The organism is Cronobacter sp. 153480017-3 (genome assembly GCF_053627815.1).
Genome location: NZ_JBSEYN010000007.1, coordinates 112,311 through 169,119 on the forward strand (window position 1 = coordinate 112,311; position 56,809 = coordinate 169,119).

At 58.5% G+C, this 56,809-nt stretch carries 54 protein-coding genes (2 of these 54 only partly in view); 33 read left to right on the forward strand and 21 right to left on the reverse strand.

Translation table 11 applies throughout. From position 1 onward, the window contains the following. Positions 1-161, reverse strand: the beginning of a protein-coding gene (ddlA, locus tag ACUW6V_RS16065; RefSeq protein WP_454038607.1) for a D-alanine--D-alanine ligase. It extends 940 nt beyond the left edge of the window; only the first 161 of its 1,101 coding nucleotides appear in the window; the start codon lies at positions 159-161; its stop codon lies off the left edge, out of view. Between the two features lie 144 nt (positions 162-305). Here ddlA and ACUW6V_RS16070 point away from each other — a divergent pair, with 144 nt between their 5' ends. The 4 genes from ACUW6V_RS16070 to ACUW6V_RS16085 all read left to right on the forward strand — a co-directional run bounded on the left by ACUW6V_RS16070 (position 306) and on the right by ACUW6V_RS16085 (position 4,918). Then, the gene (locus ACUW6V_RS16070; protein WP_283007823.1) at positions 306-1,007 is read left to right on the forward strand and encodes an extensin-like domain-containing protein; all 702 of its coding nucleotides are present in this window, start codon (positions 306-308) and stop codon (positions 1,005-1,007) included. Between the two features lie 161 nt (positions 1,008-1,168). Next, positions 1,169-2,362 (forward strand): multidrug efflux MFS transporter, encoded by a 1,194-nt coding sequence (locus ACUW6V_RS16075; RefSeq protein WP_454038608.1) that lies wholly within the window; start codon positions 1,169-1,171, stop codon positions 2,360-2,362. A gap of 223 nt (positions 2,363-2,585) precedes the next feature. Then, the gene (iraP, locus tag ACUW6V_RS16080) at positions 2,586-2,846 is read left to right on the forward strand and encodes an anti-adapter protein IraP (RefSeq protein WP_084999159.1); all 261 of its coding nucleotides are present in this window, start codon (positions 2,586-2,588) and stop codon (positions 2,844-2,846) included. A 653-nt stretch (positions 2,847-3,499) separates the two neighbouring features. Next, positions 3,500-4,918 (forward strand): sugar porter family MFS transporter, encoded by a 1,419-nt coding sequence (locus ACUW6V_RS16085; protein WP_454038609.1) that lies wholly within the window; start codon positions 3,500-3,502, stop codon positions 4,916-4,918. A 37-nt stretch (positions 4,919-4,955) separates the two neighbouring features. On the opposite strand, the gene proC is transcribed toward ACUW6V_RS16085, so the two are convergent. Beyond that, on the reverse strand, positions 4,956-5,765 hold the full coding sequence (gene proC, locus ACUW6V_RS16090) for a pyrroline-5-carboxylate reductase (protein ID WP_004386847.1): 810 nt from the start codon (positions 5,763-5,765) through the stop codon (positions 4,956-4,958). Between the two features lie 111 nt (positions 5,766-5,876). Between proC and ACUW6V_RS16095 the strand changes: the two genes are divergently transcribed. Genes ACUW6V_RS16095 through ACUW6V_RS16105 form a run of 3 tightly spaced genes read left to right on the forward strand, consistent with a single transcriptional unit; the run spans position 5,877 to position 7,312 of the window. Continuing rightward, the gene (locus tag ACUW6V_RS16095) at positions 5,877-6,392 is read left to right on the forward strand and encodes a hypothetical protein (RefSeq protein ID WP_007865122.1); all 516 of its coding nucleotides are present in this window, start codon (positions 5,877-5,879) and stop codon (positions 6,390-6,392) included. A 9-nt stretch (positions 6,393-6,401) separates the two neighbouring features. Continuing rightward, positions 6,402-6,857: a DUF421 domain-containing protein gene (locus tag ACUW6V_RS16100; RefSeq protein ID WP_004386845.1), complete on the forward strand. Its 456-nt coding sequence runs from the start codon at positions 6,402-6,404 to the stop codon at positions 6,855-6,857. Further along, positions 6,857-7,312 (forward strand): YaiI/YqxD family protein, encoded by a 456-nt coding sequence (locus ACUW6V_RS16105; RefSeq protein ID WP_454038610.1) that lies wholly within the window; start codon positions 6,857-6,859, stop codon positions 7,310-7,312. The genes ACUW6V_RS16100 and ACUW6V_RS16105 overlap by 1 nt, the downstream gene beginning before the upstream one ends. Here the strand turns inward: ACUW6V_RS16105 and ACUW6V_RS16110 are convergent. Beyond that, the gene (locus ACUW6V_RS16110) at positions 7,309-8,085 is read right to left on the reverse strand and encodes a DUF2076 domain-containing protein (protein WP_029039069.1); all 777 of its coding nucleotides are present in this window, start codon (positions 8,083-8,085) and stop codon (positions 7,309-7,311) included. The two genes, ACUW6V_RS16105 and ACUW6V_RS16110, sit on opposite strands and share 4 nt — an antisense overlap. 361 nt (positions 8,086-8,446) lie before the next feature. On the opposite strand from ACUW6V_RS16110, the gene aroL reads away from it, so the two are divergent. The 4 genes from aroL to ppnP all read left to right on the forward strand — a co-directional run bounded on the left by aroL (position 8,447) and on the right by ppnP (position 10,520). Next, on the forward strand, positions 8,447-8,971 hold the full coding sequence (gene aroL, locus ACUW6V_RS16115) for a shikimate kinase AroL (protein ID WP_104676253.1): 525 nt from the start codon (positions 8,447-8,449) through the stop codon (positions 8,969-8,971). A 52-nt stretch (positions 8,972-9,023) separates the two neighbouring features. Continuing rightward, the gene (gene yaiA, locus ACUW6V_RS16120) at positions 9,024-9,215 is read left to right on the forward strand and encodes a protein YaiA (RefSeq protein ID WP_004386841.1); all 192 of its coding nucleotides are present in this window, start codon (positions 9,024-9,026) and stop codon (positions 9,213-9,215) included. Between the two features lie 259 nt (positions 9,216-9,474). Continuing rightward, on the forward strand, positions 9,475-10,152 hold the full coding sequence (locus ACUW6V_RS16125; RefSeq protein WP_454038611.1) for an AroM family protein: 678 nt from the start codon (positions 9,475-9,477) through the stop codon (positions 10,150-10,152). 83 nt (positions 10,153-10,235) lie between these two features. After that, positions 10,236-10,520, forward strand: a complete 285-nt coding sequence (ppnP, locus tag ACUW6V_RS16130) for a pyrimidine/purine nucleoside phosphorylase (RefSeq protein ID WP_004386838.1) — start codon at positions 10,236-10,238, stop codon at positions 10,518-10,520. A gap of 33 nt (positions 10,521-10,553) precedes the next feature. Here ppnP and rdgC read toward each other — a convergent pair whose 3' ends face one another. Next, positions 10,554-11,465, reverse strand: a complete 912-nt coding sequence (rdgC, locus tag ACUW6V_RS16135) for a recombination-associated protein RdgC (RefSeq protein ID WP_004386837.1) — start codon at positions 11,463-11,465, stop codon at positions 10,554-10,556. A 126-nt stretch (positions 11,466-11,591) separates the two neighbouring features. On the opposite strand from rdgC, the gene mak reads away from it, so the two are divergent. After that, positions 11,592-12,503, forward strand: a complete 912-nt coding sequence (gene mak, locus ACUW6V_RS16140; RefSeq protein WP_454038612.1) for a fructokinase — start codon at positions 11,592-11,594, stop codon at positions 12,501-12,503. A gap of 39 nt (positions 12,504-12,542) precedes the next feature. Here mak and sbcC read toward each other — a convergent pair whose 3' ends face one another. Continuing rightward, positions 12,543-15,692: an exonuclease subunit SbcC gene (sbcC, locus tag ACUW6V_RS16145; RefSeq protein ID WP_454038613.1), complete on the reverse strand. Its 3,150-nt coding sequence runs from the start codon at positions 15,690-15,692 to the stop codon at positions 12,543-12,545. Then, positions 15,689-16,903: an exonuclease subunit SbcD gene (sbcD, locus tag ACUW6V_RS16150; protein ID WP_454038614.1), complete on the reverse strand. Its 1,215-nt coding sequence runs from the start codon at positions 16,901-16,903 to the stop codon at positions 15,689-15,691. The genes sbcC and sbcD overlap by 4 nt, the downstream gene beginning before the upstream one ends. Positions 16,904-17,101: 198 nt before the next feature. Here sbcD and phoB point away from each other — a divergent pair, with 198 nt between their 5' ends. The 7 genes from phoB to ACUW6V_RS16185 all read left to right on the forward strand — a co-directional run bounded on the left by phoB (position 17,102) and on the right by ACUW6V_RS16185 (position 28,447). Beyond that, a complete protein-coding gene (gene phoB / locus ACUW6V_RS16155) occupies positions 17,102-17,791 on the forward strand; it encodes a phosphate response regulator transcription factor PhoB (RefSeq protein WP_004387771.1) in 690 nt (229 codons plus the stop codon). 22 nt (positions 17,792-17,813) lie between these two features. After that, positions 17,814-19,127 (forward strand): phosphate regulon sensor histidine kinase PhoR, encoded by a 1,314-nt coding sequence (phoR, locus tag ACUW6V_RS16160; protein ID WP_454038615.1) that lies wholly within the window; start codon positions 17,814-17,816, stop codon positions 19,125-19,127. A gap of 398 nt (positions 19,128-19,525) precedes the next feature. Then, entirely contained in the window at positions 19,526-20,845 is a 1,320-nt protein-coding gene (gene brnQ / locus ACUW6V_RS16165) for a branched-chain amino acid transporter carrier protein BrnQ (RefSeq protein ID WP_004387769.1), read from the forward strand. A 70-nt stretch (positions 20,846-20,915) separates the two neighbouring features. Further along, a complete protein-coding gene (gene proY, locus ACUW6V_RS16170) occupies positions 20,916-22,283 on the forward strand; it encodes a proline-specific permease ProY (RefSeq protein ID WP_454038616.1) in 1,368 nt (455 codons plus the stop codon). A gap of 168 nt (positions 22,284-22,451) precedes the next feature. Continuing rightward, the gene (gene malZ / locus ACUW6V_RS16175; protein ID WP_454038617.1) at positions 22,452-24,269 is read left to right on the forward strand and encodes a maltodextrin glucosidase; all 1,818 of its coding nucleotides are present in this window, start codon (positions 22,452-22,454) and stop codon (positions 24,267-24,269) included. A gap of 84 nt (positions 24,270-24,353) precedes the next feature. Continuing rightward, positions 24,354-27,080: a DUF2339 domain-containing protein gene (locus ACUW6V_RS16180; RefSeq protein ID WP_454038618.1), complete on the forward strand. Its 2,727-nt coding sequence runs from the start codon at positions 24,354-24,356 to the stop codon at positions 27,078-27,080. Next, positions 27,077-28,447 (forward strand): DUF3999 family protein, encoded by a 1,371-nt coding sequence (locus ACUW6V_RS16185; protein WP_454038619.1) that lies wholly within the window; start codon positions 27,077-27,079, stop codon positions 28,445-28,447. Before ACUW6V_RS16180 ends, ACUW6V_RS16185 begins: the two co-directional genes overlap by 4 nt. On the opposite strand, the gene acpH is transcribed toward ACUW6V_RS16185, so the two are convergent. Further along, positions 28,448-29,029: an ACP phosphodiesterase gene (gene acpH / locus ACUW6V_RS16190; protein WP_007781306.1), complete on the reverse strand. Its 582-nt coding sequence runs from the start codon at positions 29,027-29,029 to the stop codon at positions 28,448-28,450. 101 nt (positions 29,030-29,130) lie between these two features. On the opposite strand from acpH, the gene queA reads away from it, so the two are divergent. From queA to secF, 5 genes are all read left to right on the forward strand, one after another. Beyond that, positions 29,131-30,201 (forward strand): tRNA preQ1(34) S-adenosylmethionine ribosyltransferase-isomerase QueA, encoded by a 1,071-nt coding sequence (gene queA, locus ACUW6V_RS16195; protein WP_012125505.1) that lies wholly within the window; start codon positions 29,131-29,133, stop codon positions 30,199-30,201. Positions 30,202-30,312: 111 nt separating this feature from the next. Next, the gene (tgt, locus tag ACUW6V_RS16200) at positions 30,313-31,440 is read left to right on the forward strand and encodes a tRNA guanosine(34) transglycosylase Tgt (protein WP_004387763.1); all 1,128 of its coding nucleotides are present in this window, start codon (positions 30,313-30,315) and stop codon (positions 31,438-31,440) included. Positions 31,441-31,461: 21 nt separating this feature from the next. Next, complete coding sequence (gene yajC / locus ACUW6V_RS16205; RefSeq protein WP_004387762.1) at positions 31,462-31,794, forward strand: preprotein translocase subunit YajC; 333 nt, start codon at positions 31,462-31,464, stop codon at positions 31,792-31,794. 27 nt (positions 31,795-31,821) lie between these two features. Beyond that, the gene (gene secD, locus ACUW6V_RS16210) at positions 31,822-33,669 is read left to right on the forward strand and encodes a protein translocase subunit SecD (protein ID WP_004387761.1); all 1,848 of its coding nucleotides are present in this window, start codon (positions 31,822-31,824) and stop codon (positions 33,667-33,669) included. A gap of 10 nt (positions 33,670-33,679) precedes the next feature. Next, on the forward strand, positions 33,680-34,651 hold the full coding sequence (gene secF / locus ACUW6V_RS16215) for a protein translocase subunit SecF (RefSeq protein WP_161582478.1): 972 nt from the start codon (positions 33,680-33,682) through the stop codon (positions 34,649-34,651). A gap of 193 nt (positions 34,652-34,844) precedes the next feature. Here secF and ACUW6V_RS16220 read toward each other — a convergent pair whose 3' ends face one another. Together ACUW6V_RS16220 and ACUW6V_RS16225 are read right to left on the reverse strand one after the other, a co-directional pair. Beyond that, a complete protein-coding gene (locus ACUW6V_RS16220) occupies positions 34,845-35,723 on the reverse strand; it encodes a nucleoside-specific channel-forming protein Tsx (protein WP_325775092.1) in 879 nt (292 codons plus the stop codon). Positions 35,724-36,063: 340 nt separating this feature from the next. Continuing rightward, positions 36,064-36,624, reverse strand: a complete 561-nt coding sequence (locus tag ACUW6V_RS16225; protein ID WP_454038620.1) for a DUF3251 domain-containing protein — start codon at positions 36,622-36,624, stop codon at positions 36,064-36,066. Positions 36,625-36,778: 154 nt separating this feature from the next. On the opposite strand from ACUW6V_RS16225, the gene nrdR reads away from it, so the two are divergent. From nrdR to pgpA, 6 genes are all read left to right on the forward strand, one after another. After that, entirely contained in the window at positions 36,779-37,228 is a 450-nt protein-coding gene (gene nrdR, locus ACUW6V_RS16230) for a transcriptional regulator NrdR (protein WP_004387756.1), read from the forward strand. A gap of 3 nt (positions 37,229-37,231) precedes the next feature. Beyond that, positions 37,232-38,335, forward strand: a complete 1,104-nt coding sequence (ribD, locus tag ACUW6V_RS16235) for a bifunctional diaminohydroxyphosphoribosylaminopyrimidine deaminase/5-amino-6-(5-phosphoribosylamino)uracil reductase RibD (protein ID WP_023899252.1) — start codon at positions 37,232-37,234, stop codon at positions 38,333-38,335. A gap of 88 nt (positions 38,336-38,423) precedes the next feature. Further along, positions 38,424-38,894 (forward strand): 6,7-dimethyl-8-ribityllumazine synthase, encoded by a 471-nt coding sequence (gene ribH, locus ACUW6V_RS16240; protein ID WP_004387754.1) that lies wholly within the window; start codon positions 38,424-38,426, stop codon positions 38,892-38,894. Between the two features lie 22 nt (positions 38,895-38,916). Then, complete coding sequence (gene nusB / locus ACUW6V_RS16245; protein WP_004387753.1) at positions 38,917-39,336, forward strand: transcription antitermination factor NusB; 420 nt, start codon at positions 38,917-38,919, stop codon at positions 39,334-39,336. A gap of 186 nt (positions 39,337-39,522) precedes the next feature. After that, positions 39,523-40,503 carry a thiamine-phosphate kinase gene (gene thiL / locus ACUW6V_RS16250; protein WP_454038621.1) on the forward strand — a complete coding sequence of 327 codons (981 nt, stop codon included), beginning with the start codon at positions 39,523-39,525 and terminating at the stop codon, positions 40,501-40,503. Beyond that, complete coding sequence (gene pgpA / locus ACUW6V_RS16255; protein WP_004387751.1) at positions 40,478-40,999, forward strand: phosphatidylglycerophosphatase A; 522 nt, start codon at positions 40,478-40,480, stop codon at positions 40,997-40,999. The genes thiL and pgpA overlap by 26 nt, the downstream gene beginning before the upstream one ends. Positions 41,000-41,040: 41 nt before the next feature. Here the strand turns inward: pgpA and ACUW6V_RS16260 are convergent, their stop codons facing one another. From ACUW6V_RS16260 to xseB, 4 genes are all read right to left on the reverse strand, one after another. Continuing rightward, a complete protein-coding gene (locus ACUW6V_RS16260) occupies positions 41,041-42,015 on the reverse strand; it encodes an aldo/keto reductase (RefSeq protein ID WP_454038622.1) in 975 nt (324 codons plus the stop codon). A 69-nt stretch (positions 42,016-42,084) separates the two neighbouring features. After that, entirely contained in the window at positions 42,085-43,947 is a 1,863-nt protein-coding gene (gene dxs / locus ACUW6V_RS16265) for a 1-deoxy-D-xylulose-5-phosphate synthase (protein WP_012125497.1), read from the reverse strand. Between the two features lie 26 nt (positions 43,948-43,973). After that, on the reverse strand, positions 43,974-44,873 hold the full coding sequence (gene ispA, locus ACUW6V_RS16270) for a (2E,6E)-farnesyl diphosphate synthase (RefSeq protein WP_004387748.1): 900 nt from the start codon (positions 44,871-44,873) through the stop codon (positions 43,974-43,976). A gap of 2 nt (positions 44,874-44,875) precedes the next feature. Further along, positions 44,876-45,118 carry an exodeoxyribonuclease VII small subunit gene (gene xseB, locus ACUW6V_RS16275; protein ID WP_004387747.1) on the reverse strand — a complete coding sequence of 81 codons (243 nt, stop codon included), beginning with the start codon at positions 45,116-45,118 and terminating at the stop codon, positions 44,876-44,878. A 212-nt stretch (positions 45,119-45,330) separates the two neighbouring features. On the opposite strand from xseB, the gene thiI reads away from it, so the two are divergent. Continuing rightward, on the forward strand, positions 45,331-46,779 hold the full coding sequence (thiI, locus tag ACUW6V_RS16280) for a tRNA uracil 4-sulfurtransferase ThiI (protein WP_004387746.1): 1,449 nt from the start codon (positions 45,331-45,333) through the stop codon (positions 46,777-46,779). 78 nt (positions 46,780-46,857) lie between these two features. Here thiI and yajL read toward each other — a convergent pair whose 3' ends face one another. Both yajL and panE read right to left on the reverse strand, forming a co-directional pair. Beyond that, positions 46,858-47,451, reverse strand: coding sequence for a protein deglycase YajL (gene yajL / locus ACUW6V_RS16285; RefSeq protein ID WP_004387745.1), 594 nt, complete (start codon positions 47,449-47,451; stop codon positions 46,858-46,860). After that, the gene (gene panE, locus ACUW6V_RS16290) at positions 47,411-48,325 is read right to left on the reverse strand and encodes a 2-dehydropantoate 2-reductase (protein WP_097564321.1); all 915 of its coding nucleotides are present in this window, start codon (positions 48,323-48,325) and stop codon (positions 47,411-47,413) included. Before panE ends, yajL begins: the two co-directional genes overlap by 41 nt. Positions 48,326-48,477: 152 nt before the next feature. Between panE and ACUW6V_RS16295 the strand changes: the two genes are divergently transcribed. Continuing rightward, positions 48,478-48,969 carry a YajQ family cyclic di-GMP-binding protein gene (locus ACUW6V_RS16295; protein ID WP_004387743.1) on the forward strand — a complete coding sequence of 164 codons (492 nt, stop codon included), beginning with the start codon at positions 48,478-48,480 and terminating at the stop codon, positions 48,967-48,969. A gap of 64 nt (positions 48,970-49,033) precedes the next feature. On the opposite strand, the gene ACUW6V_RS16300 is transcribed toward ACUW6V_RS16295, so the two are convergent. From ACUW6V_RS16300 to cyoA, 6 genes are all read right to left on the reverse strand, one after another. Beyond that, positions 49,034-50,398 (reverse strand): MFS transporter, encoded by a 1,365-nt coding sequence (locus ACUW6V_RS16300; RefSeq protein ID WP_171964023.1) that lies wholly within the window; start codon positions 50,396-50,398, stop codon positions 49,034-49,036. 171 nt (positions 50,399-50,569) lie between these two features. After that, positions 50,570-51,457 carry a heme o synthase gene (gene cyoE / locus ACUW6V_RS16305; protein WP_007705361.1) on the reverse strand — a complete coding sequence of 296 codons (888 nt, stop codon included), beginning with the start codon at positions 51,455-51,457 and terminating at the stop codon, positions 50,570-50,572. 11 nt (positions 51,458-51,468) lie between these two features. Then, complete coding sequence (locus ACUW6V_RS16310) at positions 51,469-51,798, reverse strand: cytochrome o ubiquinol oxidase subunit IV (RefSeq protein ID WP_004387740.1); 330 nt, start codon at positions 51,796-51,798, stop codon at positions 51,469-51,471. Continuing rightward, entirely contained in the window at positions 51,798-52,415 is a 618-nt protein-coding gene (locus ACUW6V_RS16315; RefSeq protein WP_004387739.1) for a cytochrome o ubiquinol oxidase subunit III, read from the reverse strand. Before ACUW6V_RS16315 ends, ACUW6V_RS16310 begins: the two co-directional genes overlap by 1 nt. Further along, positions 52,405-54,396: a cytochrome o ubiquinol oxidase subunit I gene (gene cyoB, locus ACUW6V_RS16320; protein WP_004387738.1), complete on the reverse strand. Its 1,992-nt coding sequence runs from the start codon at positions 54,394-54,396 to the stop codon at positions 52,405-52,407. Before cyoB ends, ACUW6V_RS16315 begins: the two co-directional genes overlap by 11 nt. Positions 54,397-54,415: 19 nt before the next feature. Continuing rightward, positions 54,416-55,363, reverse strand: a complete 948-nt coding sequence (gene cyoA, locus ACUW6V_RS16325) for a cytochrome o ubiquinol oxidase subunit II (protein WP_004387737.1) — start codon at positions 55,361-55,363, stop codon at positions 54,416-54,418. Positions 55,364-55,883: 520 nt separating this feature from the next. Between cyoA and ACUW6V_RS16330 the strand changes: the two genes are divergently transcribed. Then, on the forward strand, positions 55,884-56,809 hold the 5' portion of the coding sequence (locus ACUW6V_RS16330; protein ID WP_105605204.1) for an Hsp70 family protein. Its footprint extends 775 nt past the window's final position; the window shows 926 of its 1,701 coding nt (coding positions 1-926); its start codon is at positions 55,884-55,886; its stop codon lies off the right edge, out of view.

A 56,809-nucleotide genomic window follows, 5' to 3' on the forward strand; every position in this document is an offset into this window, starting at 1 on the left:
GCGTCGTTCACATGCCACTGGCCCTGTTTATCAATACCCAGCAGCACGACGTCGAATTTTTCTTTATCAATCGCATCGACGATATTCTTCGCCGACTGAAGCGACACCTCGTGCTCCGCTGATTTTCCGCCAAACACAATGCCCACGCGCAGTTTTGCCATTTTTACAACCCATCCTTAAAGCAGACGAAAGTCCACAACATAGCACGCCCGGCAGGCGGATTCATGTGGTTCGTGGCGGGCAACGGCGTCGTGCGGCGCACAGCGGTTATACTTTGATTTTGTGTCTGGTTTTCTGGCGGTGGCATGGCGAAAAAAGGGATAGCGATGGTGACAACCCTGGCGTTAACGGCGCTCGCAGGCGTCTGGCTTTATGACTCTCTGCCGGCCTGGTATAACCCGTTCGCGCCGCTCTCGCCGCTTGACCCGCCGACGATGGTGACGCGCTACAAACTGCGCCAGATGGCGAATAATCCGCAGGCGTGCCTGGCGCTGCTCGATGAAGCCCGTAAGCGGGACATGATCCAGTATCGCGTCCAGACGCCCACCCAGGGCGACTGCCCGCTGGCGGCACCCGTTCGGGTGCTACGCTTCGGCGAGGTTAAACTCAGCAGTTCGTTTCTCGCCAGCTGCCCTCTGGCGCTCAGCAGCGCCATGTATGTGCAGCAGCAGGCGAAACCGATTAGCGCGTCGATGATGGGCAGCCCGCTGGTGCGCATCGATCACTATGGCAGTTACGCTTGCCGCAATATTTATCACCGCGCCAATGCGCGCTTAAGCGAACACGCGACGGCGGACGCGCTGGACGTCAGCGCGTTTCGTTTCGCCAACGGCCAGCAGATAAGCGTGCTGAAAGGCTGGAAGGAGAGCGGCCCGCGTGGAGAGACGCTGCGTGCCCTGTTTGGTCAGAGCTGCCTTTACTTTGGCAATGCGCTCGGGCCGGACTATAACGCGGCTCACGCTAACCATTTTCACTTAGGGATGCGCGGTTTTGGCATTTGCCGCTAAGGATAATCGTCGGCGCAGGGCGCGCTTTGGTGTGATAAATGTCACAAATGATTTTATATTAATAATAAGCGTCCAAAATATTACAGGCCGCACGCTTATGCACTGACACCGCGGCATATCCTGATACCCTGAGACATCATTGACTTAGACATAGCGCGCGTATGGAATCCTGGAAGGTTAATCTTATCTCCGTCTGGTTTGGCTGCTTTTTCACGGGCCTGGCTATCAGCCAAATCCTTCCGTTTCTGCCGCTTTATGTCGCTGAACTCGGCGTGCAGTCGCACGAGGCGCTGTCGCTCTGGTCGGGGCTTACCTTCAGCGTCACTTTCCTGGTTTCCGCTATCGTCTCGCCGCTCTGGGGCAGCCTTGCCGACCGCAAAGGCCGCAAGCTGATGCTGCTGCGCGCCTCACTCGGTATGGCGGTGGCGATTTTATTGCAGGCGTTTGCCACCAGCGTCTGGCAGCTTTTCGCGCTGCGCGCGCTGATGGGACTGACCTCCGGCTATATTCCTAACGCGATGGCGCTGGTCGCCTCGCAGGTGCCGCGCGATCGCAGCGGCTGGGCGCTCAGTACGCTCTCCACCGCGCAGATAAGCGGCGTGATCCTGGGGCCGCTGATGGGCGGTTTTCTCGCCGACAGCGTCGGGCTGTGCCCGGTATTTTTGATTACCGCGCTGCTGCTGATGATAAGTTTCGCGGTTACGCTGTTTCTGATCAAAGAGGGCGTGCGGCCCGCGCTTGCCAGAGGCGAACAGCTGAGCGGCAAAGCGGTGTTCGCAAGCCTGCCAGCGCCGTGGCTGGTGCTGAGCCTGTTTATCACGACGATGGTTATCCAGCTCTCCAACGGTTCCATCAGCCCGATTCTGGCGCTGTTTATTAAGGAACTGACGCCCGACAGCAGCAATATCGCGTTTTTAAGCGGCATGATCGCGGCGGTGCCGGGCGTGTCGGCGTTGCTGAGCGCGCCACGCCTCGGGCGGTTAGGCGATCGCATTGGCACCGCGCGGGTGTTGATGGCGACGCTCATTCTGGCGGTGGTGCTGTTTTTCGCGATGTCGTTTGTCACCTCGCCGATGCAGCTCGCGGTGCTGCGCTTTTTGCTCGGTTTCGCCGATGGCGCAATGTTCCCGGCGGTGCAGACGCTGCTGGTGAAATACTCCTCGGATAACGTGACCGGGCGTATCTTTGGCTATAACCAGTCGTTTATGTATCTCGGCAACGTGCTGGGGCCGCTGATGGGAGCCGGGATCTCCGCCGCGGCGGGCTATCGCTGGGTATTTATCGCCACGGCGCTGGTACTGTTAATTAACGTCTGGCAATTCGGTACGGCATTAAGGAAAAACGCACGCCGTTAATAATAACGTGGCTGTTATCAGCGTCATTAATTCCTGTTATCGCGGCGGCCAGCGATTATTCTCTGGGCCGCCGCTTTATTTTGCTGGTAAAACGTTTCGCTGACGGCGATTTTTTGTCGCGCCGCACAAATCCGCGATGACAGAAAAAAAAGCGCGGGCGAGCACTAGGCAACCTCAAAAGGGAATGATAACGTCGTGGCAACAACTTCACGGGAAGACAGTTATGAAAAATCTTATAGCTGAACTACTGGTCAAGCTTGCTGAAAAGGAAGAAGAATCCAAAGAGTTAGTGGCCCAGGTCGAGGCGCTGGAAATCGTCGTGACCGCGTTACTGCGTCATCTGGATCCCAATACCCAGCAGACGCTGATTGCCAGTGTGGAAGGGGCGATCGAAGGCGTTCAGCCTGAAAGCAACGTGCCGCAACGGGATACCGAATTGCTTCAGCAATACGTAAAGAAGCTGCTGCGGCACCCCAGAACCTGAGCGTATAACGGGCGCGCCGCGTTATTATTCTGTTATCTGATTTCTTAACACTGACGCTCTGTCTTATCCGCAGGCACTTTTTTCGGCACCGCTGACGTTTTAGTGCCGGAATAAACGCAATGCCTGCGGATATTCCTGTTTTTATTCTTCCGTCGCTACACCAGCCCGCAGATAATACGTTTTGCTTGGCCTCATTCGAGCGTAATACTTTTTCCTTATTTCATCGTTACGTTATTCCCGCCTTTTTTAACGCAGAGCACGAATATATTCTCCTGAGTACGCTAAGCGTATTTTTGAGTCAGTTCCGCGCTGCCTGAAATAACGCGTAGCGTTTTTTCTTCGACCGCGCCCTGAGCCTGCACGATTTACCTGCCTGACACCGGTGACACAGACAGAAAGCTCTCTGATTGTCCATGAGATAAACGGTGGACAAAACGCCTGCTGTTCAAATTTTATCGTGTTACGTCACATTAATTCCCGCCATGTGGGGTTATCGCGCGAGGTGAAGCGATTTTTCGGTTTTATAACCTGCATCACAAAACGGACTGCCACAGCAAATTTATCCATATCTTCGCCGTTTCCCGCCTGACGGTTTACCGGCGTTACCACTACCGTTATGGCAATGGCCGATTGCCTTTAACGGGAGAGAAAAGATGTCCTCGGTAAGTGAAGTCACGCCTGCTGTCAGCGCTCAGGAATGCAAAGCGCGTCGCATGAATCTGTTTGTTTCGGTTTCCGCCGCCGTCGCGGGTTTACTCTTTGGTCTCGATATCGGCGTCATCGCCGGGGCGCTGCCCTTTATCACCGATCACTTCAGCTTAAGCAGTCGCGCCCAGGAGTGGGTGGTGAGCAGCATGATGCTCGGTGCCGCGCTGGGTGCGCTGTTTAACGGCTGGCTCTCGTCGCGGCTTGGGCGTAAATACAGCCTGCTGGCGGGCGCGGCGCTGTTTATTATCGGGTCACTCGGCTCGGCGTTCGCCCATTCGCTGGAAATATTGCTGGCTGCCCGCGTGATCTTAGGCGTGGCGGTCGGGATCGCCTCCTACACCGCGCCGCTCTATCTCTCGGAGATGGCCTCTGAGAAAGTGCGCGGCAAAATGATTAGCCTTTATCAATTGATGGTGACGCTCGGCATTCTGCTGGCGTTCCTTTCCGATACCGCGCTGAGCTACAGCGGCAACTGGCGCGCCATGCTCGGCGTGCTTGCGCTGCCCGCCGTCATTCTGCTGGTGATGGTGGTGTTTTTGCCTAACAGCCCGCGCTGGCTTGCGGCCAAAGGCATGAACATCGAGGCGGAACGCGTGCTGCGCATGCTGCGTGATACCTCGGAAAAAGCGCGTGAGGAGCTCAATGAAATCCGTGAAAGTCTGAAGGTGAAGCAGGGCGGCTGGGCGCTTTTTACCGCCAACCGCAACGTACGCCGCGCCGTGTTTCTCGGCATGCTACTCCAGGCGATGCAGCAGTTCACCGGCATGAACATCATCATGTATTACGCGCCGAAAATCTTCCAGATGGCGGGGTTCGCCAGCACTGAAGAGCAGATGATCGCAACGGTCGTGGTGGGGCTGACCTTTATGCTCGCTACCTTTATCGCAGTGTTTACGGTGGATAAAGCGGGCCGCAAACCGGCGCTGAAAATCGGCTTTAGCGTCATGGCGCTTGGCACGCTGGTGCTCGGCTACTGCCTGATGAAAGTCGATCACGGCCAGATCTCTACCGGCATCTCCTGGCTTTCCGTCGGCATGACCATGATGTGTATCGCGGGCTATGCCATGAGCGCCGCGCCGGTGGTGTGGATCCTGTGCTCGGAAATCCAGCCGCTGAAATGCCGCGATTTCGGCGTCACCTGTTCGACCACCACCAACTGGGTGTCGAATATGATTATCGGCGCGACATTCCTGACGCTTATCGACCATATCGGCGCGGCGGGCACCTTCTGGCTCTATACCGCGCTGAATCTGGTGTTTGTCGGCGTGACGTTCTGGCTTATCCCGGAGACCAAAAACGTGACGCTGGAGCATATCGAAAAGAACCTGATGGCGGGCAAAAAGCTGCGCGATATCGGGCAGTGAAGCAAATAAAAAGGGCTACCGACGTAGCCCTTTCTTTTTAGCCCTTGCTGAGCTTTTCCGATTTGGCCATACACTGGGCCATCGCTTCAATCACCGCCGCGCGCATGCCGCGCTCCTCCAGCACCCGCACCGCTTCGATGGTGGTGCCGCCCGGCGAGCAGACCATATCTTTCAGCTCGCCCGGATGTTTGCCGGTTTCCAGCACCATTTTGGCCGAGCCCATCACCGCCTGGGCGGCGAATTTATACGCCTGCGCGCGTGGCATACCGCCGAGCACGGCGGCATCGGCCATCGCTTCGATAAACATAAAGACATACGCAGGGGCCGAGCCGCTGACGCCCACCACCGGGTGAATCAGATATTCCGCCACCACTTCCGCCTCGCCGAAGCTTCGGAACATCGCGAGCACATCCCGGATATCTTCCTCGCTGACCAGCGCGTTCGGCGTGATGGAGGTCATCCCGGCCTGCACCAGCGACGGCGTGTTCGGCATGGTGCGGATAATTTTACGATCGTGCCCCAGCACGGTTGCCAGCTGATCCAGGGTGATCCCGGCGGCGATGGAAACCACCAGCGAGTCTTTATTCAGGCTGGAGGCGATATCGCTCATGACTTTCAGCATGATGTTAGGCTTCACCGCGCCAAAGACGATATCCGTCGCCTGGGCCACTTCCTGCGCGCTGGAGGCGGTATTCACGCCAAACTCCTGCTTCAGCGCCTGTTGGCTCTCTTCTGATGGCGTATAGACCCAGACGTTTTCCGCCCGCGCCTGGCCGCTGGTCAGCAGGCCGCTGAGAATGGCCTTGCCCATATTGCCGCAACCGATAAAGCCTGTTTTCTTTTCCACAGCATCTCTCCGTTTTATCGCGTCCAGATTCATATGGGCTATAGCTTAACGCGCTTTCCGGCAATCCGTTAAGGCTTCGGCTACGCTTATCCTGAAACCGGGAGGTGGGGAATGGACAAAATCGTTTCTGACGAAAGCGCCAGCCGCGACGTGCCGGTGCGTGAGCATATGCATGCCCAGCGCATAGAGTGGCGCATTCAGCAGGGCGGCAACTGGCTGCTGTTTGCAATCGTGTTGATTGCGCTACTGGGCGGTTTTTCCGATGGCTGGCTGAGCGAAACCTCAGCGACCAATCCGGAGAAAAGCCTGACGGTGGAGTATCAGCGTTTTCTGCGCGCCGAGAGCGATGAGCCTTTCGCGCTGCGCATTCAGGGGCCGAAAAATCAGCCGGTGACAGTCGCGTTCGGTGGCGATTTCCCCGATCGCTTCGTGCTGCAAACGCTCCAGCCACAGCCGGTAGTGACCCATACCGGACAGCATTCACTGACGCTCACTTTTGCGCCGACGCCGGATGGCGCTCACGCCGTCTGGATAGTGACGCAGCCGCAGTCGGCAGGGCGCGTTACCTCTACCGTGACGCTTGAAGGCGCATCGCCGGTCCATCTGAATCAGTGGGTTTATCCGTAGGAGAACATCATGGATAGCGTATTACGCGCCGCAGGCATGTATTTTTTGTTGCTGGTGGTGCTGAAAATCGCTGGTCGCCGCACGTTGCTGGAGATGAACTCGTTTGATTTCGTGCTGCTGTTAATCATCAGTGAAGCCACCCAGCAGGCGCTGCTCGGTAACGACTTCTCCTTTACCGGTGCGGCGATCACCATCATTACGCTGATTGTGCTCGATATTCTGCTGAGCTATGTGAAAAACGCGTTTCCGCGACTCGATCTGCTGCTCGACGGCTCGCCGCTCATCCTGGTAGAAAATGGCCGTCTGCTGACGGCGCGCATGAAAAAAGCGGGGATCTCGCGGGAGGATATTTTAAGCTCGGCCCGCACCAGCCAGGGGATCGAGCGGCTGGAAGAGATAAAATTCGCCATCCTTGAGAAAAATGGCAAAATCTCCATTATTCCCGCCGACAATCAGGAGTCGTAATGCCAGTCTGGGTGGATGCCGATGCGTGTCCGAAAGTAATTAAAGAAGTGCTGTTCCGCGCCGCCGAGCGCACCGAAACACCGGTGATTCTGGTGGCGAACCAGCCGCTGCGCGTGCCGCCGTCAAAGTTCATCCGCGCCCGCCAGGTGCCCGCCGGTTTTGACGTGGCGGATAACGAAATTGTGCGCTGCTGCGAGCCAGGCGATCTGGTGGTCACGGCGGATATTCCGCTGGCAGCGGAAGTTATCGTCAAAGGCGCGGTGGCGCTAAACCCACGCGGCGAGCGCTATAGCGAGGCCACCATGCGTGAGCGCCTGACGATGCGCGATTTTATGGATACGCTGCGCGCCAGCGGCATCCAGACCGGCGGCCCGGATGCCTTAAGCCAGCGCGACCGCCAGCAATTCGCTGCTGAACTCGATAAGTGGCTCAGCGGCAGAAAACGCCAGGCTTAAACCCAGTTATCGTCGTCACCGCCGAAATCGTCGCCGCCAAAGTCATCGCCTGCGAAATCGTTATTCCAGTCTTCGTCGCTGCTGGCAGGCACGTAGTCGTTGCCGTTGTCCTGCTGCAGCCCGGCGTCCTGGTTCAGGAACTGGCTGTCATCCGCCTGGTTGTAATCTTCAACGGCGTTGACCGGGCTGTTATCCGCCGGTTGCGCGGGTTCGTTGATGATATTGACGATCTCCTCCGGCTGGTGGTGGCTGAACATGCTGGTCAGCATATTGCCGAGCACCACGCCACCCGCCACGCCGGCAGCGGTTTGCAGTGCGCCCGCCATAAAGCCGCCACCGCGTGGGGCGTTATTGTAATACTGGGGAGCAGCCTGCTGCGGGGCGTAACCTGCCTGCGGTGCGCTCTGGTACTGCTGCGCGCCGGGGATGGGATCGGAGCCGCGCGGCGTGGCCTGCGGGCGCGGGGCTTCCGGCTCGCTCTTGTTGCCGCCAAAGAGGCCAGCCAGGAAACCGCCGCTGCTCTGCTGGCGGCTCGCCGACTGCTTAAGCTGCGCCACTTCCGCTTCGAGCGCCTGAATACGGCCGTTAAGCTGTTTCATGGCCGCTTCCTGGATAAGAATGGTTTGCGCCATGTAATAGGCGGCACCCGGCTGGTTGCGCATATGCTGCTCAATCCAGCGCTCAGCGTCCGCGTCGCGCGGCGCGCTGTTTTCACCGGCGGCTTTGAGTCGGTCAAAAAGCCCGTCAATCAGACGTTGCTCTTCAGATTGCATGATTCATCCCCCTGTCATTGAACGCGTCAATAGTTAAGTCTGGAGAAAAATCGGCGCTTGTAAATATCCGGCGCGTAAAGGAAATAAGAAATATGTAACCGGGTGCGGCGGATAGCGGGGTTGTGTTCAGTGGGCGCTTTCAAGTATGGTGGGCGCGCCTGACGAACGCCCGTCAGTGGTATCGTGGCTTTACACCCTTAAAACGAAAGAAGGGTTGTCCTGCGCGGAATATCGCTGTGTCCGGACTCTTTTGTAAGTTTAAATTTACGCCTGTCTTATGTACTAGTTTGTTGTTAAACTCACGGCTTACGGCCTGCTGTCTAACCCTTTCGCCGCAGGCGGAAGGCGAGGTAATCCATCCATGAATCAACCCATTTATTTAATCGGCGCGCGCGGCTGCGGAAAAACCACCACCGGCGAGGCGCTGGCACGCGCGCTGGCGTACGGCTTTACCGATACCGATCGCTGGCTGCGGGAACATACGCAGATGACAGTCGCTGAAGTGGTGGAGAAAGAGGGCTGGCCGGGTTTTCGCGCCCGTGAAAGCGAAGCGTTACAGGCGGTCACCGCGCCCGCGACGGTCGTGGCGACCGGCGGCGGCATGGTGCTGCGTGATGAGAACCGCGAGTTTATGCGCGCGCATGGGGTGGTGATTTATCTCAACGTACCGGTTGAGGTACTGGCGCAGCGGCTTGAAGCCTTCCCGGAAGCAGGGCAGCGCCCGACACTTACCGGCAAGCCGGTGACGGAAGAAATCGCCGACGTGCTGGCGGTGCGCGATGCGCTCTATCGCGAGTGCGCTCACCATGTGATTGACGCCGCCGACGCGCCCGCGGTTATCGTCTCTCGTATTATTGACGCGCTGCAGGTTGCCCACGCCAGCTAACTGACGGGATTGTCTATACTTAACGCTTCTGACCGATAAACAAGGAAGCGCTATGCCGACCAGACCCCCTTATCCGCGCGAAGCGCGCGTGGTTCCCGTTGAAAAAGGCGTGCCGGGCAAAACCGTCACTAGTTATCAGCTCCGTGCCGATCACCCCGAGCCGGATTCGCTTATTAGTGAACACCCTACCGAGCAGGAAGCGCTGGACGCCAAGCGCCGTTACGAAGACCCGGACAAATCCTGACCCCGACCAGCGGAAAGCGCGCGCGTTACGCTGCGCTTTCCGCCACTCCGAAAATGAGTCGTTACCGCTTTGCATCACACCTTTCATCCAAACCTAATGTTAACGATACGTTATGATTATTGTTAAGCGGCAGAGGGCTTTTTTCTCCGGATAAGGCCCGGAAGCTGCTACGCTTTGTGATCCATCTTTCGCTTGTGCTCAAGTTCCGGGCGAAAGGTGTCGTTAACTGTTTGAGAAGCTGTAAACCAAGGCGATAAAAATGCGTGCGACTCTGGCCATACTTACCATCGGCGTAGTGCCCGTCAGTGAGATCCTTCCGCTGTTAACCGAACATATCGATGAACAGCACATCACCCATATCAGCCTGATGGGGAAACTGTCGCGCGCCGAGGCGATGGACGATTATGGCGCGTCGGGCCATGAAGAGACGATCATCACCATGCTCGCCGATGGTGAAAAAGCGACGGTATCGAAAGCCAAAACCGAAAGGGCGCTGCAAAGCGTGATTGAAGTGCTCGATAACCAGGGTTATGACGTCATTTTACTGATGAGTACGCAGCGTTTTTCGGGGCTTCGCACGCGCAACGCGATACTGCTGGAGCCCGAACGCATTATTCCGCCGCTGGTCGCTTCCATTGTCGACGGGCACCAGGTAGGCGTGATTGTGCCGATTCCGGAGCTTATGGATATCCAGGCGCAGAAATGGCAGGTGCTGGAAAACCCGCCGCTGTACGCGCTGGCGAACCCGTTTTACGGTACAGAAGATGAGCTGGTTGGTGCCGGGCGCGATCTGCTCGCGCGTGGCGCGGATGTATTGCTGCTCGACTGCCTCGGCTTTCATCAAAAACACCGCGATCTGCTGCAAAAAGCGCTGGATGTGCCGGTATTACTCAGTAATGTCCTGGTGGCGCGTCTCGCTTCCGAACTGCTTATCTGAGCCGTTGTCACAATTTGCGTGACAGCGCTCCGGCTGGCCCTCTATATTGTTTTTCCAACCATTTTTTCAGTAAGGGCCTGCTTATGCTTCAGAGTAACGAATACTTTTCCGGTAAAGTGAAATCTATCGGCTTCACCAGCAGCAGCACGGGCCGCGCAAGCGTCGGCGTGATGGCGGAAGGGGAGTACACCTTTAGCACGGCCCAGCCGGAAGAGATGACGGTGGTCAGCGGCGCGCTGCATGTGCTGCTGCCGGGCGAAACCGAATGGAAAACGTATGAAGCGGGGCAGGTGTTTCATGTGCCTGGGCACAGCGAGTTTCATCTGCAGGTGGCCGAGCCGACATCCTATCTCTGCCGCTACCTGTAAGCGCGCCGCCCCGGGCGGGGCGACGCGAGCGACTTAACGCTGGGCTTCGCCGCCCAGCGCTTCCACTAAGTTCTGGATCAGCGCCGCCAGTTCGCCGGTCATCAGCGTGAAATCGGCGTCAAAGCGTTGCGCCACATCTTCACGGGCGATGTCGTCGTTCTGATCGCGAAGCTCATCGGCAAATTTCAGGCGTTTCAGCGAGCCGTCGTCGCATAACATAAACTGCACGCGCTGTTGCCAGTCGAGCGCCAGTTTGGTGACGACTTTCCCTGCTTCGATATGCACCGCGATTTCGTCGCTTACCAGCTCCTGCTTTTTACAGCGGATCACGCCGCCATCTTCCAGAATGGCCTTTAGCTCCGCTTCGTCCAGCAGCTGAAAACCCTGCGGCACATTATTGGCGCGCACCCATTCGGTAAGCGTCAGCTCAATCGGGTTTTCCAGCGTCAGCGGCACCACCGGCAGCGAGCCGAGGCTTTTACGCAGCAGCGCCAGCGTATCTTCCGCTTTTTTGGCACTGGCGCAGTCCACGACGATAAGCCCGCTGGTGGTATCGATCCACATCATGGTCTGGCTGAAGCGGCTGAAGGCGCGCGGCAGCAGCGAATGCAGCACTTCATCTTTCAGCGAATCTTTTTCCGTCTTTTTAAGCTTGCGGCCCTGATCGGCCTCCAGACGGGCGATTTTCGCCTCCAGCGCCTGTTTGATGACCGGCGCTGGCAGAATTTTCTCTTCTTTGCGCGCGCAAATCACAATCTGGCCGTTGGCGGCGTGGGTAAGCGCGTCGCTGCCGCCGCCCATGGGCGGCACCCAGCCGGTTTTCGCCATATCCTGGCTGCCGCACGGGGTGAAGGTAAACGCAGCTAACTGTTTTTCCATCTCATCCGCACGCAGCGCGGCGTCGCGGTTTAAACGGTAAACCATTAAATTTTTGAACCACAGCATGTTAATTTCCACGGCCTGGTAGTTAAACGCAGCGGGCATGATAACGAATCAGCCGCGGCGTTTCATTGCCTTTCACGGGCAGGTTATCTACTCTCCTGGTAAGTCATTGAATATGAGGAAGCAGACGTGCGTATTGGGATCGATTTAGGCGGCACCAAAACCGAAGTGATTGCGCTTGGCGATGACGGCGAGCAGCGCTTTCGCCACCGCGTGCCGACGCCGCGTGACGACTACCCGCAAACCATCGAGACGATAGCCGGTCTCGTGGAGCTTGCCGAAAAAGAGACCGGCGAGCGCGGCACTGTCGGCGTCGGCATTCCGGGTACGCTCTCGCCGTATACGGGCGTCGTTAAAAACGCCAACTCCACGTGGCTGAACGGTCAGGCGCTGGATAAAGACCTCAGCGCGCGGCTTTCTCGTGAGGTGAGGCTCGCCAACGATGCTAACTGCTTTGCCGTGTCGGAGGCGGTCGATGGCGCGGCGAAGGGCGCGCAGACGGTCTTTGCGGTTATCATCGGCACCGGCTGCGGCTCCGGCATCGCGCTTGGCGGCATGAGCCATATCGGGGCCAACGGCAACGCGGGCGAGTGGGGCCATAATCCGCTGCCGTGGATGGATGAAGACGAACTGCGCTACCGGGAAGAAGTGGTGTGTTACTGCGGCAAGCAGGGCTGTATCGAAACCTTTATCTCCGGCACGGGCTTTGCGACCGACTATCATCGCTTAAGCGGCCAGCCGCTTAAGGGCAGCGAAATCATCCGGCTGGTGGAGGCGCAGGACGCGCTGGCGGAGCTTGCGCTCAGCCGCTACGAGATGCGGCTTGCGAAATCGCTGGCGCATATCGTCAATATTCTCGACCCGGATGTGATTGTGCTGGGAGGTGGCATGAGCAACGTCGACCGACTCTATAAAACCGTGCCGCCGCTGATGAAACACTGGGTGTTTGGCGGCGAGTGCGAAACGCCGGTGCGCAAAGCGGTGCATGGCGATTCGAGCGGCGTGCGCGGTGCGGCGTGGCTCTGGCCGGTGGTGCGTTAATATAAAAAGAAAGGGGCGCAACGCCCCTTTTTATCGGCCTTAATCGACCTGATATTCGCGCGCCAGGCGGCTCACGCCAAGGCCGTTAATCTTTCTGACCTTGATCTGCACCGGGATACGCTCTTTCATCGCCTCCACGTGGCTGATGACGCCGATGGTTTTGCCGCTGGCGTTCAGCGCGTCAAGGGCATCCAGCGCCGTATCAAGCGTCTGGGCGTCCAGCGTGCCGAAGCCCTCATCCAGAAACAGCGAATCGATGCGGGTTTTATGGCTCACCAGATCCGAGAGCGCCAGCGCCAGCGCGAGACTCACCAGGAAGCTTTCGCCGCCGGAAAGCGTGCGGGTGTCGCGCACCGCGTCCGCCTGCCAGGTGTCGACAACTTCCAGTTCCAGATCCTCACTCAGCTTGCGTTTAAGCAGGTAGCGGCCATGCAGGCGCGTCAGCTGGTTATTGGCGAGCCATACCAGATTATCCAGCGTCAGCCCTTGTGCGAACTTACGGAATTTATCGCCTTTCTGCGAGCCGACCAGATGGTTGAGCTGGCCCCATTCGTCGGCCTCGCGCCTGGCCTCGTCAATCTGGCCAAGAAGCGCTGCCAGTTGCGTACGGCTCTCTTCATCCTGGCGTAACTGCTGGCGCAGTTCCCCCTGGCGCGTGGTGTTATCGCGCAGTTGCTCCGTGACCGCCGCGAGCGCGGCTTCGCTCTGCTGAGCGTCAGCCTGTTCTTCCAACGATTCCGGGCGCGCGCCCAGGTGGCGCTCCAGCGCCTGCTGCGCCTGCGCAAGCAGCGTGTGCTGCGTTTCGCGCTCGCGCTCCAGCCGCTGTTTTTGCGCTTCGAGCTGGCTGCGGGTGGCGTCATCCAGCAGGGCGGCGAGAAACGCCGCTTTATCCGCAAACGGGCTTGCGGCGAGCGCCGCCTCGAACGCCTGCACGGCGCTCTGGTAGCGCGCGCGCTCCTGCAGAAGCTGCGCGCCGAGCGTCTGCCACTGCGCTTCCAGCGATAAACAGCGCGTATGGATCTCCTGGCCCGCGCGCGGCAGTTCGTCTGCGGCGAGCGACGCCGCCGGCGCGTCGCCTTCCTGTGGCAACAATGCCAGCAGCGTTTCGCAGGCGGCCAGCTGTTCGCGCAGGCGCTGCTGGCGCTCGTGATGCTGCTGCCAGCGGCGCGCCTCTTCTTCGCGTTCGGCGAACCACGGCGCGGGGTTGTCATCATCCGGCGCGGGCAGGCCAAAGGCGTCAAGCTGGTCGCGCAGCGCCGCCTGCTGCGTCTGCCAGGCCGCTTCCAGCGATGTGACCTGACGCTGCGTGCCTTCAAGCGTGGCCTCCAGCATCTGACGCTCGCGCAGCAGGTGCAACTGCTGTTCGCGGCGGGTCTGCTCGTCAAGCCAGGGGGTGAGATCGTCGCCCGGTGTCTGGGTGAGACCTGCCGCCGCGCAGAGCGTCTGCCATTGTGAGGTGAGCGCTTGCTCTTCTTCCAGCAGGCTTGCCGCTTCGCTTTCCTGCTGCTGGCGCTGTTTCATCAGCGCATCGAGCTGGCCGCGCAGCGCCGCGCCCTCGGTGCCGAGCTGCTCTTTCTCCTGCTCCAGTTGCGCAAGACGCAGGCGGCTCGCGTCGGGCTTCAGCGCCTGATACGCCTCCACGGCCGGGTGCTCGGTCGCGCCGCACAGCGGGCAGGGGCTGCCGGGTTGCAGGCGCGCGCGCTCCTCAACGAGGCTCGCGATACGCTGCTCCAGATCGCAGACTGCTTTCGCGCGCTCCACCTCCTGTTGTTTAGTTTTGTAATCCTGACGCTTTTGCGCCAGCTGCTGTTCGGCGTGCTGAATTTGCGTTTGCAGCGCGCTGTTCGTCTCCTGCAGGCGCGCTTTACGGCGCGTCAGGGGCGCAAAGGATGACTGGAGCGTTGCAAGTTGCTGGCGCAGCGGGCGCTGCTCGTTAAGCTTAGTCAGCGCCTGCGCGGCGTCCTCCGGCGAGAGCGTAAGCCCGGCGTCCGGCATCGCGTCGCGCTTGCGGCGGGTGGCGTCGAGCGTCTCGTTCAGCGCGCGTAGCTGGTCGCGGTCGCGTTTCTGCTGCGCCAGCACCGCGCGCCAGCCCGCGAGCTCGCTGCTCCAGAGGCGAAAGCGGTCATGCTCCGTCAGCCACTGGCCAAGTTGTGTGAGTTCTGCCGTCTGCGCCTGCGCCTGTTGCGCGGCGGCCTGGCGGATCTCCCGGCGGCGCTGCTGGCTTTCCTGTAAGCGAACGCTTACTTCTTCATGCTGACGACCGGTGGCGGTAAGAGCGGTTTCCAGCTCCTGACAGCGCAGCCAGGCCGGGCGCAGTTTTTCCGCCGGTAGCGCCGCTTCAAGCCGCGCGAGGTCCGGCGCGGCGGCCTGTAGTGCTTGATCTGCCGCCGCCGCCGCATGGCGCGCCGCGTCGAGCGCGCTGGCAAGCGCGGTACGCTGCGTCAGCCACAGGTGTTCTTGCTGTAACTGGCGCTGGCGGGCAAGCAGCGTTTTTTCCTCGTCAGTGAGCGCCTGCAAACCTGTGGTTAAGCTTTCCCGTTGCGCTTCGTCCAGCAGCCGCACGCCCTGCGCCTGCGATTCAAGCTTCTCAAGCTGGCTGCGGGCTTCTTTATGCTGTTCGAAAATACGCGCCGAGACCTGACCGTAGATTTCGGTGCCGGTCAGCTCTTCCAGCAGTTCGGCGCGCGCTTTGGCTTCGGCATTGAGAAACGCGGCAAACTGCCCCTGCGAGAGCATCATCGAACGGGTGAAACGGTCGTAATCCAGCCCCGTCAGCGCGGCAATTCTGTCGAGTTTGTCTTTGATTTTATCGGCGACGATTTTGCCGTCTTCGCAGCGCGCCAGCTCCACGCGCGGCGCCTGCAAGTTACCGTCCGGCTGGCCGCGCGCGCGGCTCTGGCTCCAGAAGGCGCGCCAGGCGACGCCTTTGACTTCAAACTCCACTTCCGCCAGACACTCGGCGGTGTCGCGCGTCATCAGGTCATTCTGGCTTTGCGACAGCGCGTTCAGGCGCGGCGTGCGGTGGTAGAGCGCAAGGCAGATGGCGTCGAGCAGCGTGGTTTTGCCTGCGCCGGTCGGGCCGGTAATGGCGAAGAGCCCGTTGCTCGCGAACGGTTCGGCGGTAAAGTCGATTTTCCATTCGCCTTTCAGCGAGTTCAGGTTTTTTAGCCGCAGGGTTAAGATTTTCATGCCTCGTCCTCCTCGTGCAGGCTCTCCAGCGTGCGGGCGAAGAGCGTGCGCAGGCGCGCTTTCTCCGGCTCCTCAAGCGCCTCCAGCTCCAGGCGGCGTTCAAACACCTCTTCCGGCCCCAGCTCGCTGAGCGTTTCGGTGCTCAGCGTGCCGAGCGCGCGCTCGCGCATTTCGCGGCTGCGACGCAGAAGGACAACCTCCACCGGCAGGCTTTCGGTGAGCTGGCTTATCTGACGGTGCATATCATGCAGAAACTCGCCGGTGTCGATTTCGATATCGAGCCAGACTTTTGGATCATCCGGCGCGTCGCGCCACTGTTCGAGCTGCGCGGTAATGGATTCCAGGCTGCCTTTCAGCACCGCCAGCGGCTGGCTGACCGGCACCGGCAGGGCCGTGACGTCGCGCAGTTTGCCGTCTGCAAACTCCACCAGATAAACGCTTTTCTCTTTGCCGGTTTCATCAAAGCTCAGCGCAATCGGCGAGCCGCTGTAGCGGATATGCTCGCAGCCCGCCACTTTCTGGGCGCGGTGAATATGCCCGAGCGCGATATAATCGGCGGGCGGAAAGCGGTCCGCCGGGAAGGCGTCGAGCGTGCCTATATAGATGTCGCGTACCGCGTCACTTTTGGTCACGCCGACAGTGGTCAGATGGCCGGTCGCGATAATCGGCAGATTACGGTCGCCGCGAAGCGCGCACGCGGCCTCATAGCTCTGCTGGTAGTGCAGGCTGATGGCTTCCAGCAGTTGCTGCTGCTTTTCACGGCCTGACTGCCCGCCAAGGCTTCGTAGCACGTCGCGCGGGCGCAAAAACGGCACCGGGCAGAGCACCGCGCCAGGTTCGCCGTCGCGGCGGTACAAAAGCGTGGCCTGCGTTTCTGGCGTAAGCTGCGCGCTGGCGATAACGTGGGTATTGAGGCAGGCCAGCAGTTCGCGGGATTCATTGAGCGTTGCCACCGAATCGTGGTTGCCGCCGAGCACGATAAGCGGGCAGTTCGCCGCCTGGAGTTTGACCACAAAGCGGTTATAGAGCTCACGCGCATAGCTTGGCGGCGCGCCGGTATCGAAGATGTCGCCCGCGACGATAATCGCATCTACCTGATGCGCAACCGCTGCCTCCAGCAGCCAGTCGAGAAAGGCTTCATGTTCGGCGGCGCGGCTTTTAGCGTAAAAATTTTGACCAAGATGCCAGTCTGAGGTATGCAGAATACGCATGGGATGCCCTGTGGCGAAAAAGCGAGAAGGGGATTATAAACATCCAGTACGGCGGGTGTCCTGTTTCGTCGCGCCGCCGGGTTTAACCGCCTGCGCTGACAGGTCATCTTACGGTCATCTTTTTCATAAATCTGTCATAAATCTGACGCATAATGGCGCCGCATAACATACTGTTTACTTTATTTAACAGGGCGAATCATGGCGAGACGTATTCTGGTCGTTGAAGATGAAGCACCTATCCGCGAGATGGTGTGTTTCGTACTGGAACAAAACGGCTTCCAGCCGGTGGAAGCGGAAGATTATGACAGTGCGGTGAATCAACTCAATGAGCCGTGGCCCGATCTGATTCTGCTGGACTGGATGCTGCCCGGCGGATCGGGGATCCAGTTTATTAAACATATCAAACGCGAAGCGCTGACCCGTGAGATCCCTGTGGTGATGCTGACCGCGCGCGGCGAAGAAGAAGATCGCGTGCGTGGCCTGGAGACCGGGGCTGACGATTACATTACCAAACCGTTCTCCCCGAAAGAGCTGGTGGCGCGTATTAAAGCGGTTATGCGCCGTATCTCGCCGATGGCCGTTGATGAAGTCATCGAAATGCAGGGCTTAAGCCTCGATCCGTCATCGCACCGCGTGATGACCGGCGAAAACCCCCTTGATATGGGGCCGACCGAATTCAAGCTGTTACACTTCTTTATGACGCACCCGGAGCGCGTTTACAGCCGCGAACAGCTGCTGAATAACGTCTGGGGCACCAATGTCTATGTGGAAGATCGCACCGTGGATGTGCATATCCGCCGCCTGCGTAAGGCGCTGGAGCAGAGTGGTCATGACAGAATGGTTCAGACGGTGCGCGGTACGGGTTATCGGTTCTCAACCCGTTTTTAAACCCAAAACAGGAGTGTGACGCGTGCTGGAACGGCTGTCATGGAAAAGACTGGTGCTGGAGCTGTTGCTCTGCTGTATCCCGGCGCTGGTGCTCGGGGCGATATTCGGCTATCTGGCATGGTTTTTACTGGCGGCGGTGACCGGATTGCTTATCTGGCATTTCTGGAATCTGCTGCGGCTTTCCTGGTGGCTGTGGGTGGATCGCAGCATGACGCCGCCGCCCGGCAGCGGGAGCTGGGAGCCGCTGCTCTACGGCCTGCACCAGATGCAGTTGCGCAATAAAAAACGCCGCCGCGAACTGGGTAATCTTATCAAACGCTTTCGCAGCGGCGCGGAATCCCTGCCGGACGCCGTGGTGCTGACCACGGAAGAGGGCGTCATCTTCTGGTGTAACGGCCTTGCGCAACAGCTTCTCGGCCTGCGCTGGCCGGACGATAACGGCCAGAACATCTTAAACCTGCTGCGCTACCCGGAATTCACCAGCTATCTGCGCGGCAAGGAGTTCAACCGGCCATTGCATCTGGTGCTCAATAACGGGCGTCATCTTGAGTTTCGCGTGATGCCGTACAGCGAAGATCAGCTGTTAATGGTGGCGCGCGACGTCACGCAGATGCATCAGCTCGAAGGCGCGCGGCGCAACTTCTTCGCTAACGTCAGCCATGAGTTGCGCACGCCGCTCACCGTGTTGCAGGGGTATCTGGAGATGATGCACGAGCAGACGCTCGAAGGGCCGCTGCGTGAAAAAGCGCTGCACACGATGCGCGAGCAGACCTTCCGCATGGAAGGGCTGGTGAAACAGCTACTCACGCTCTCGAAAATCGAGGCGGCGCCCGCGATGCAGCTTAACGAAACCATCGACGTGCCGATGATGCTGCGGGTGGTGGAGCGCGAGGCGCAGACGCTGAGCCAGCAGAAGCATACCTTCACGTTTGAGGTCGATCCGCAGCTTAAAGTGCTGGGCAACGATGAGCAGTTGCGCAGCGCGATTTCAAACCTGGTGTATAACGCGGTCAACCATACGCCCGCCGGGACGCACATCACGGTGCGCTGGGAGCATGTGGCGAACGGCGCGCGCTTTAGCGTGGCCGACACCGGGCCGGGGATCGCCGCGGAGCATATCCCGCGCCTCACCGAGCGTTTCTATCGCGTGGATAAAGCACGCTCGCGCCAGACGGGCGGCAGCGGGTTAGGGCTTGCGATTGTGAAACATGCGCTGACGCACCACGACGCGCGTCTGGAGATTGAAAGTACGCCCGGCAAAGGCACCACGTTTTCGTTCCTCCTGCCGGAGCGGTTAATCGTCTCCGCGCCCGCCAAAGCCGTTTCCGACGTGTAATTCGTAAAGCTTCCTTTCCAGGGCCAGCCATAAGCTGGCCTTATTCATTTTTTCGCCGCCTCTGAACGCTTTTTTCAGCGTTTGACGCTTTTTTGCTCGCGCGAATCGCCGGAGGTTTTTTACGATTTTAGATTTTATCACTGCTCTGAAACTTAGATCTGGCATAAAGGTCTGGTTTTACGATCCCGTCTTGCCTTTAAACGTTATAAGCGTTTAAATTGCGCCCCTGCTATTGCCAGACCGACTGTTTTTACCTGGTAAATCGAAAAACAATTCTTCGCCAGCGTAATCGGGAAGCATATCCCGCTGTCAGCTCTGCAAATAGCCGCGTTTTCGTCAGGTGACTGGCGATAAAAAATTAGTCAATTTCAACACCACATCCACAGGCAGTAAATCTTATGACCCATCGTTTAAAATCGCGCGACATTATCGCACTGGGGTTTATGACCTTTGCGTTGTTTGTCGGCGCGGGCAATATCATTTTCCCTCCCATGGTTGGTTTGCAGGCCGGTCCGCATGTCTGGACGGCGGCGATCGGCTTTCTTATTACCGCCGTGGGTCTGCCTGTGCTGACTGTGGTGGCGCTGGCGAAAGTCGGCGGTGGCGTTGACAGCCTGAGCCATCCGATTGGCCGCGTCGCGGGCATTCTGCTGGCGACGGTGTGTTATCTGGCCGTCGGGCCGCTGTTCGCGACGCCGCGCACCGCGACCGTGTCGTTTGAAGTGGGCATTGCGCCGCTCACCGGCGACGGCGCGCTGCCGCTGCTCATCTACAGCCTGGTCTATTTCGCGCTGGTGATTCTGGTGTCGCTCTATCCGGGCAAACTGCTGGATACCGTGGGCAACTTCCTGGCCCCGCTGAAAATCATCGCGCTGGTGGTGCTGTCGGTGGCGGCGATTGTCTGGCCGGCGGGCGATATCAGCGTGGCGACAGATGCCTATCAGAAAGCGGCGTTTTCTAACGGCTTCGTGAACGGTTATCTGACGATGGATACGCTCGGCGCGATGGTGTTCGGGATTGTTATCGTCAACGCGGCGCGTTCACGCGGCGTGTCTGATTCTCGTCTGCTGACGCGCTACACCATTTTCGCGGGCCTGATGGCGGGCGTCGGCCTGACGCTGCTCTACCTGGCGTTGTTCCGTCTGGGCTCTGACAGCGCGACGCTGGTGGATCAATCCGCCAACGGCGCGGCGATTCTGCATGCGTATGTTCAGCACACCTTCGGTGGTGCGGGCAGCTTCCTGCTGGCGGCGCTGATCTTCCTCGCGTGCATGGTGACGGCGGTCGGCCTGACCTGCGCCTGCGCCGAGTTTTTCGCGCAGTATCTGCCGCTCTCTTACCGCGCGCTGGTGTTTATCCTGGGTCTCTTCTCGATGGTGGTGTCGAACCTTGGCTTAAGCCAGCTGATTCAGTTCTCCATTCCGGTGCTGACGGCCATCTATCCGCCATGTATCGCACTCGTTGTGCTGAGCTTCACCCGCGGCTGGTGGCATAATTCGGGCCGTGTTATCGCCCCGGCGATGGCGGTCAGTCTGCTGTTTGGTTTGATTGATGGGGTGAAAGCCTCCGCGATAAGCGGTATCCTTCCGGCCTGGACTCAGAAACTGCCGATGGCGGATCAGGGGCTGGCCTGGCTGCTGCCGACCGTCGCGATTACGCTGGCGGCGGCGCTCTGGGATCGTGCGGCCGGACGGAGCGTGACAACCACCGCTCACTGATCGTCGGTTGATTGTTGAACCACGGGGCCTGGCTCCGTGGTTTTTTATTGTATGACGTGGTACTGGAAAGATGGAAAACGAGAACAAGCTCAAGCGCGGATTGAGTGCAAGACACATCCGCTTTATGGCGCTGGGTTCAGCGATTGGCACCGGCCTGTTTTACGGCTCGGCGGACGCCATCAAAATGGCGGGTCCGAGCGTACTGCTGGCTTACATTATCGGCGGCGTGGCGGCGTATATCATCATGCGCGCGCTTGGCGAAATGTCGGTGCATAACCCGGCGGCGAGCTCATTTTCTCGCTACGCGCAGGATAACCTCGGCCCGCTTGCAGGCTATATCACCGGCTGGACCTACTGCTTTGAAATTCTGATTGTCGCCATTGCCGACGTCACCGCGTTCGGCATCTATATGGGTGTCTGGTTCCCGACGGTGCCGCACTGGGTCTGGGTGCTGAGCGTGGTGCTTATCATCTGCGCCATTAACCTGATGAGCGTGAAAGTCTTCGGCGAGCTGGAGTTCTGGTTCTCGTTCTTTAAAGTCGCCACCATTATCATCATGATCGCGGCCGGTATCGGCATCATTGTCTGGGGTATCGGCAACGGTGGTCAGCCGACCGGCATCCATAATCTCTGGAGTAACGGCGGCTTCTTCGCGAACGGCTGGATTGGCACCGTCATGGCGCTGCAAATGGTGATGTTCGCCTACGGCGGCATCGAGATTATCGGCATCACCGCCGGTGAAGCGAAAGATCCGGCCAAATCCATTCCGCGCGCCATTAACTCTGTGCCGCTGCGTATTCTGGTGTTTTACGTCGGCACGCTGTTCGTGATTATGTCTATCTACCCGTGGGATGAAGTCGGCACCAACGGCAGCCCGTTTGTGCTCACTTTCCAGCATATGGGGATCACCGTTGCGGCGGGCATTCTGAATTTCGTCGTGCTGACGGCCTCGCTGTCGGCGATTAACAGCGATGTGTTTGGCGTGGGCCGTATGCTGCACGGCATGGCTGAGCAGGGCAGCGCGCCGAAAGTGTTCGCCAAAACCTCGCGCCGCGGCATTCCGTGGGTGACGGTGGTGGTGATGTGCTTTGCGATGCTGCTGGCGGTGTATCTCAACTACATCATGCCGGAAAACGTCTTCCTGGTGATTGCGTCACTCGCGACCTTTGCGACCGTCTGGGTCTGGATAATGATCCTGCTCTCGCAGGTGGCGTTCCGTCGTCGCCTGAGCGCGGATGAAGTCAAGGCGCTGAAATTCAAAGTGCCGGGCGGCGTGGCGACGACCATCGTCGGCCTGATTTTCCTGGCGTTTATCATCGCGCTGATTGGCTATCACCCCGATACCCGCATTTCGCTCTACGTCGGTTTCGCGTGGATTGCGCTGCTGCTGGTGGGCTGGGTGTTTAAACGCCGCCGCGACGCCCGTCTTCGTGCATAACGCTCCCTTCCATCCCCGCCGCCTGGCGGGGATGTCGTTTTCGCTCTACGCTCACTTCTGTTTCTCCGCCTCCCGTCTCCTCCCCCAATAAAATCCAGAATGAGGAAGGCGCGCGGTTGCCCCTGTGGAAAGATGCGCCTGTTTTCTGTCGATTAAGGATCAAAGTGTATGTTGAATGCCTGGCATCTCCCCGTTGCGCCCTTTATTCACCGGCAGGGGGAGAAATTACTCATTACCCTCTGGCTTGCGGGCAACGCGCTGCCGGAAAAGGTCATGCTGCGTTACGAGCGCGATAACGAAGAAACGCCCTTTGAAATGAAGCGCCTGACCGCCGCGCCGCATCCGCAGGTCAGCGCGTGGCAGGCGAGCATTCCGCTCGGCGACGGCCAGCCGCGCCGCCGCTACTGCTTTAAGCTCTTATGGGCCGATCGCCAGCAGTGGTTCAGCACGTTGGGGCTTGCGGAATTCCCACCCGCGCGGCTGGCGCTGTTTGCCATCGACGCGCCGGACGACGGCCCGCAATGGGTGCAGGATCAGGTGTTCTACCAGATTTTCCCGGACCGCTTCGCCCGCAGCACGCCGCGCGGCGCGCAGCAGGATAACATCTATTTCCACCACGCCCAGGGCCACGACATCATTCTGCGCGACTGGCATGAGCCGGTCAGCGCAGAGGCGGGCGGCTCGACGTTTTACGGTGGCGATCTCGACGGTATCTGCGAAAAACTGCCGTACCTGAAAAAACTCGGCGTCACGGCGCTTTATCTCAACCCTATCTTCAGCGCGCCGAGCGTGCATAAATATGACACCGCCGATTATCGCCACGTCGATCCGCAGTTCGGCGGCGATGAAGCGCTGCTGCGCCTGCGTGAAAAAACGCGTGAAGCGGATATGCGCCTGATTCTGGACGGCGTCTTTAACCACACCGGTGATACGCACCCGTGGTTCGATCGCCAGAATCACGGCACCGACGGGGCGTGCCATCACCCGGATTCGCCGACGCGCAACTGGTACACCTTCGCCGAGGACGGTCACGCCTTCTGCTGGCTCGGCTACGACAGCCTGCCTAAGCTCGATTTCGCCGAGCGCGGCGTGATGGAAGAGATTTACGCAGGCGAAGAGAGCGTGGTGAAGCACTGGCTGAAAGCGCCGTGGAGCATCGACGGCTGGCGGCTCGATGTGGTGCATATGCTCGGGGAAAACGGCGGCGCGAAAGCAAACCTGCGCCACGTTGAGGGGATCACCCGCGCGGCCAAAGCCGTAAACCCGCAGGCGTTTGTCTTCGGTGAGCATTTCGGCGACGCGCGCCAGTGGCTGCAAAACGACGTGGAAGATGCGGCTATGAACTACCGCGGCTTTACGACGCCGGTGTGGAGCTTTCTTGCGGGCGTCGATCACGGCCTTGAGCCACAGCAGCTTGACGCCGCCGACTGCGCGCGGTGGATGGATGAGTATCGCGCCGCGCTCTCGCACGAGCAGCAGTTGCGAATGTTTAACCAGCTCGACAGCCATGACACCGCGCGTTTTAAAACGGTCGCCAAAGGCGACCCGGCGCGCATCAGGGCGGCGGCGGTGTGGCTTTTCTGCTGGCCCGGCGTGCCGTGCGTTTTCTATGGCGACGAAGTGGGCGTGGAAGGCGGCAACGATCCGTTCTGCCGCCAGCCGTTCCCGTGGGATAAAACACAGCAGGACGGCGAGCTGCTGGCGCTCTATCAGCGGCTCGCGCGCCTGCGCCACCGCAGCCGGGCGCTGCGTTCCGGCGCGTGCCAGGTGGTGTATGCGAAAGGCGACGTCTTTGTGTTTACGCGTGTCTTCCGGCAGGAGCGGGTGCTGGTGGCGCTGAACCGCGGCGCGGCTTGTGAAATCACACTGCCGTTCTCGCCGCTCCTTGATGACCGGGCCTGGACGCGTGAAGAGGGCGACGCCGCGCTGGAAGGGCTGACGCTGCGGCTCGCCGCAGGCGCGGCGGTGATCCTGCATTCGCGATAAGCGTAACGAAACGCGGTAAAGGAATACCGCTTTTCATTCAGATATGGGAAAGTAGCCGCACTTCTGCCGCAGGGTCTGAAATCAATGGATGAGATTTTTGTATTTGCTGCTCTGATTGCGCTCTTCTGCGTGGTTGTGGTGCCGGTGATAGCCATCATGGCGCTAAAACGCAGCGCGCGTAACGAAACCGAACTTCATCGCCTGCGTAATCGCATAGAGACGCTGGAAGCGCGGCTTGCCGCGGCGTCTGCGCCGCCGGGTGTGGAAACCGCGCCAGTGGCAACGCCTGCGCCGGAGCCTGCGCCCGTGTTTGTCGCGCCAGAACCCGAACCGGTGCCTGAAACCGCGGCAGCGCCGGAGCCTGAACCGCAGCCGCCTGCGGACGCGCCGCCGGTCTGGTCGCAGGCGGTGCGCAACGCGGCGAAAGCGCCTGCACCCGCCGCCACGCCGCGCCGCGAAGAACCCGCGCCAGAACCACGCCATGCCGCGGCGTCAGGCGGGCTTATCACCAGCCTGACGCGCTGGTTTATGCAGGGCAATCCGCTCGCCAAAATCGGCGTCATTCTGCTCTTTTTGGGTATTTCCTTCCTGCTGCGCTACAGCGTTGAGCGCGATCTGCTGCCGCTTGAGCTGCGCGTGGCGGGCGCGGGCGTCGCCGCGCTGGTGCTGCTGGCGTTCGGCTGGCGGCTGCGCCACAAAACGCCGGTCTATGCGCTCATCCTCCAGGGCGGCGCGGTGGGCGCGCTCTATATCACGATTTTCGGCGCGTTCCGGCTCTGGCAGATGCTGCCGATGCCGCTCGCCTTCGGCCTGATGCTGGTGGTGTGCGCCGCGAGCGTCGCGCTGGCCGTGCTGCAACGGGCGTTAAGCCTCGCGATGCTGGCGAGTCTCGGCGGCTATCTCGCGCCGCTGCTGCTCTCAACTGGCGGTGGCAATCACATCGCGCTTTTCTCGTTCTATCTGCTGTTGTCGGTGGGCATCGCTGCCGTCAGCGTCTGGCAGCACTGGCGCGAGCTTAATCTGCTCGGCCTGCTGTTCACCTTTGGCGTGGCGGGTCTCTGGGGCATCAACGGCTATCAGCCGGACGAGTGGCTGAGCTGCCAGCTCTTTCTTATCGCCAATATTCTGCTCTTTGGCGTCGTCTGCGTGGCGCTGTCGCTGCGCGCACAGGGTCGCAAGAAAATCGTCGATGGCGTGATGCTGTTCGCGCCGCCGCTGGTCGGGTTTGGGATGCAGTATGCGATTACCCGACACTGGACGTATGGCCCGGCGTTTTCGGCGCTCGGCTTCGGGCTGGTCTATTTGCTGCTCGCGCGCGCCGCGCTGCGTCGCTATCCGCAGGAGGGGCGGATACTGGCGCTCGGCGGGCTGGCGCTCGGCGGTGCATTTGTTACGCTCGCTATTCCGCTGGCGCTGTCTGCCCGCTGGACGGCGCTCGCCTGGGCGCTGGAAGGGCTGGGGCTGCTGTGGTTTGGCATGCAGCAGAAGCAGCGTCGGATGAGCTACAGCGGCAGCGTGCTGCTTGCGCTTGCGGCGGCCAGCGCCGTTTACGCCTGGGTGGATGGTATTACGCTGCTTAACGCGGCGTTTATCAGCGCGGTGCTGGCGCTCTGCTGGCTGGCGGGCGGCTGGCTGTGGCGCGAACCGCAGCGGCAGGTGAGCCGGGCGCATCTTGGCGCGGGCATCGCCTTCTGGCTGGTGGCGCTGCTGCAGACTGCCCGCTGGGCGTTTACGGATATCTCCACCGGGCTTGCCCTGGCGCTTGCGCTGCTGACGCTCTCCGCCTTGCTGTGGCGCGCGGCATCGCGCAAAGCGGCGTGGCCGGATCTCGCTTACGCCGTCTGGCTGCTGTGGCCGGGCATGGCGCTGATGCTGGCTTGTCACATTGTTATTGATGGCGCGCTGGTGCTGGCGGGCTGGCACAGCCTCGTCTGGTGCCTGACGCTGCCGTGCGCGCTCTGGCTGCTGCGCCGTGATGCCGGCGCGTTGCCGGTTCGCCTTCAGAAGGCGCTGCATCTGTCGCTGTTCTGGATGCTGCTCCTTGCCGCTGGCGCGGAAACCTGGTGGTTTACCGATAGCCTGCCGTGGGGCAGCGAGGCGTGGCAGACCGGCATTATCCTTGCCGTCAGCGCCGCTATCGTGTTGCTGGTGAACGGCGCGCTCCGGCGCGGCCTGTGGCCGTGCGCGCAGTGGCCTGCGCTTTACAGCGGGCCGGGGCTGTTGCCGGTCGCGCCCGTACTGGTGTTCTTACTGCTTGCGGGCAACCTGATGAGCGGCGTAACAATCGACTGGCCATACCTGCCGCTGATCAACCAGCTTGAGCTTGGCGCAGGTTTCGCGCTGCTGGCGGTGCTGGGCTGGTGGCGGCGGCTTACGCGCTTCTGGTCGCCGCTGTTACAGCAGGCGCAGCCGTGGGCGCCGCTCGTCTGGTATGCGCTGCTGTTCTGGTGGGGCAACGGGCTGGTGCTGCGTACGCTCGCGTGGATTGGGGGGATCCCGTGGCAGTCCGACGCGCTGTGGGATTCTCGTCTGGTCCAGACCACGTTCGCGCTGCTCTGGATGTTGCTGGCGCTGCTGGTGATGGTGAGCGCCACGCGTAAAGGCGCGCGTCAGGGCTGGTTCTGCGGCGCGGGCCTGCTCGGCGTGGTGATTGTGAAGCTGATGCTGGTGGACAGCGCAGGCGGCGGCGGGCTTGCGCGCGCCGTGGCGTTTATCGGCGTCGCGGTGCTGGTGCTGATTGTCGGTTATTTCTCACCGCTGCCGCCGAAAGCGGCGCAGCCGGTCAATGCCCGTCAGGGAGAGGCAGAATGAAACAGTTATGGGTGGCCCTTGTCTGGGCGTTTGCCGCGACGTGCGCGGCCAGTGACGACACTTCTCGCGCCGAGCGTCCGCAGGATTATGCGCGCGGTGTGGAGCTTGCGGTGGAAGGGCAGTCGCCGTGGTACCGGCTGCCGCTGCCGGAGGCCGTCTATTCGCAAAGCGCCTGGCCGGATCTGCGCGATATTCGCGTGTTTAATGCGCAGGGCGCAAGCCTGCCGTTTGCGCTCGACACCACCACGCCGCCCGCGCCTGCGCCGCAACGCGCGCCGCTGACGGTCTACAGGCTTGACGCACAGCCGGTTAAAACCAGCGAAGAAGAGCAGCGCACGGTGCTGTTAACCTCGCCGTCCGGCGTGCAGATCCGCATGGAAAACGCGCCGGTAGAGCAACTGAGCGCCAGCTGGCTGATCCCGCTTAGCGAGAACAACGGCGAGCGCGCGCTGACACAGCTGCAACTGGCGTGGCCACAACAGGTCAACGGCTGGCAGGCGCGCGTGGACGTGCTCGCGAGCGAGACGATGCGTAACTGGCAGCCGATCATCGCGGATGCGCCGCTGCTGGATTTAGCCTCCGGCAATCAGCGGCTGTTGCAGAACACGGTGGATTTCAGCGGTGCGCCGTCGCTCTTTGGCGCAAAATACCTGCTGGTGGTGGTGAAAAACGCCAGCGCGCCGCTTGATTTTACCTCGGCTACCGGACAGTGGCAGGCACCGCACGTACAGGCGCGGCGCGTCACGCTTGCCGCGCATGGCGAGAAAGAAAACGATAACACCGCCGTCTATCGCTGGGCGCGGCCACAGCCATTCGATGCCCTGACGCTGCGCCCGCAGCTTGCGAACGCCGTTGTGCCGGTGGAGATTGAGTATCGCAGCGCGGATAACATGGCGTGGCAGCCGCTCGCCCGCACGGTTATTTATCGCCTGCCGGAGAGCCCGGCGGTGACGCTGCCGCTGCACGGCGAGCTGATTTCCGCGCTCCGCGTGCGGGCGGTGAACCAGCGCTTTGGCGACACTTTCCCGGAAGTGACCGGCGAGCGCGACGAAAAAACGCTGGTGTTTAATGCCCAGGGCAGCGGCCCGTTCCTGCTCGCCTGGGGCAATGGAGCCGCTAAAACGCAGGCGCTGGAGCTACAAACGCTGGTGCCGGGCTCTCACGATCCGGAGATGCTGCCTTACGCGCAGGCGGTAAAAGCGGTGACGCTCGGCGGCGACGCGCGGCTGACGGCTAAAGACGCCAGCGCGCAGCGCAACGCGCTCTATACTTGGATCATCTGGGCGGTGCTGGTGGCGGGCGCCGCCGGGTTGCTGCTGCTCGCCTGGCGGCTGTGGTGCGAGCTTCGCGGCGAAAAAGCGGCGTAATCAGAGCGTTTGCTCGCGCGCCATCGCCATCATGCGCGGATAAAAGCGCCAGAACTGGCGCTCCAGCGCGGCGTAATGGGTATTGAGATCGTCCCAGGAGTCGCGCAGAGCCGCGAGTTTCGGTCGTCGGGTCGCCATGCCGTTGAGGACGCGGGCGATGTAGTCCATCTCGCGGTAGCGCTCCATCCAGCGCTCGCGCCAGAGATAATTATTGAGGTTTACAAAGCGCTCCGGCGCGTCGGGCAGCGTCGGTAAAATCTGGGCGTGCGCGTGCGCGATAAATTCCGCAAGCGGGATCTCCGGCGAGATTTGCGCCCAGTGGCGCGAGAGAAAGTGATCCCACATGACATCCAGCGTCACCGGCGCCACGCGGCGGGTTTCGGGGCGGAACCACTCGCGCGCTTCGCGCACTTCCGGCAGGTTATCGGTCAGTACATCCACGCGCCGGTGCATGTAAATTCCCGCCACGACATCCGCCGGATAAAGCTCATCCGGTTTGCCGCGCACGAAGTCCGCCATCAGATTGCCGGGCAGCGAACTTTGCGCCAGATGCGCCAGATGCAGATGGGCAAGAAAATTCATAACGATCCTTTCCTTAAAGAGAGATAAAGCGGCTTATCAGTTGCAGGGAGCGCGCCCCGGCACTAGACTAGCCGCCTGTTTTTTATGTCAGAGTTCCAGCCATGCGTTTGACCGATTTCTCCTTTGAATTACCCGAATCCCTGATAGCTCACTATCCGCAAGCCCAGCGTAGCGCCTGTCGCCTGCTGTCGCTCGACGGGCCGACGGGAGATCTCACGCACGGCACTTTCACCGATTTGCTCGATAAGCTCAACCCCGGCGATCTGCTGGTGTTTAACAATACCCGCGTGATCCCGGCGCGCCTCTTTGGCCGCAAGGCGAGCGGCGGCAAAATTGAAGTACTGGTAGAGCGTATGCTCGACGACCATCGCGTGCTGGCCCATATCCGCGCCTCTAAAGCGCCGAAGCCGGGCGCGGAACTTCTGCTGGGCGATGATGAAAGCGTAAACGCCACGATGACCGCGCGCCACGACGCGCTGTTCGAAGTGCAGTTTAACGACGCGCGCCCGGTGCTGGATATTCTGAACAGCATCGGCCATATGCCGCTGCCGCCTTACATTGAGCGCCCGGATGAAGAGGCTGACCGCGAGCTTTATCAGACCGTCTACAGCCAGAAACCGGGCGCTGTCGCGGCACCGACCGCGGGCCTGCATTTTGATGAGCCGCTGCTTGAGCGCCTGCGCGCGAAAGGCATTGAGATGGCGTTTGTCACGCTGCACGTCGGCGCGGGGACGTTCCAGCCGGTACGCGTTGAGAGCATCGAAGATCACGTGATGCACTCTGAATACGCCGAAGTGCCGCAGGAGGTGGTCGACGCGGTGCTGGCCGCGAAAGCGCGCGGTAATAAAGTCGTCGCCGTGGGCACGACATCAGTACGATCGCTTGAGAGCGCCGCGCAGGCAGCGCAAGACGCGCTTATCGCGCCGTTTTTCGGCGACACCCAGATTTTTATCTATCCGGGCTATCAGTACAAAGTGATCGACGCGCTGGTGACCAACTTCCACCTGCCGGAATCGACGCTCATCATGCTGGTGTCGGCGTTCGCGGGCTATAAGCACACCATGAACGCCTACCGCGAAGCGGTAAAAGCGGAGTATCGCTTTTTTAGTTACGGTGATGCGATGTATATCACGTACAATCCGCAGGCCATTAACGAGCGTCCGGGCGAATAACCGGGCGCTTGCCGCTTTTTTCTCTCTCCTTAACGGGAGAGGGCCGGGGTGAGGGGCGCCCTCACTCTGTAACATTAATCATCAGACTGTCTCTCTGATGTGGAGAAAAACGTGAAATTCGAACTTGATACGACCGATGGCCGCGCGCGCCGCGGCCGCCTGGTATTTGATCGCGGCGTCGTGGAAACCCCGGCGTTTATGCCCGTGGGCACTTACGGCACCGTCAAAGGCATGACGCCGGAAGAAGTGGAAGCCACCGGCGCGCAGATTATCCTCGGCAATACCTTTCACCTCTGGCTGCGTCCAGGCCAGGAGATCATGAAGCTGCACGGCGACCTGCACGATTTTATGCAGTGGAAAGGCCCGATCCTGACCGATTCCGGCGGCTTCCAGGTCTTTAGCCTGGGCGATATTCGCAAAATTACCGAGCAGGGCGTGCATTTCCGCAACCCGATCAACGGCGATCCTATCTTCCTCGACCCGGAAAAATCGATGGAGATCCAGTTCGATCTCGGTTCTGACATCGTGATGATCTTCGATGAGTGCACGCCATACCCGGCAGACTGGGACTACGCGAAGCGCTCTATGGAGATGTCACTGCGCTGGGCGAAACGCAGCCGCGACCGCTTTGACAGCCTCGGCAACAAAAACGCGCTGTTCGGCATTATTCAGGGCAGCGTTTACGAAGATTTACGCGATATCTCCGTGAAAGGTCTGGTAGAGATAGGCTTTGATGGCTACGCTGTCGGCGGCCTGGCTGTCGGTGAGCCGAAGGAAGATATGCACCGCATTCTTGAGCATGTCTGCCCGCAGATCCCGGCGGACAAGCCGCGCTACCTGATGGGGGTGGGCAAGCCGGAAGATCTGGTCGAAGGCGTGCGTCGCGGCATTGATATGTTCGACTGCGTTATGCCAACGCGCAACGCGCGTAACGGCCATCTTTTCGTCACCGAAGGCGTAGTGAAAATCCGCAACGCGAAGTACAAAAGCGATACGGGGCCGCTGGATCCTGAGTGTGATTGCTATACCTGTCGCAATTATTCACGCGCCTACTTGCATCATCTTGACCGTTGCAACGAAATACTGGGCGCGCGGCTTAATACCATTCATAACCTTCGCCACTATCAGCGCTTAATGGCTGGTTTACGCAAGGCTATCGAAGAGGGTAAATTAGAGCACTTCGTCGCGGATTTCTACCAACGCCAGGGGCGGCCGGTGCCACCGTTGAACGTTGATTAATTTAATAATGAGGGAATTTGAATGAGCTTTTCTATTTCTGACGCGGTAGCCGCTGGCGGTGCGCCGGCGCAGGGCAGCCCGATGTCTCTGATCCTGATGCTGGTCGTGTTTGGTCTGATTTTCTATTTCATGATCCTGCGTCCGCAGCAGAAGCGTACCAAAGAGCATAAAAACCTGATGAACTCCATCGCCAAAGGGGATGAAGTGCTCACTAACGGTGGTCTGGTGGGTCGCGTGACCAAAGTAGCGGAAAACGGCTACATTGCTATCGCTCTGAACGACACCACCGAAGTGGTTATCAAGCGTGACTTCGTCGCAGCCGTCCTGCCGAAAGGCACCATGAAGGCGCTGTAATTCATTGTTTTCCCAAAGGGAACTGCCGTGTTAAACCGTTATCCTTTGTGGAAGTACCTCATGCTGGTCGCCGTGCTTATCGTCGGCCTGCTTTATGCACTTCCCAACCTGTATGGTGAGGATCCGGCTGTTCAAATCACTGGCGCGCGCGGCGTCGCCGCCAGTGAGCAAACGCTGATCCAGGTCCAGAATACGTTACAAAAAGAAAAAATTTCCGCGAAATCTGTGGCTCTGGAAGAGGGCGCAATTCTTGCGCGCTTTGACTCCACCGATACTCAGCTGCGCGCTCGTGAAGCGCTGATGAGCACGATGGGCGATCAATTCGTCGTCGCGCTTAACCTCGCGCCTGCCACCCCACGCTGGCTTACCGCTATTTCCGCCGAACCGATGAAACTGGGTCTCGACCTGCGCGGCGGCGTTCACTTTCTGATGGAAGTGGATATGGACACCGCGCTTGGCAAGCTCCAGGAACAGAATATGGACAGCCTGCGCAGCGATCTGCGCGAGAAGGGGCTGAGCTGGACGAACGTGCGTAAAGCCGATAACTACGGCGTGACGATTCAGTTCCGTGACAGCGATATCCGTGACGCCGCGGTCTCTTATCTGACGAGCCGCCATCGCGACATGGTTATCTCAAGCCAGGGCGATAACAGCCTGCGCGCAGTGATGTCTGATGAGCGTCTGCGCGAAGCGCGTGAATATGCCGTTCAGCAGAACATTAACATCCTGCGTAACCGCGTGAACCAGCTGGGCGTAGCCGAGCCGCTGGTGCAGCGTCAGGGCGCTGACCGCATCGTGGTTGAGCTGCCGGGTATTCAGGATACCGCTCGCGCGAAAGAAATCCTCGGCGCGACCGCGACCCTGGAATTCCGTCTGGTTAACAGCTCTGTTGACCGTTCAGCCGCCGCGGCAGGCCGTGTTCCAGGCGATTCTGAAGTGAAGATGACCCGTGAAGGCCAGCCGGTTGTGCTGTACAAACGCGTTATCCTGACCGGTGACCATATTACCGATTCCACCTCCGGCGTTGATCAGTACAACATGCCGCAGGTGAATATTTCGCTCGACAGCGCGGGCGGTAATATCATGTCTAATTTCACCAAAGACAACATCCATAAACCGATGGCGACGCTCTTTGTGGAATATAAGGACAGCGGTAAGAAAGACGCCAACGGCCGCAGCATCCTGGTAAAACAGGAAGAAGTGATCAACGTTGCGACGATTCAGGCGCGTCTGGGTCAGAACTTCGTGATTACCGGCATCGACAACCCGAACGAAGCGCGTCAGCTTTCGCTGCTGCTGCGTGCGGGCGCGCTGATTGCGCCGATTCAGATTGTGGAAGAGCGCACCATCGGCCCGACGCTGGGTATGCAGAACATCACTCAGGGTCTGGAAGCATGTCTGGCGGGCCTCGCGGTCTCCATTCTGTTTATGATTCTGTTCTATAAGAAGTTCGGTCTTATCGCCACTACGGCGCTGCTGGCAAACCTGGTGCTTATCGTCGGCATTATGTCGCTGCTGCCGGGTGCGACGCTCACCATGCCGGGTATCGCGGGGATTGTGTTAACCCTTGCGGTCGCGGTGGATGCGAACGTGCTGATAAACGAGCGTATTAAAGAAGAGCTCAGCAACGGCCGTTCAGTGCAGCAGGCGATTGACGAAGGTTACCGTGGGGCGTTCAGCTCGATTTTCGACGCCAACGTCACGACGCTGATTAAGGTCATTATCCTGTACGCAGTGGGGACCGGCGCGATTAAAGGGTTTGCTATCACGACCGGTATCGGCGTGGCGACCTCCATGTTCACCGCTATTGTCGGTACCCGTGCCATTGTGAACCTGTTGTACGGCGGCAAACGCATCAACAAGCTGTCTATCTGAGGAGTGCGTTGTGGCACAGGAATATACTGTTGAACAATTGAACCACGGCCGCAAAGTCTATGACTTTATGCGCTGGGACTACTGGGCCTTCGCCATTTCCGGCCTGCTGCTTGTCGCCTCTATTGTGGTGATGGGCGTACGCGGGTTTAACTGGGGTCTCGATTTTACCGGCGGTACGGTTATCGAGATTGGCCTGGAAAAACCGGCGGATCTGGATGTAATGCGCGAGTCGCTGGTAAAAGCGGGCTTTGAAGAGCCGCTGCTGCAGAACTTCGGCAGCAGCCGCGACATCATGGTTCGTATGCCGCCTGCCCAGGGGGAAACCGGCGGTCAGGCACTCGGCACCAAAGTGGTGAACGTCATTAACCAGGCCACTGGCCAGAACGCGGCGGTAAAACGTATCGAGTTTGTCGGCCCGAGCGTAGGCGCTGACCTCGCTCAGGCGGGCGCGATGGCGCTGCTGGTTGCGCTGCTCTCCATTCTGGTTTACGTCGGGTTCCGCTTTGAGTGGCGTCTGGCGGCTGGTGTGGTTATCGCGCTGGCGCACGACGTCATTATCACCATGGGCGTGCTGTCGCTGTTCCGGATTGAGATTGACCTGACCATCATCGCCTCGCTGATGTCGGTTATTGGTTACTCGCTCAACGACAGCATCGTGGTTTCTGACCGTATTCGTGAGAACTTCCGCAAGATCCGCCGCGGAACGCCTTACGAAATCTTTAACGTGTCACTGACCCAGACGCTGCAAAGGACGTTAATCACATCCGGTACGACGCTTGTCGTGATCCTGATGCTTTATCTGTTCGGCGGCGCGATGCTGCAGGGCTTCTCGCTGACCATGCTTATCGGTGTCTCTATCGGTACGGCGTCGTCCATTTATGTCGCTTCCGCTCTGGCGCTGAAGCTTGGCATGAAGCGTGAACATCTGTTGCAGCAGAAGGTGGAAAAAGAGGGCGCGGATCAACCGTCTCTCCTGCCGTAATCGCGCAGCAACGTGATACGTTAATAAAACCGCAGGTTCAGGCCTGCGGTTTTTTTTCGCCTCGATAAGGGATAAAGAGGGCAGAAGAGGCGGTGTTCGTACATCTGTGGCGGTTAACTCCAGTGCGCGATAATCAACGCCCATAAAAAAGCCAGCAGAGGCTGGCTTTTTCACAGGTTCAGCGGGGTAAGGTTTAGAAGTTGTAACCTACCACTAGGTAACCGCCCCAACCCGTAGTGCGGGTGTTATAGTTAGTGAAGGCTAACTGCGCATCGTCATTCCACTGACCGCCGTTGTGCCAGTAACGCGCGACCACGGAGTAGTGCCAGTGATCGTAATTCAGCGCCAGAATATGGCTGGAGGCGATGGAATCGTTAGTGCGGGATTTCACGCCATTGAGCGCATAACCGCTCTTATCGCCGAGGTCTGAACCCCAGTCAAAGTTGGTGAAACCGATATAGCTCAGGTTGCCGCCCCACAGCTGGGTGATCGGCACGAAGTATTTCACTTTAAAGCGGTAGCCGTCCCACTCGTTCTGGTTTTCTGCACCGTAGTTCTGCCACTGGTATTTGGCATAAACGTTCAGGGAGAGGCTCATCGGCAGGCCAGTGTCGATATCGGTACCAAGACCCATATACCAGGTGCTCTGACGGCCAGAAGCGTTGCGGCCCATATCGTAGATATAGTTATTCGCGAAATACCACTCTTTGAACGGGCCAAACGCCAGGCTGGTGCCGGTCAGCTTATCGATAGAGAAGCGCGGTTCGATCTCCACAAACAGCGGGGAACCGTGGTTCCAGATCCCTTTAGCATCGGAGTTACCACCGAAAAAGACCGGGGCGTCCGCGTAACCGTAGAAATCAAACCAGTCTTTTTTGGCGAACGCTTCATATTCCAGATAGGTATCGTTGCGGATGGTCGGTCCGAAGCGTGTATGGTAGCTGCCCACCACGTTAACGCTCTGGTGCCACCAGTCGGAAACAAACTCACTATTGCTGGTTTCTGCCGCGCCGGCAGTAAAAGAGGTGGAGAGCGCCAGGGCTGCACCGGCAGCTAAAACAATTTTTTTCATAATAGAGCCACTGTTTTCAGGAAATCCCCATTTCTGGGTGGAGTAATGCTTTCGCGCAACGCGGATAAACCGCCGCCGCATAAATTGTGCTGCCTATTATAAGTATCCAGCCTCACAAAAATATGTGGCGTTTCACATTCTTGTCATGTACGTAATCGATTGCGTTCACGTTTGCGTACATCGGAACGCGGATTCTAGCGGCATAAGGGAACTAAGCCAACTCCTGTTACACCATTTTTGCGAAGCGGCAGGGAATAAATGAGGAATTTACGGCGCGAGAAAAGCAAGAAAAGCGAGCGGCGCGAATGTAACAAACTCCGCGCCACAGATGCTGAGGCACTCAGGGCGCGACGACGGCGTCACCGGCGATAAGCGGCTGGATATCATGCACGCGGATAAAGCCCAGTTGCTCTGGCGTGATGTCGGTCAGCGTCAGGTGAATGGAAACATCACTCGGCGCCAGCGTGCTGGCAGGTGCGCTGAACGGCTGGTTCTGCACGTTCACTTCCTGGTAATTGTCGGTTGTACCCTGTAACTTGCCCCATTCGACGGTGCCGGTAAAGGCGGGCAGCGCCTCACTGGATTCGCTCTGGATAAACAGCGTCGCCTGTGTGCCGTTCGCGTCCGCCGTGACGTTGCGTAGCGACATTTTCAGCATACCGAGCTGGCTGCTTAAGCGAGCGGGCGTGTTGGAGCCCGGCAGCAGATAAACACCGCTTTTCGATTTCACATTCAGTGCGTTCTGCTGCGTGATTTTGACAGTCTCCTGCTTGAGCTTCGTCATCTCCTGATTGAGCGTGCTGACATTCTGGTGCATCTGGCGTACTTCGCTCTGCGGGGCGCAGGCGCTTAAGGCCAGTGCGCTGGCGACGATAGACCATTTCAGATAACGTGTTGTCATTGTTCGCTTTTCCTGAAAGAGTGGCGGTCTTTTTATGGTAGAGCGTAACGGGGCATCCGGCATAGCGCCTTTGTCTCAAAAAGGTTGCGTCTTTGTAGTCCCGCCAGTTCAGGGTAAACTGTTGTTCAGTTAACTTTTTCAGTCAGGAAGCGCTATGCATTGCCCGTTCTGTTTCGCCGTTGACACTAAAGTGATCGATTCCCGCCTGGTGGGAGAAGGCTCCTCGGTGCGCCGCCGCCGCCAGTGCCTGGTGTGTAATGAACGTTTCACGACCTTTGAAGTCGCGGAACTGGTCATGCCGCGCGTGGTGAAAAGCAACGACGTGCGCGAGCCTTTTAATGAAGACAAACTGCGCAGCGGCATGCAGAAAGCGCTGGAAAAACGCCCGGTCAGCTCCGATGACGTGGAGATGGCCATCAACCATATCAAATCCCATCTGCGCGCGACCGGCGAGCGCGAGGTGCCGAGCAAACTTATCGGCAATCTGGTGATGGAGCAGCTTAAAAAGCTCGATAAAGTCGCCTATATCCGTTTTGCCTCGGTCTACCGCAGCTTTGAAGATATCCGCGAATTCGGCGAAGAGATCGCCCGCTTACAGGATTAACCGATGTCTGACGAATTTTACATGGCGCGCGCGCTTAAGCTCGCGGGCCAGGGACGTTTTACCACGCATCCGAATCCGCGCGTGGGCTGCGTGATTGTTAAAGATGGCGTAATCGTCGGCGAAGGCTTTCATCTGCGCGCCGGCGAGCCGCATGCCGAAGTGCATGCGCTGCGCATGGCAGGCGACAAGGCGCGCGGTGCTACCGCGTATGTCACGCTTGAACCCTGTAGCCACCACGGACGCACGCCGCCGTGCTGCGATGCGCTGATTAACGCGGGCGTCGCGCGCGTTGTCGCGGCAATGCAGGACCCGAACCCGCAGGTGGCGGGCCGGGGCCTGTACCGTCTTCAGCAGGCGGGCATTGAGGTCAGTCATGGCCTGATGATGAGCGAGGCCGAAGCGCTTAATAAAGGCTTTCTCAAGCGTATGCGCACCGGTTTTCCGTTTATTCAGCTCAAGCTCGGCGCGTCGCTTGACGGCCGCACGGCGATGGCGAGCGGCGAAAGCCAGTGGATAACCTCGCCGCAGGCGCGTCGCGACGTGCAGCGTCTGCGCGCCGAAAGCCATGCTATCCTCACTACCAGCGCCACGGTGCTGGCCGACGATCCGTCAATGACCGTGCGCTGGGATGAGCTCGGCGAAGAGACGCAGGCGGTATATCCACGTGAAAACCTGCGCCAGCCGTTGCGGATCGTGCTCGACCGCCAGAATCAGGTGACGCCCGCGCACAAGATTGTCAATCAGCCCGGCGAGACGTGGCTTGCCCGCGCCTGCCCGGACGACACCGTCTGGCCAGAGGGTGTCGAACAACTGCCGACGCCCGTGCATAACGGCAAGCTCGATCTGGTGTTGCTTATGATGCAGCTCGGCAAACGCCAGGTGAACAGCCTGTGGGTTGAAGCGGGCCCGCAGCTCGCCGGCGCGCTGCTTCAGGCTGGGCTGGTAGATGAGCTGATTGTTTATATGGCGCCGAAACTGCTCGGCAGCGAGGCCCGCGGGCTATTTGCGCTGCCAGGACTTGAGCGGCTCGCCGACGCGCCGCGCCTGGAATTTCGCGACGCCGTTCAGGTCGGCCCCGATTTGCGCCTGCGCCTGACGCTCGCCTGACTGGCGGGATGTAAAACGTAAGCAGTGCGCGAAAGAGTATGATAAAATCCGCCCCCCTGCGGGGGCTACATAACCCTAAGGTAAGAGTATGAACATTATTGAAGCTACCGTTGCTGCCCCGGACGCTCGCGTCGCCATCGCCATTGCGCGTTTCAACAACTTCATCAACGACAGTCTGCTGGAAGGCGCTATCGACGCCCTGAAACGCATTGGTCAGGTAAAAGATGAAAATATCACCGTCGTGTGGGTGCCGGGCGCTTACGAGCTGCCGCTGGCGGCTCAGGCGCTGGCGAAAACCGCAAAATATGACGCGGTGATTGCGCTCGGTACGGTGATTCGCGGCGGCACCGCGCATTTCGAATATGTTGCCGGCGGTGCCAGCAACGGTCTGGCCCACGTGGCGCAGCACAGCGAAATCCCGGTAGCTTTTGGCGTACTCACCACTGAAAGTATTGAACAAGCCATCGAACGCGCTGGCACTAAAGCCGGGAACAAGGGCGCCGAAGCGGCGCTGACCGCGCTTGAAATGATTAATGTCCTGAAGGCTATCCAGGCCTGATTTTTTTTGTAAGGGGAATTCCGTGAAACCTGCTGCTCGTCGCCGCGCCCGTGAGTGTGCCGTCCAGGCGCTTTACTCCTGGCAGTTGTCCCACAATGACATCGCCGATGTTGAATACCAGTTCCTGGCGGAACAGGATGTCAAAGATGTGGACGTGATGTATTTCCGCGAACTGCTTTCCGGGGTGGCGACCAACAGCGGCTATCTCGACGGCCTGATGAAGCCGTACCTGTCCCGTCAGCTCGAAGAGCTGGGCCAGGTGGAGAAAGCGGTGCTGCGCATCGCGCTGTTCGAACTCTCAAAACGTGATGATGTGCCGTACAAAGTGGCCATCAACGAAGCGATTGAGCTGGCGAAAGTCTTCGGTGCTGAAGACAGCCATAAGTTCGTCAACGGCGTGCTCGATAAAGCCGCGCCGCACATCCGCCCTAACAAAAAGTAATTTCCGCCTGCCATCGGCAGGCGAGACCTGACGCTCGTTTTCTTTTACCGTTCTGTGCTTAAGGCAGACGAAAAGCTGGCGATTGTCTACTATGGTCATCAATACGAAGAAACTACGGTTCTTCTTCTGCTTTCTGAGGCCGGGATCCCGGCCTTTTCTTCTTCTTATCTGTTGAGGCGTAACCTTATGTCATGCGGTGAGTTTTCCCTGATTGCACGTTACTTCGATCGGGTCAGAAGCTCTCGTCTTGATGTCGAGACCGGCATTGGCGACGACTGCGCGCTATTGACCGTGCCGGAGAAGCAAACCCTGGCTATCAGCACCGACACGCTGGTGTCGGGCATTCACTTTTTACCGGATATCGATCCGCGCGATCTCGGCTACAAGGCGCTGGCGGTGAATGTCAGCGATCTGGCGGCGATGGGCGCCGATCCGGCATGGCTGACGCTGGCGCTGACCCTGCCGGAGGTGAACGAACCCTGGCTTGAAGCGTTCAGCGACAGCCTCTTTGAACAGCTTAACTATTACGATATGCAGCTTATCGGCGGTGATACCACCCGCGGCCCGCTCTCCATGACGCTCGGCATTCACGGCTTTGTTCCCGCCGGACGGGCGCTGAAGCGCTCCGGCGCACGGCCTGGCGACTGGGTGTTTATCACCGGCACGCCGGGCGACAGCGCAGCCGGGCTCGCGATTTTGCAAAAGCGGCTTCACGTCGAAGATACCAGCGACGCAGGCTATCTGGTCAAACGCCATCTGCGCCCGACGCCGCGCGTGCTGCACGGTCAGGCACTGCGCGGGCTCGCCAGCGCCGCTATCGATCTCTCCGACGGGCTGATTTCCGATCTCGGGCATATCCTGAAGGCGAGCGACTGCGGCGCGCGCATTGAGCTTAACGATCTGCCTTACTCCGAAGCGCTCTCCCGCCATGTTGATCCGGAGCAGGCGCTGCGCTGGGCGTTGTCTGGCGGTGAGGATTATGAACTCTGCTTTACGGTATCGGAGCTTAATCGCGGCGCGCTGGAGGTGGCGGTGAGCCATCTTGGCGTGCCCGTAACCTGCATCGGCCAGCTGACCACGGCGTCGGAAGGCATGGTATTTTTACGCGATGGCGCGCCGGTAACGCTCGACTGGAAAGGATATGACCACTTCGAAACGCACATTTAATAAGGATGTTGCTAAAAGCCGCTTAAATTTACGCAATCCGTGGCATCTGCTCGCGACCGGGTTTGGCAGCGGCTTAAGCCCCTGGGTGCCGGGCACGATGGGGTCGCTTGCGGCGATCCCGTTCTGGTACCTAATGACTTTTTTACCCTGGCAGCTCTACTCGCTGGTGGTGATGTTTGGCATCAGCCTTGGCGTCTATCTCTGTCATCAGACCGCCAAAGATATGGGCGTACATGACCACGGCAGTATCGTCTGGGATGAGTTTATCGGCATGTGGATTACGCTGATGGCGCTGCCGACGAATGACTGGCAGTGGGTCGCCGCCGGGTTTGTGATTTTCCGTATTTTCGATATGTGGAAACCCTGGCCTATCCGCTGGTTTGACCGTAACGTTCACGGCGGTATGGGGATCATGGTGGATGATATCGTGGCGGGGATTATCTCGGCGGGGCTTCTCTACTGGATTGGGCATCACTGGCCCATCGGCCTGATTTAACGAAAACAGCCCTCTGCGACGAGGGCTGTTTTTTTACTGGCTTATTTAAAACCCACCACCGGGTGCGCTTTGTAAGGCGTCTCCAGCTCGGCCATCTCTTCAGGGGTGAGCGTTACGTCAACCGCCTCAATCAGCTCCTGCAACTGCTCTTCGCGCGAGGCGCCGATAATCGGTGCGACGACGCCGGGTTTGCTTAAAAGCCAGGCCAGCGCCACCTGAGCGCGGCTCACGCCTTTATCTTCGGCGATGAACGCCAGCCGTTCGGCTATTTTCGCGTCGTTCTCTTCGGTTTCGCTGTAGAGCGTTTTGCCGAACTCATCGGAAATCAGACGCGCCGTGGTTTCGCCCCACGGGCGGGTCAGACGCCCGCGCGCCAGCGGGCTCCACGGTATCACGGCCACGCCCTCGCGATAGCAGAGCGGCAGCATCTCCTGTTCTTCTTCGCGGTAAATCAGGTTGTAGTGGTTTTGCATGGTAACGAACGGCGCCCAGCCGTTCTCTTTTTGCAGCCGCAGCGCCTGTTCAAACTGGTGCGGATGCATTGACGACGCGCCGATGTAGCGCGCTTTACCCGCTTTCACCACTTCGTTCAGCGCTTCCAGCGTCTCTTCTATCGGCGTGTCGTAGTCCCAGCGGTGGATTTGCAGCAGGTCGACATAATCCATACCGAGGCGGCGCAGGCTGTCGTCAATCGAGCGCAGGATCAGCGGGCGGGAGAGCCCCTGCGGCAGGTCGCCGACCTGGTGATAAACTTTGGTGGCGACGACGACCTCTTCACGACGCGCGAAATCGCGCAGCGCGCGGCCAACAATCTCTTCGCTGCTGCCGTCGGAGTAGCTGTTGGCGGTGTCGAAGAAGTTAATGCCGCCGTCAATGGCGTGTTTGATGATAAGGCGGCTGCTTTCTTCGGGGAGAGTCCAGGCGTGATTACCGCGGTCCGGCTCGCCAAAAGTCATACAGCCCAGGCACAGACGGGAAACCTGAAGGTCGGTTTTTCCTAATTGCTTGTATTGCATGGTTCCGCTCCTGCTTTAGGGTCACAAAGGTTACCGTTAAGCATAGCAGGAGCGGAAACAGAGCAGGGGTCAGGCGAGCCAGTCCCGCACGCGTTGTTCGATGCCCGACGCGGTCAGGCCAATTTCGGCGCGCGCTTCGTCCTGCGTGCCCTGTGGAATGAAGTGATCCGGCAGGCCAATATTCAGCACCGGCACTGGTTTGCGCTTCGCCATCAGCACTTCGTTTACGCCGCTACCGGCACCACCCATCACGGCGTTTTCTTCGATGGTGACCAGCGCCTCGTGACGCCCGGCGAGCTCCATAATCAGCGCTTCATCAAGCGGCTTCACAAAACGCATATCCACAAGCGTGGCGTTAAGCGCTTCGGCGGCCTGCGTGGCCTCCGGCAGCAGCGTACCAAAGTTGAGCAGCGCTACTTTTTCACCGTGGCGTTTCACCACGCCTTTGCCGATGGGGAGTTTCTGGAGCGGCTCCAGCGTCACGCCAAGCGCGTTGCCGCGCGGATAGCGAACCGCGCTCGGGCCGTCGTTGTAGTGATAGCCGGTAAACAGCATCTGGCGGCACTCGTTTTCATCGCTCGGGGTCATGATAACCATGTCCGGGATGCAGCGCAGATAAGAGAGATCGAACGCGCCCTGGTGCGTCTGGCCGTCAGCGCCGACGATGCCCGCGCGATCGATAGCGAACAGCACCGGCAGCTTCTGGATAGCGACGTCGTGGATAACCTGGTCATACGCGCGTTGCAGGAACGTGGAGTAAATCGCAACGACCGGTTTATAGCCGCCAATCGCCAGCCCCGCCGCGAAGGTCACCGCGTGCTGCTCGGCGATCGCCACGTCGAAGTATTGCGCCGGATATTTGCGGGAGAACTCCACCATGCCGGAGCCTTCGCGCATGGCGGGCGTGATAGCCATCAGCTTGTCGTCTTTGGCCGCGGTTTCGCACAGCCAGTCACCAAAAATCTTCGAATAACTCGGCTGGCCGCCGCTGCTTTTTGGCAGCGTGCCGCTTTCCGGATCGAATTTCGGTACGGCGTGGAAGGTGATCGGATCTTTTTCCGCCGGCTCATAACCACGGCCTTTTTTGGTCATGATGTGCAGGAACTGCGGGCCTTTCAGATCACGCATGTTTTTGAGCGTATTCACCAGCCCCAGCACGTCGTGGCCATCCACCGGGCCGATATAGTTAAAGCCCAGCTCTTCAAACAGTGTGCCCGGCACGACCATGCCTTTGATGTGCTCTTCGGTACGCTTGAGCAGCTCTTTAATGGGCGGAACGTTAGAGAACACGCGCTTGCCGCCTTCGCGAAGCGTCGAATAGAGCTTGCCGGAAAGCAGCTGCGCCAGGTGGTTATTAAGCGCGCCCACGTTCTCGGAAATCGACATCTCGTTGTCGTTCAGGATAACCAGCATATCCGGGCGAATATCGCCCGCGTGGTTCATCGCCTCAAACGCCATCCCTGCGGTGATAGCGCCATCGCCAATCACGCAGACGGTGCGGCGATTTTTCTCTTCGCGCGCCGCGGCGACGGCGATGCCGATACCGGCGCTGATGGAGGTGGACGAATGGCCGACGCTCAATACGTCATATTCGCTCTCGCCGCGCCACGGGAACGGGTGCAGGCCGCCTTTCTGGCGGATAGTGCCGATGCGGTCCCGGCGGCCAGTCAGGATTTTATGCGGATACGCCTGATGACCCACGTCCCAGATAAGCTGGTCGAACGGCGTGTTATAGACGTAATGCAACGCCACGGTGAGTTCCACCGTGCCAAGCCCGGAGGCGAAGTGTCCGCTGGAGCGGCTTACGCTGTCGAGCAGGTAACGACGCAGCTCGTCGCACAGCTTCGGCAAACTCTCTTTTGGCAACAGGCGAAGCTCCGCAGTGGAGTCCACCAGCGCCAGGGTCGGGTATTTGGCAGTATCAAAACTCATCAGAGACTCATCGTGGTGTTATACGTTTATTTATCACGTTGGATTATGAAATTCGCTAACGCTTCCAGTGTCGCGGTATCCAGCGCTTGTGCTTTCAGCGGCGCCAGCGCCGCCAGGGCGTCATCGCACAGACTGCGCGCTTTCGCCTGGGCTTGCTCAAGACCCAGCAGGGCGGGGTAGGTGCTTTTGCCAAGTTGCTGATCGGCCCCCTGGCGTTTTCCAAGGGTTGCAGTATCGCCCACCACATCCAGAATGTCATCCTGTACCTGGAAGGCAAGGCCGATGCTGTCTGCATAGCTGTCGAGATAAACCAGCGCGTCGCGGCCTTTATCGCCCGCGCACAGCGCGCCCATTCGCACGGCGGCGCGAATAAGCGCGCCCGTTTTATGGCGATGAATACGCTCAAGCGCGTCGAGATCCACCTGCTGGCCTTCGGCTTCGAGATCGAGCGCCTGGCCGCCGCACATGCCCGCCACACCGCTGGCTTTCGCGAGCTCAGACACCATCGCGAGCCGGTCGCGCAGCGCCACGTTTTCCATCGGCGCGTCGCTTAAAATCGAAAACGCCAGCGTTTGCAGGGCGTCGCCCGCAAGAATAGCGCTCGCTTCGCCAAAGCGGATATGACAGGTCGGCTGTCCGCGACGCAGATCGTCATCGTCCATGGCGGGCAGATCGTCATGCATCAGCGAATAGGCGTGAATACACTCAATCGCTGCCGCCGGAGCATCCAGCGCGGTCGGGTTAACCCCAAACATCTCGCCAGTGGCGTACACCAGAAACGGGCGCAGGCGTTTACCGCCTAATAATGTGCCGTAGAGCATCGCCTCAACCAGTGGACTCTTCTGAAACGGCAGCTCGCCGATAAAGTGCTGTAACGCGCGATTGGCCCGCTCGGCCTGCGCCTGAAGCTGTTGACTGAAATCCATGTTTACTCGGCGTCCGGCGTGAAGGGGGTAAGAGGCGCGTCCTCATTCTGAGACAACAGGATCTGAACGCGCTGCTCAGCCTGCTGCAGTTTTACCTGGCCCTGGCGCGCGAGCTGCACGCCGCGCTCAAATTCATTCAGCGCTTCTTCCAGCGGCAGGTCGCCGCTTTCCAGACGGGTGACTATCTGCTCAAGCTCCGTCAGGGCCGTTTCGAAACTGGCCGGCTGTTCATTTTTCTTCGGCATAGTAAATATCTGACTCTATGGGTTAACGGTCATGTTAGCGACACTGCATGGTAGCGGAGACGCAAAGATTAGCAAATAACGCCTTGTGGGTTGGTAATAGGCGCAGTGACATCGCGATGATGATATACTGCCGGGCTCACGATGCAGGCGCGGTTCTGCCTGCTGTACCATTTTCTAAGCCCCGGTGGGCTTGCCAACGAATCATAGCCACCATGAAGTTTATCATTAAATTATTCCCGGAAATCACCATTAAAAGCCAGTCTGTGCGCTTGCGCTTTATAAAAATCCTGACCGGGAATATTCGTAACGTCCTGAAACACTACGATGAAAATCTTGCCGTGGTCCGCCACTGGGACCATATCGTGGTGCGTATTAAAGATGAAACTCAGCACGACGCGGTGCTTGACGCCCTGACCCGTATTCCCGGCATTCACCATGTGCTTGAGGTGGATGACGTCCCGTTCACGGACATGCATGACATTTTCGAGAAGACGCTCGCCAACTGGCGCGACCAGCTCGAAGGGAAAACGTTCTGCGTGCGCGTTAAGCGACGCGGTCAACATGAGTTTAGCTCGATTGAAGTGGAGCGCTACGTCGGCGGCGGTTTAAATCAGCATATTGAATCTGCCCGCGTCAAACTCAAACAGCCTGACGTGACCGTGAATCTTGAGATTGAAGATGACCGCCTGCTGCTTATCAAAGGCCGCTATGAAGGCATCGGCGGTTTCCCGATCGGCACTCAGGAAGATGTGCTGTCGCTGATCTCCGGCGGTTTCGATTCCGGCGTCTCCAGCTATATGCTGATGCGCCGCGGTTGCCGCGTGCACTACTGCTTCTTTAACCTGGGCGGCGCGGCGCACGAAATCGGCGTGCGTCAGGTCGCGCACTATCTGTGGAGCCGCTTTGGCAGCTCGCACCGCGTGCGTTTTGTGGCGATTAACTTTGAGCCGGTCGTCGGCGAAATCCTTGAAAAAGTGGACGATGGCCAGATGGGCGTGGTGCTCAAGCGTATGATGGTGCGTGCCGCCTCGAAAGTGGCGGAGCGCTACGGCGTGCAGGCGCTGGTCACCGGCGAAGCGCTGGGCCAGGTCTCCAGCCAGACGCTGACCAACCTGCGTCTTATCGATAATGTCTCCGATACGCTGGTGCTGCGCCCGCTTATCTCTTACGACAAAGAGCACATCATCGATATCGCCCGTAAAATCGGCACCGAAGATTTTGCCCGCACCATGCCGGAATATTGCGGCGTGATTTCAAAAAGCCCGACCGTGAAAGCCGTGAAAGGGAAAATCGAAGCCGAAGAGGCGAATTTCGATTTCTCTATCCTCGACCGCGTCGTGGCGGAAGCTACCAACGTGGATATCCGTGAAATCGCCGAGCAGACCGAACAGCAGGTAGTGGAAGTGGAAACCGTTAACGGTTTCGGCCCGAACGACGCGATTCTGGATATTCGCTCCGTCGATGAGCAGGATGAGAAACCGCTGGTGGTTGAAGGCGTTGAGGTCGTTTCGCTGCCGTTCTACAAGCTCAGCACGAAGTTTGGCGATCTCGATCAGAGCAAAACGTACCTGCTGTGGTGCGAGCGCGGCGTGATGAGCCGCCTGCAGGCGCTTTACCTGCTGGAGCAGGGCTTTAAGAACGTGAAAGTCTACCGTCCGTAACGTCATGGCGTTGCGCTGAGACAAAAATCCCCTCGACCGAGGGGATTTTTTTATATCCGTGGTTTAACGGGATAACGCTTAGTAATCGCGATAGCTGTAAATACCCGCGGCCAGCACCAGTTGTCCTGCCACCTCATGCGCTTTTTCGCGCCCGACCAGCAGATCGATAATCTTGAGCGCGAAATCAATCGCGGTGCCCGGCCCCTGGCTGGTGAGCAGATTGACGCGCGGATCCCAGACTACGCGCTTATCCTGCCACTGATCGTCCGGGATCGTCTCTTTCAGCGCCGGAAAGCCGGTCATATTACCAATCGGGAAGAGCTCGTGCGGCACCAGTACCGTGCCCGCCGCCGCGCAGATGGCCGCGACAATCCGCCCGGAGAGATGAAACTGACGCACCGTTTCGACCAGTAGCGGGCTGTCGCGAAACGCTTCGGCACCTTTCAGGCCGCCCGGCAGGACAATCACATCGAAATCGCCGTCGGCAACTTCCACCAGCGGCGCATCCGCCAGCAGCCGGACGCCGCGTGAGCAGGTGATCGTCAGATTGCCGTCGCTGGCGACGCTCGCGGTGGTGACGTTAATCCCGCCGCGCACCAGCAAATCGATGGTGGTGACCGCTTCGGTCTCTTCAGTGCCAGGGGCGAGGCATACCAGTGCCGATGCGCTCATACTCATTCTCCTTGCGTTTAATCTGTTCATACAGACGGCTGTTAACCGGCAGCGTCAGGCCATGCGCTCTGGCGCGGCGCAGCAGATAGCCGGTGATGTAATCAATCTCGGTGTGACGCTGCTGGCGGATATCCTGCAGCATCGAGGAAATATTGGCGGCGGTGCTCTCGATCACCTGATTGATGTAATAGAGCAGGCTATCCGGCGACGTATGGTGTCCTTCACGCTGCATCACCAGGGCGACTTCGGCGCAGATCTCGCGTACCTCGTCCTGGCGTGCGCGCAGGTCGCCGTTCGGGCAGTTATAGAGCGCCGTCAGTGGGTTAATCACGCAGTTGGCCGCGAGCTTTATCCAGCGCGAGGCATTGACGTTATCGTGCCACGCGACATCCGGCAGCGCCTGCTGAAGTACCTCCGCCAGCCGGGAGTCATCCTGCGCGCCGGGCGTAACCGGGCCAATGTGCGTAGTACCGCAGGCGACATGAATTACCTGATTGCCCTCGCGACGCGCCGCGTGGGTCGTCACGCCCGCCAGCAGCGGCTGTTGGACGGCGCGCAGCTCATCAAGCGTGCCCATGCCGTTATGCAGCAGCAGAATCGGGCTGGCGGCCGGTAGCCGGGTCGCCAGCGTGCTTACCGCATCTGAAACCTGCCAGGCTTTCAGCGTCACCAGCAACAGCTCACTTTCTGCCAGAAACCCAGTGTTGTTAGCCGTAAAGGTGTGCTGGAACACGCTACTGTCGGTTTCCAGCAGATTCACGCTGTATGACGATTGCGGCACCCGCAGCCATCCCTGCACCTCGTGACCTTGTTTATGCAGCGCGCTCATCCAGAGCTGGCCTAACGCGCCGCAGCCAAGCACGGTAATTTTCATGGTTCCTCCTCGCCCGCAACAGCGCCGGGCGTTATGTCATACGTCTATTATAACGTGAGCGCTTAGGCTTTCGCCTGCCGCCGGTTTCCGGGTTGTGTTATGCGCCTTTGCGGGTATTATGCAACGCACATACTGTGAGGGAGATAGAAAACATGCCATCTTTTGACATTGTCTCTGAGGTCGATATGCGCGAAGTGCAGAACGCGGTAGAGAACGCGACGCGCGAGCTCGAAACCCGTTTCGACTTTCGCAACGTGACCGCAAGCTTCGAGCTGAACGAAAAAAATCAGACCATCAAAGTGACGAGCGAATCTGATTTCCAGGTCAACCAGCTGCTGGATATCCTGCGCGCGAAGCTGTTGAAACGCGGCATCGAAGGCAGCTCTATCGAGGTGCCGGAAGAGTTCGATCACAGCGGAAAAACCTGGAGCGTGGAAGCGAAGCTCAAGCAGGGCATCGATTCCGCCATGGCGAAGAAGATCGTGAAGCTGATTAAAGACAGCAAGCTTAAAGTCCAGGCGCAGATCCAGGGCGAACAGGTTCGCGTCACCGGTAAAGCCCGCGACGATCTCCAGCAGACCATTGCGCTGGTGCGCGGCGGTAATCTCGGCCAGCCGTTCCAGTTCAACAATTTCCGCGACTAAGCGGTAAGTCGAACAGACGGCACAAAAAAGGGCGGATTTTCCGCCCTTTTTCTTTGCTGATGACTCAAGCGCCGAGCATTCGCTGCTCTATCTCGATGCGGTTCGTCACTTTGGTGTCGATTTTCAGATACGCGCTACGCTCATCGGCCACCACAATCGCCTCGCTGACGCCCGCGCTGTCGCGTAAACGCTGCGCCAGTGTTTCATCGGCAGTCACTTCAGGCGGAATTTCCACGCGTATGCTGCTGACATAGGGCGGCTCTTTCATCGTGGTGCTCACGAGCAGCCAGACGGTCGCCAGCAGCGCGCCCACCAGAAACACGGTTTGCGAGTCAAACAGGCCATCAACCCAGCCGCCGAGCGATCCGCCAATGGCCACGCCCAGAAACTGGCTGGTGGAGTAGACGCCCATCGCGGTGCCTTTATAGCCCGCCGGTGCCGCTTTACTGATAAGCGACGGCAGCAGCGCTTCCATCAGGTTGAACGCCACGAAGAAAAGCTGAACGCCGACGATAAGTTCCCAGAAGTGCGGGCCTGCGCCCCACAGCACGATTTCCGCAATCAGCAGCAGCGCCACGCAGAAGAGAAACACGCGTTTCATTTTGCGCTTCGCTTCGGCGTAGATGATAAACGGCACCACCGAGACAAACGAAATCAGCATCGTGCAGAGATAGACTTTCCAGTGCGCCGCCGCCGGAAAGCCTGCCGCTTCAAGCTGGCCGGGCAGCGCGACGAAGGTCGACATCAGCAAAATATGCAGACACATGATGCCGAAGTTAAGCTTCAGCAGCGTCGGCTCCGCCAGCACTTTACGAAAGCAGCCCTTCACCATGCCGGAATCGCGGTTCAGCACGTGATTGCTGCTGTCAGGCACGACCCAGAGCGTAATGATGATGCCTGCGGTGGCGAGCACTGCGATCATCCAGAACAGCGCATGCAGGCCGAGCGCGTGGGTGATAATCGGCCCGAGCACCATCGCGATGGCGAACGTGATGCCAAAGCTGACGCCAATAAACGCCATCGCTTTGGTGCGATTCTGTTCGCGGGTGAGATCGGAAAGTAGCGCCATCACGGCGGCGGCAATCGCGCCGGAGCCCTGCAGCGCACGCCCGAGAATAATGCCCCAGATGGAGTCTGTCAGCGCGGCGACCAGGCTGCCAATAACGAATATCGCCAGGCCCCCGACAATCAGCGGCTTGCGACCGATGCGGTCAGAGAGCAGGCCAAACGGTACCTGGAAAATCGCCTGCGCGAGGCCGTAAATACCGATGGCGAGGCCAATCAGCGCTTCGCTTGCGCCCTGTAGCGCCATTCCGTAAGTAGTAATGACCGGCAGTACCATAAACATACCGAGCATGCGCAAAGAAAAGACCGTCCCTAAACCCCATGTCGCGCGCAATTCGACTGGCGTCATTTTGTTATCGTTCATTACCACCTCAGATAAAAAGCAGGTCTTAGTGTAGTGCGAGGGCAGGGGAGGGTAAATGCCGGGTTATTTAGAAAATATTTCAAGGGTTAACTATTAATGCTGCCAATAAAACGAGCGCCAGATTGCAGCAATAAAAAAGGGTGCCGCAGCACCCTTTTTCGTATCGATGACTTACCAGACGTAAGTCAGCAGATTATGTGAATCCGGCACCATGAAATCGACGGACATCATCACGCTCAGCGAGGTGATAGCGACAATCGAGAACACAAACAGCTTACGCGCCCAGACTTTGTCGTTTTCAGCCTTATAGCCACGCAGGGCCATGCCAAGCCACCAGACGCTGACCGCTGCCGCCACCACCAGGTATTTATACCCGGCATAACCGCCCAGCGAGAGCATCAGGGTCGCCACGGCGAAGGCGATGATATAAAGGGTGATGTGGTTTTTCGCCACAGAGATCCCTTTAACCACCGGCAGCACCGGAATATTGGCGGCCTGATAATCCTTAAAGCGGAAGATAGCAATCGCATAGGAGTGCGGCATCTGCCACAGGCTGAAAATCGCAAGCAGGATCAACGCGCCGGTATCGAACTCGTTGGTCACCGCGCAGTAACCGATAACCGGCGGCGCGGCGCCCGACAGCGAGCCAATCAGCGTGCCATAGACCGAGTGGCGTTTCATGTAGAGGCTATAAACCCCGACGTACACCACAAAGCCCATGACCGCCAGCCACATCGCCAGCGGGTTCGCGCCGAACCAGAGCAGCATAAAGCCAGCAATACCCAGCAAGGTGGCGTACACCAGCGACATTTTCGGCGAAATCAGTCCCTTCACCAGCACACGGTTTTTCGTGCGCTCCATTTTGCGGTCAATATCACGGTCGATGTAGTTGTTGAACACACAACCGGACGCCACGACCAGCGACACCCCCACGAGGGTGAAAAGGAACAGGGGATAGTCGATGCTGCCTTTGGAAGCCAGCAGGAATCCCCCGATAACCGATATCAGGTTGCCGAAGATGATGCCTGGTTTCGTTACTTGCAGGTATTGCTTAATCATACTCGCCGCTCTTAGTGAACCATCATGTTGTAATTCAGGTTCCACATAATCCAGATAGAGCCTACCACTACTATCGCGATAATCAGCAACGTAAAGACAAAGGCTACCAGGTTCCAGCGCTCCTCAGAGGAGGCGTTCATGTGCAGGAAGCACACCAGGTGAACCAGAATCTGTACGACTGCGGTTGCCACGACCACACCCAGCAGGGTGCCGTGAGACGCGGAGCCGTTCATGACCATCCAGAACGGGATTACTGTCAGAATGACCGACAGGATAAACCCGATCAGGTACGTCTTGACGCCACCGTGGTGGGCGCCGTTGTGATCGGTTGAATGACTCATTACATCGCCCCCATCAGATAGACTACAGAGAACACACAGATCCACACGACATCCAGGAAGTGCCAGAACATGCTCAGGCACATCAGACGCGCGCGGTTATTGTGGGTCAGACCGCGGCGGGAGACGTGAATCATCATCACCACCATCCAGATAAGACCAGAGGTCACGTGGATACCGTGGGTGCCGACCAGGGTAAAGAACGCGGACAGGAAGCCGCTCTTATCCGGGCCGAAGCCTTCGGCGATCAGATGATGGAATTCATAGATTTCCATCGCCACGAACCCTGCGCCAAACAGGAAGGTCAGGGCGAGCCAGGACATCACCTGGCTCTGTTTGTTGTTGTTCATGGCGATCATCGCCATGCCATACGTGATGGAGGAGAACAACAGCAGGAAAGTTTCAACCAGCACAAACGGCAGTTCGAAAATGTCTTTCCCGGTCGGGCCCCCCGCCGTGCCGTTCACGAGAACGGCATAGGTGGCAAACAGACATGCAAAGAGAATGCAGTCGCTCATCAGGTAGATCCAGAAGCCAAAGACCTTATTGGCTCCTGCATCGTGGTGCCCATGCTCATGGCTGCCATGGGCAAGTTCGTGATTAATGCTCTCAGTTGACATTTTTCAGCCCTGCTTTGGTGATTTCTTCGAAGTGCTGGTTTTCCAGTTTCTCAACGGTGGCTACCGGTACGTAGTAATCCACGTCTTCATCGAAGCTCTTCGCAATCCAGGTAATAACGATACCCGCGAAGCCCACGATAGCCAGCCACCAGATGTGCCAGATCATCGCGAAGCCAAAGATGGTGCTGAACGCGCCAATGAAAATGCCTGCTGCGCTGTTCTTTGGCATATGAATTTCTTCATAGTGCGCCGGCTGCTTGTAAGCTTCACCTTTGTCTTTCATTTCCCAGAACGCGTCGCGCTCGTGGATTTCAGGCACTACTGCGAAGTTATAGAACGGCGGCGGAGAAGAGGTTGCCCACTCCAGCGTACGGCCGCCCCACGGGTCGCCAGTCAGGTCACGGTTCAGGTGACGGTCACGGATACTCACGTAGATCTGCAGGATGATGCACAGGATACCGCACGCGATCAGCAGCGCACCGATTTCCGCGACAATCATCAGCGGCTGGAACATCGGGTCGATGTTCTGGCTCACACGACGCGTCATACCCATGAAGCCCATGGCGTACAGCGGCATAAAGGTTACGAAGAAGCCGATGATCCAGAACCAGAACGCACGGATGCCCCAGGTTTCGTTCATCTTGTAGCCAAAGGCTTTCGGCCACCAGTAGCTCATCCCTGCGAAGCAACCAAATACCACGCCGCCGATGATGACGTTATGGAAGTGCGCAATCAGGAACAGGCTGTTGTGCAGTACGAAGTCTGCGCCCGGTACCGCCAGCAGAACGCCGGTCATACCACCGATGGAGAAGGTGATGATGAAGCCGATGGTCCACAGCATAGAGGAGTGGAACTGAATGCGGCCCTGATACATGGTAAACAGCCAGTTGAAGATCTTCACCCCGGTCGGGATGGCGATAATCATCGTGGTGATACCAAAGAAGGCGTTAACGTTCGCGCCACTACCCATGGTGAAGAAGTGGTGCAGCCACACGATGAACGACAGCACGGTAATCGCGATGGTCGCCCAAACGAGGGAGGTATAACCAAACAGACGTTTCTTCGAGAAGGTGGAGGTGATTTCAGAGAACACACCAAACACCGGCAGAACCAGGATGTACACTTCCGGATGGCCCCAGGCCCAGATCAGGTTCACGTACATCATCATGTTGCCACCCATATCGTTGGTAAAGAAATGGGTGCCCAGATAGCGGTCCAGGGTCAGCAACGCGATAGTGACGGTCAGGATCGGGAAGGAGACGATAATCAGGACGTTAGTACAAAGCGACGCCCAGGTGAATACCGGCATTTTGAACATGGTCATGCCCGGCGCACGCATCTTCAGGATGGTCACGAAGAAGTTGATACCGGTCAGTGTCGTACCAATACCGGAGAGCTGGAGACTCCAGATCCAGTAGTCCACCCCGACGCCCGGACTGTACTCAATACCCGAGAGCGGCGGATAAGCCACCCAACCGGTCTGAGCAAATTCGCCCACGCCCAGAGAGACGTTCACAAGAATTACCCCGACAACGGTGAACCAGAAGCTCAGGTTGTTCAGGAAGGGGAATGCCACGTCGCGCGCGCCGATCTGCAGCGGAACCACCAGGTTCATCAGACCGATAACGAACGGCATCGCCACGAAGAAGATCATGATAACGCCATGGGCGGTAAAGATCTGATCGTAGTGATGCGGCGGCAAGAACCCGGCTTCGCCGGAGGCCGCCAGCAATTGCTGGGTACGCATCATGATGGCGTCCGCGAAGCCGCGAACCAGCATCACGATAGCCACGAGGATATACATTACCCCCAGACGTTTGTGGTCCACAGACGTGAGCCACTCGTTCCACAGATAAGACCACTTACCGAAGTAAGTGATAGCTGCAACTAGCGCCAGACCCCCGACGATAATGGCAGCCACCGTAACCATGATAATTGGCTCATGGTACGGGATTGCATCCAGTGTAAGTTTTCCGAACATCGTATTATTCCTCGGCCCCTTAGTGAGAGGTTTCCGCGTGATTCATGTCCATGCCTTCCATGCCTTCGTGGGCGTTATGCTCCCCTTCAGACTGAGTCATATCCATGCTCTTCCCAGGTCCCATGAATTTGTTAATGACATCTTTAAACAAATCCGGTTTTACGCTGGAGAAGTATTCGACTTTGTTGTATTCGCTCGGGGCCGCCAGCTTGTCGTAGGTCGCCATATCGTTAATGGTTTTGCCAGACTGCTTCGCTTTGGCCACCCACTGGTTGAAGGTCTCGTTATCCGGCGTGGCGATTGCCTTGAACTTCATGCCGGAGAAACCTGCACCACTGTAGTTAGCAGAAATACCGTCGTAGGTGCCGGCTTCGTTCGCAATCAGGTGCAGTTTGGTCTGCATACCTGCCATTGCGTAGATCTGGCTACCCAGGCGCGGAATAAAGAAGGAGTTCATCACCGAGTTGGAGGTGATTTTGAATTCCACAGGCGTGTTCGCCGGGAACGCGATTTCATTGACCGTTGCGATACCCTGCTCCGGATAAATGAAGAACCACTTCCAGTCCATTGCGATAACTTCGATGGTCACCGGCTTCGCATCGTGATCCAGCGGACGGCTGGGTTCGAGCGAGTGCGTGGTTTTCCATGTCAGTACTGCAAGGAAAATGATGATAAGGATCGGGATGGTCCAGACAACAGCTTCAACTTTATTGGAGTGTGACCAGTTGGGGCTGTATTTTGCGTCCTTATTGGTTGCCCGATATTTCCAGGCGAAGCCAATAGCCATCAAGATGGCTGGAATCACGACAATCAACATCAGCCCGAGGGCGGTCAGTATCAGTGAACGTTGCTCCAGTCCAATCTGTCCTTTGGGGTTGAGAAGCGCAGCATCGCAGCCACTGAGTAAAACAGTGCCTGCGAATAATGACAGCAGTCCCAAACTTTTATTGTATTTCCTGAGTCTCATTTAACGACCTCAATTCAGGGGGATCTGGTGGCGGTTAAAGTGTGCCGGGCATTTTACGGGAAGGTTACATTACTGTAAACACGAATGGCGCACTGTCTGCGGGGTGTAACCGGGTTCTGTCGCTACCGTCACAGCCAATGCAACAAAATGTAAAATGTAAGCCATGACAGCCACATGGCAAGGGTTATAACAAAATCCTATGTAAAGTAAGGTCAAGACGGGAATTGAGTATATCGGGGAGAAAATAACATACAATAAATTAACAAGGCGGTTTCAAATGAGAAACAATAACGGCGCGGAAATAATTATTCCCGGTGCTGAATCGTTAAAAATAATGTCGCACAGAATGATAAACGAAATTATTTAAAGTCTCTGCTACCAAATTTCGATAAATATATCTAAGCAAATCAGATGCTATTTTATTGACCAGTAAATTGGAACACTTTCTTCGTTGTGCTTTTTTTCTGGCGATAAAAGCAACAAAAAAACAACAATTATTCAGGGTAAAGGATTGATACACATGGAAACAGCAACGCCGCTCGTCGGCATCGATCTGGGGACATCCAACAGCGCGGTGGCCTGGTTTAATGAAGGGCAGGCCACATTGATTGCCGATGGTCAGAAGCGCGTCCTCACGCCGTCGGTGGTCGGGCTGGATGACGACGGCCATTTGATTGTGGGCGAGGCGGCGAAAGCGCGGCTGGTGAGCCATCCGGCACTCACTCATGCGAGCTTCAAGCGCTACATGGGCACCGATAAAATCTTTGCGCTCGGCGAACACCGCTTTCGCGCCGAAGAGCTGTCTGCCTTAGTGCTTCGCAAGCTGAAAGCCGATGCGGAAGTGGCGCTTGGCTCTCCAGTTACCCGCGCGGTGATCACCGTGCCGGCCTGGTTTAACGATATCCAGCGTAAAGCGGTGAAAGCCGCCGGGCATCTGGCCGGGCTTACGGTTGAGCGGCTGGTGAATGAACCTACGGCGGCCTCGCTCGCCTACGGCCTTGCCGATAACCGCGAGCAAAAGTTTCTGGTTTTCGATCTGGGCGGCGGCACGTTTGACGTTTCCATCGTCGATATGTTTGAAGGCGTGATTGAAGTGCGCGCCAGTAGCGGCGACGCCAGGCTTGGCGGCGATGACTTTACCGACATCATCCGCCAGTGGATGCTCTCGCGTTATCCGCACTACCAGCCGTCCGGCGCGCAGGCAGAGGCGCAACTGGTGGAGGCGGCAGAAAGCCTCAAGCGGCAACTGACGCACCAGGCGCAGGCGACCGCCACGCTCAGCGCCGGTGGCGAGGAGATGACGTGGACGCTCGACAACGAGACTTTAACGGAGATCTGCCAGCCGCTGCTGGCGCGCCTCAAACAGCCGGTCATCCAGGCGCTGCGCGACGCCCGCTTTGATATCAGCGATCTGGACGATGTGATTCTGGTGGGCGGCGCCACGCG

Bases quoted from the DNA above. Each gene is read 5' to 3' on its own strand.
- cyoE (WP_007705361.1), bottom strand. From the start codon at position 51,457: ATGATTAAGCAATACCTGCAAGTAACGAAACCAGGCATCATCTTCGGC.
- iraP (WP_084999159.1), top strand. From the start codon at position 2,586: ATGAAAAATCTTATAGCTGAACTACTGGTCAAGCTTGCTGAAAAGGAA.
- ACUW6V_RS16125 (WP_454038611.1), top strand. From the start codon at position 9,475: ATGCGTGCGACTCTGGCCATACTTACCATCGGCGTAGTGCCCGTCAGT.
- ACUW6V_RS16295 (WP_004387743.1), top strand. From the start codon at position 48,478: ATGCCATCTTTTGACATTGTCTCTGAGGTCGATATGCGCGAAGTGCAG.
- ribD (WP_023899252.1), top strand. From the start codon at position 37,232: ATGTCTGACGAATTTTACATGGCGCGCGCGCTTAAGCTCGCGGGCCAG.
- yaiA (WP_004386841.1), top strand. From the start codon at position 9,024: ATGCCGACCAGACCCCCTTATCCGCGCGAAGCGCGCGTGGTTCCCGTT.
- panE (WP_097564321.1), bottom strand. From the start codon at position 48,325: ATGAAAATTACCGTGCTTGGCTGCGGCGCGTTAGGCCAGCTCTGGATG.
- xseB (WP_004387747.1), bottom strand. From the start codon at position 45,118: ATGCCGAAGAAAAATGAACAGCCGGCCAGTTTCGAAACGGCCCTGACG.
- ACUW6V_RS16085 (WP_454038609.1), top strand. From the start codon at position 3,500: ATGTCCTCGGTAAGTGAAGTCACGCCTGCTGTCAGCGCTCAGGAATGC.
- nrdR (WP_004387756.1), top strand. From the start codon at position 36,779: ATGCATTGCCCGTTCTGTTTCGCCGTTGACACTAAAGTGATCGATTCC.
- aroL (WP_104676253.1), top strand. From the start codon at position 8,447: ATGAATCAACCCATTTATTTAATCGGCGCGCGCGGCTGCGGAAAAACC.
- ACUW6V_RS16095 (WP_007865122.1), top strand. From the start codon at position 5,877: ATGGACAAAATCGTTTCTGACGAAAGCGCCAGCCGCGACGTGCCGGTG.
- yajC (WP_004387762.1), top strand. From the start codon at position 31,462: ATGAGCTTTTCTATTTCTGACGCGGTAGCCGCTGGCGGTGCGCCGGCG.
- ACUW6V_RS16315 (WP_004387739.1), bottom strand. From the start codon at position 52,415: ATGTCAACTGAGAGCATTAATCACGAACTTGCCCATGGCAGCCATGAG.
- ACUW6V_RS16075 (WP_454038608.1), top strand. From the start codon at position 1,169: ATGGAATCCTGGAAGGTTAATCTTATCTCCGTCTGGTTTGGCTGCTTT.
- cyoB (WP_004387738.1), bottom strand. From the start codon at position 54,396: ATGTTCGGAAAACTTACACTGGATGCAATCCCGTACCATGAGCCAATT.
- ACUW6V_RS16110 (WP_029039069.1), bottom strand. From the start codon at position 8,085: ATGCAATCTGAAGAGCAACGTCTGATTGACGGGCTTTTTGACCGACTC.
- dxs (WP_012125497.1), bottom strand. From the start codon at position 43,947: ATGAGTTTTGATACTGCCAAATACCCGACCCTGGCGCTGGTGGACTCC.
- ispA (WP_004387748.1), bottom strand. From the start codon at position 44,873: ATGGATTTCAGTCAACAGCTTCAGGCGCAGGCCGAGCGGGCCAATCGC.
- ACUW6V_RS16300 (WP_171964023.1), bottom strand. From the start codon at position 50,398: ATGAACGATAACAAAATGACGCCAGTCGAATTGCGCGCGACATGGGGT.
- yajL (WP_004387745.1), bottom strand. From the start codon at position 47,451: ATGAGCGCATCGGCACTGGTATGCCTCGCCCCTGGCACTGAAGAGACC.
- ACUW6V_RS16225 (WP_454038620.1), bottom strand. From the start codon at position 36,624: ATGACAACACGTTATCTGAAATGGTCTATCGTCGCCAGCGCACTGGCC.
- ACUW6V_RS16185 (WP_454038619.1), top strand. From the start codon at position 27,077: ATGAAACAGTTATGGGTGGCCCTTGTCTGGGCGTTTGCCGCGACGTGC.
- cyoA (WP_004387737.1), bottom strand. From the start codon at position 55,363: ATGAGACTCAGGAAATACAATAAAAGTTTGGGACTGCTGTCATTATTC.
- ACUW6V_RS16070 (WP_283007823.1), top strand. From the start codon at position 306: ATGGCGAAAAAAGGGATAGCGATGGTGACAACCCTGGCGTTAACGGCG.
- proY (WP_454038616.1), top strand. From the start codon at position 20,916: ATGGAAAACGAGAACAAGCTCAAGCGCGGATTGAGTGCAAGACACATC.
- ACUW6V_RS16310 (WP_004387740.1), bottom strand. From the start codon at position 51,798: ATGAGTCATTCAACCGATCACAACGGCGCCCACCACGGTGGCGTCAAG.
- queA (WP_012125505.1), top strand. From the start codon at position 29,131: ATGCGTTTGACCGATTTCTCCTTTGAATTACCCGAATCCCTGATAGCT.
- malZ (WP_454038617.1), top strand. From the start codon at position 22,452: ATGTTGAATGCCTGGCATCTCCCCGTTGCGCCCTTTATTCACCGGCAG.
- phoB (WP_004387771.1), top strand. From the start codon at position 17,102: ATGGCGAGACGTATTCTGGTCGTTGAAGATGAAGCACCTATCCGCGAG.
- ppnP (WP_004386838.1), top strand. From the start codon at position 10,236: ATGCTTCAGAGTAACGAATACTTTTCCGGTAAAGTGAAATCTATCGGC.
- ribH (WP_004387754.1), top strand. From the start codon at position 38,424: ATGAACATTATTGAAGCTACCGTTGCTGCCCCGGACGCTCGCGTCGCC.
- pgpA (WP_004387751.1), top strand. From the start codon at position 40,478: ATGACCACTTCGAAACGCACATTTAATAAGGATGTTGCTAAAAGCCGC.
- sbcD (WP_454038614.1), bottom strand. From the start codon at position 16,903: ATGCGTATTCTGCATACCTCAGACTGGCATCTTGGTCAAAATTTTTAC.
- sbcC (WP_454038613.1), bottom strand. From the start codon at position 15,692: ATGAAAATCTTAACCCTGCGGCTAAAAAACCTGAACTCGCTGAAAGGC.
- ACUW6V_RS16260 (WP_454038622.1), bottom strand. From the start codon at position 42,015: ATGCAATACAAGCAATTAGGAAAAACCGACCTTCAGGTTTCCCGTCTG.
- thiI (WP_004387746.1), top strand. From the start codon at position 45,331: ATGAAGTTTATCATTAAATTATTCCCGGAAATCACCATTAAAAGCCAG.
- brnQ (WP_004387769.1), top strand. From the start codon at position 19,526: ATGACCCATCGTTTAAAATCGCGCGACATTATCGCACTGGGGTTTATG.
- acpH (WP_007781306.1), bottom strand. From the start codon at position 29,029: ATGAATTTTCTTGCCCATCTGCATCTGGCGCATCTGGCGCAAAGTTCG.
- thiL (WP_454038621.1), top strand. From the start codon at position 39,523: ATGTCATGCGGTGAGTTTTCCCTGATTGCACGTTACTTCGATCGGGTC.
- ACUW6V_RS16220 (WP_325775092.1), bottom strand. From the start codon at position 35,723: ATGAAAAAAATTGTTTTAGCTGCCGGTGCAGCCCTGGCGCTCTCCACC.
- ACUW6V_RS16105 (WP_454038610.1), top strand. From the start codon at position 6,857: ATGCCAGTCTGGGTGGATGCCGATGCGTGTCCGAAAGTAATTAAAGAA.
- rdgC (WP_004386837.1), bottom strand. From the start codon at position 11,465: ATGCTGTGGTTCAAAAATTTAATGGTTTACCGTTTAAACCGCGACGCC.
- ACUW6V_RS16100 (WP_004386845.1), top strand. From the start codon at position 6,402: ATGGATAGCGTATTACGCGCCGCAGGCATGTATTTTTTGTTGCTGGTG.
- ACUW6V_RS16180 (WP_454038618.1), top strand. From the start codon at position 24,354: ATGGATGAGATTTTTGTATTTGCTGCTCTGATTGCGCTCTTCTGCGTG.